The organism is Stenotrophomonas sp. 24(2023), assembly GCF_030913365.1.
Lineage (GTDB): Bacteria > Pseudomonadota > Gammaproteobacteria > Xanthomonadales > Xanthomonadaceae > Stenotrophomonas.
The window spans coordinates 3,109,621-3,166,540 of record NZ_CP133160.1 but is presented as its reverse complement, the minus strand read 5'-3'; the positions used below and the strand labels follow the sequence as shown (position 1 = coordinate 3,166,540).

Genomic DNA, 56,920 nt, shown 5'->3' with positions numbered 1-56,920 from the left:
GCCGCCGGTGTCGTGGTGCTCGTGGTCGTCATGGCCATGGGCCGCCGCATGCGCGGCGTGCCCGTGGCTCAGGGTCGAGGTATTGGTGCTCATGCCTTCAGCTCCGACTTCACCAGGCCCTGGGCTTCCAGGTGCTTGCGGTGTTCGTTCTCGATGCGTTCCACCTCGGCGGCCGGGACCCAGTAGTCCACGTCCTGGTCGAAGGTGCGGTAGATGAACGTGGCGATCATGCCGACGAAGCCGATGATGGCCAGCCACCAGATGTGCCAGATCATCGCAAAGCCGAACACCAGGCTGAAGGCACCGATGACCACGCCCGTGCCGGTGTTGCGCGGCATGTGGATGTCGGTGTACTTGGCCGGCTTCGGCCAGGCTTCACCACGCTGCTTGCGGTGCCAGAAATCGTCCAGATCGGTGACTTCCGGCAGCGCGCCGAAGTTGTAGAAGGCCGGCGGCGAAGAGGTTTCCCATTCCAGCGTACGGGCATCCCACGGGTCGCCGGTCAGGTCGGCGGTCTTCTTGCGGTCGCGGATGGACACGTAGACCTGGATGATCTGGCACAGGATGCCGGCGCCGACGATGAACGCACCGGCCGCGGCGATCAGCAGCAGCGGTTCGTAGGCCGGGTTGACCGTGCTCTGCATGCGGCGGGTCATGCCCATGAAGCCCAGCGCGTACATCGGCATGAAGGTCACGTAGAAGCCGATGAACCAGCACCAGAACGCACGCTTGCCCCAGGTTTCGTTCAGGCGGAAGCCGAACATCTTGGGCCACCAGTAGGTGATGCCGGCGAACATGCCGAACACCACGCCGCCGATGATGACGTTGTGGAAGTGGGCGATCAGGAACAGGCTGTTGTGCAGCACGAAGTCGATGGCCGGAATCGCCAGCATCACGCCGGTCATGCCGCCGATGACGAAGGTGATCATGAAGCCGATGGTCCACAGCACCGGAGTGGTGAAGTGCACGCGGCCGCGGAACATGGTGAACAGCCAGTTGAAGATCTTCACGCCGGTGGGGATCGAGATGATCATCGTCGTGATGCCGAAGAAGGCATTGACGTTGGCACCCGAGCCCATGGTGAAGAAGTGGTGCAGCCACACGATGAACGACAGCACGCCGATGCAGGCGGTGGCGTAGACCATGCCCTTGTAGCCGAACAGCGCCTTGCGCGAGAAGGTCGCGATGACTTCGGAGAACACACCGAACGCCGGCAGGACCAGGATGTACACCTCCGGGTGGCCCCAGATCCAGATCAGGTTGATGTACAGCATGGCGTTGCCGCCACCGTCATTGGTGAAGAAGTGCGTGCCCAGGTAACGGTCCAGGGTCAGCAGCACCAGGGTGATGGTCAGCACCGGGAAGGCGGCGACGATCAGCACGTTGGTCACCAGGGCGGTCCAGGTGAACACCGGCATCTGCATCAGCTTCATGCTGGGGGTACGCATCTTCAGGATGGTGATGAAGAAGTTGATACCGCTCAGCGTGGTGCCCAGGCCTGCAACCTGTAGTCCCCAGATGTAGTAGTCCATGCCGACGCTTGGACTGTATTCGATGCCCGACAATGGCGGGAACGCCAGCCAGCCGGTCGCGGCGAATTCACCGATCCACAGCGACAGCATGATCAGCACCGCACCGGACACGAACAGCCAGAAGCTGAGCGAGTTCACGAACGGGAACGCGACGTCGCGCGCACCGATCTGCAGCGGCACGGCCAGGTTCATCAGGCCGGTGATCAGCGGCATCGCCACGAAGAAGATCATGATCACGCCGTGGGCGGTGAAGATCTGGTCGTAGTGGTGCGGCGGCAGGTAACCCTCGGACCCGCCGACGGCGATGGCCTGCTGGGTACGCATCATGATCGCGTCGGAGAAGCCGCGCAGCAGCATGACGAAGGCGACGATGAGGTACATCACGCCGATCTTCTTGTGGTCCACCGAGGTGAACCACTCCTTCCACAGGTAACCCCACAGCTTGAACTTGGTGATCAGGGCGACAACGCCCAGGCCACCAAGAATCGCACCGATCAACGTCGTCAGGACGATCGGATCGTGGGGGATCGACTCAATAGAGAGTTTTCCCAGCATGTTCATTCTCCCGAGCCCGCGTGACCGGCATGGCCGGCTGCCGCGTGCTCGTCTGCGTTGTGTTCGGCCGGCTGCGCATCGCCGACGGCTTCGGCGGCAGCGTGGCCTTCATGGTGGTCCATGCCTTCCATGCCCTGCATGCCATCCATCGCGGCATGGCCTTCATGGCCGGCGGCGGCGGCATCGTGACCTTCGTGGCCGGCGGCGTCGTGGGACATCGCGGCGTGGTCATGCTTCATGCCGTAGTGGCGGTTGTTGCCCATGTGCTTGGCAAGAACCCAGCCGAACAGGCCTTCTTCAACCTTGCCGTAGTAGGTCACCGGGTACCACTCGGAATTCTTCGCTTCACCCAGCGCCTTGAAGGTGCCCTGGTCCAGGGTGTCCTTGCCGGCACGCACCTGGGCCAGCCACTGCTGGTATTCGGCATCGGTGACCGAGTAGGCGGTGAAGTGCATCTTGGCGAAGCCCGCGCCGCTGTAGTGCGAGGACATGCCCGGGAATTCACCGGTCTCGTTGGCGATCAGGTGGAGCTTGGTCTCCATCGCCGCCATCGAATAGATCATGCTGCCCAGGTGCGGGATGAAGAACGCATTCATCACCGTGTCGGAGGTGATCTTGAAGTTCAGCGGGGTGTTGACCGGGAACTTGATCTCGTTGACGACCGCCACCTTCTCTTCCGGATAGATGAACAGCCACTTCCAGTCCAGCGAGATCGCCTCGATGGTGACCGGCTTGACGTCCGAATCCAGCGGGCGGTACGGGTCCAGCGCATGCGAGGAGCGCCAGGTCAGCACGGCCAGCACCAGCACGATCATGCAGGGGATCGACCAGACCACCACTTCGATCGCGGTGGAATGCGACCAGTTGGGCTCGTAACGGGCCTTGGTGTTGGAAGCGCGGTATTTCCACGCGAAGACCAGGGTCATGATGATGACCGGGATGACGACCAGCAGCATCAGCACGGTGGCCGTGATCAGCAGGGTCTTCTCATCCTGGCCGATCTGGCCCTTCGGATTGAGGATGGCCACGGCGTCGCAACCGGTGAGCATCACCAGCAACGCGAACAACAGGCCCGGGCGCAACCAGCGCCCAAGGGTTTTCAACGGAATCATCGGTCGATCCAATTGCGAGGGAATGCCGTTCCCCGCCCTGCCTGATCCGGCCAAAGCCGGTCCCACCGGTCCAAGGGCCCGGCAGGAAGGTGGGGTGAGTCAGCCTTTCAATTTTAGGCCGTCACCGAGCATTTAAGAAAGGCATTGACAATGATCGGGCGCATGAATGACCCGATTCGGCCTGCGACACGTTGTCGCAGCGGGGTGCGCGCGGGCCGGGCGGAGCGCCCTGTCATGGGCCTGTCACCGCCCCGGCCCCTCAGCGCCCGCCGGTCGGGCCGGGCGCCGGCGCGTTGCCGGCCCCGATGCGGATCACCCGCCGCCCATCGGTGGAGCTGCGGGCGTTGGGCGGCAGCACGGTGGAGGTCACCCGGCCCCGGAAGTCATCGCGGCCCAGCCAGGTGTATTCCACGCAGGTGATGCCGTTGCAGACCTCGATGGTGTCGCCCACGCGCAGCCCGCGCCGGCCGGAGATCCGCGGAATGGGCGCATTGAGCTTGCGCTCGATGTTTTTCAGGAACACCGTCGTGGCCGGCTCCGGGAACGGAACCGACGCACTGCAGGCATTGCAGGTGTACAGGCCTGCCGAACCGGCCTGCGCCCCTGCCGAGAAGGCGACCAGCAGCGAGGCCGCCGCCACCGTGATTCCCTTACCCATTCCCATCTCCCAGCGTTCCCCCTGCCATAGGGACACAACATTGTTCGTAAATCCTGCTCGAAAGTTCCCGGGCCATCGCCTGTTCGCTGAGGCTCAGCGCGGCCCGCCGCTCACTCAGCTCATCTTCGCTGGTGAAGGCCGGGTCGATCCGCTGCAGGGTCAGCTCATAGGCATAGGCCAGCAGGGCATCGACATCCACCGCCCCGCCATACCGGTAGGCACTGGCCAGGCCGGCCACCCCATTGATGTTGCCGTTGCTGACCAGCGTCTGCAGGTAGTCGGCGGCCGTGCTTTTCCACTCCTCGGTGGCTGCAGTCTCGCCGATCACGTCAGATAGTGGCCCAATGATCTCTTCCGGTGCCCGGGCGTAGGCATACATGGCGTCTTCCGACCCCTGAGCGGCGGCGATCGCCAGCCAGGGCGCCTGGTAGACCGCACGGTCAAGCATCAGGGTCTGGCATTCGTGCAGCAAGCGCTCGGACGTGGCCAGGAACTGGGCCTCCGCCCCGACACGGCGCGCAGCCTCCACCTGCCCGTCGGCCGCCTCGGACAGCGCATTGCGGCAATCCCACAGGGTCAGGTAGATCGCGTAGGTGGCATTGGCGTCACCGGCATCGGAGCGCAACCTGAGCTGGTTCACATAGGTCAGGGCATCCCCCGGGGGCCGCGACGGGTAGAGGCCGACCCGCTGGTAGGCCTTGGCCCCCAAGGGTTGCACCCCGGCGCGCGGCATCGGCAGCGCCGCACCGGCCAGGGCACCGGCGTCGGCCGGGCTGATGCGCGTGCCCGGGCGTATCTGCGCGCCACGGACATCTTCGTCCGGAACCGGGTCATGCGCGGCCATGGCAGCGCCGCCCGCGAACAGCGCATGCGCGCCGGCGGCAGACGCGGCCAACAGCACCGCCATGACAAGCAGACCCCGCCCGTTCATTCCAGAAAACGCCCCATCCACGGCACCCGGGCCCGATCGGCCCCGGCCACTATAGGCAAAGTCGGCCGCCAGACTCCACAAACGGGGCCACGGAAGGCCCCTGGCCCTGTCCTTGGGGCGTTTCCGTCAGGCCCCCGTTCAGCCAGGGGCCGCGCCAGCGCTCACATCGCCTCGAAACGGATCGGGACCTGCACCGTGACCGGACCACTGCGGGCAATCGCGGTGGGCGACACCTCCCAGTCCCGTGCGGCCCTGCGTGCCGCTTCGTCAAGCCGGGGCTGGCCACTGCTGCGCGCGACCGACACGGACCGGACCCGCCCGTCAGCCCCCACCGCCACCGTCAGCACGACGGTTCCCCCGGGAATGCCCTCGGGCATGGACAGCGAACGGCGGGCCTGGCCGAGCAGTTCGAAATACACCCGCTCGTCCGGCAGCATGGGCACCATCGGCGGCGGCGGCGCGGCGGGCGTGCTGTCCGGTGCCGGGGGCTGGAAGATCACCGCCACACGGCGACGCTCGCCGGCCCCGGCGACCTCCCCTGCGGCACGCCAGTACGCCGCACCGCGGCGCGCGGCCTCGTCCAGCGCGGGGTCGCCACTGCTGCGTTCCACCAGCACCGAGGTCACCTGGCCCTGCTCCCATACGTCAACCGCCAGCAGCAGCTGCGCCCAGCGCCGCACCGGTGCCTGCAGCGGGATGTGCGTGTCGCCCGGCACGAAACCTGCCGCGCCCAGGTCGACCTGCACCTCCCCCAGCGCCCGCTCCATGTCGGGCGCGGACGGCGCGGCAGACGGCAGGCCAAGCCCCTCGCCCCGCACCACCAGGCCTGCTGGCGGCAGTGCACGTGCGCTGATGCGCATCTGGCCATCGGGCCCGCCCTGCGGCGCTTCCTCGAAGGGCAGCGGCTCATGCTGCGCGCGCACCATCGCGGCGCGCGCGCGCAGGATCGCCCGTCGGCCGTTGTCGGCCACGGGCAGGCGGCCCGCCAGCAGCCGCAGGTCCACCTCGGCCATCGGGCGCTGCGTCGCCGCCATGTCGCTGCCGAAGCTGTCCGTGCGCGTCGGTCGGCCCCGGCCCAGCCGTGCCGCCACCACCCAGGCCCCCACCGCCAGTTCCTCATCGGTATCGGCCTGCAGCGATGCATAGCTGTCCCACAACGGGGCGGAGCCCGGCATGTACGCGAACAGGGCCTCCAGGCCGGTCCGGATGCCCAGCAGGCCACGCATGGCCTGCGCTCCGGCCTGGAGCCCCGGCGTCCGGCGCGCCGTGTCCATGTCCATCCGCAGGTGCTCCACATCCCCCAGCAGCAGCTGCGTGGCCGCCCCGGTCGCCATCGGATCGATCGACCACAGCGCCTGCAGCACCGCGCGTTCGCGCGCCGCGCGCCCGCCAGCCCCATTGCCGCCGTCGGCGGCAGGTACAGCGGGCTGGCCTGGCGCGGTGAAGAAATCGATGTAGGCCTTCCACGCCTGCCGTGCCTGCCCGGATTGTTCCTCCGCACGTGGTCGCTGCATCGGCCAGGATTCGAGCGTATCGAGCAGTTCGTCGGCCTGCGCCATCTCCCCCCGCGCCGCCGCCCGGGCGATCGCCTCCACCTGCTGTGCCACATCGTGTTCATAGGCGCGGCGGCTCTGCCATTCCCGCTGCACCAGCGGGCGCCGGCGTTCCGGCGATTCCACCCGCACCTGCGTGGGCCCCATGCGCTGTGGCACCCGCTGCGTGGGAGCCACGCCGGTCACCACCAGCAACACGGCAAACCCCAGCCCCACGAATGCGCCGGCCAACAGGTAGCTGATCGAACGGTCTTTCCACGCCACCCACAGGAAGCTCAGGACCGCAGCGCTGCCCCCGAGCATCACCCCGGCACGGAAACCCAGGCGGCCATCACCGAGCAGGCCGGTGCTCCAGCGCTGGCCAAGCCACTCGATGCCGCCATAGGCGAGCACGCCCATCCAGCCCCACAGGGGCACCAGCAGCAGGAACACCAGCAGCGCGGCCAGCACGCCCAGCAGGATCTTCATGGCCGCTTGCCCAGGATGATCAGCGGCACGAACAGGATGAACAGCAACAGGCCCAGGACCAGCAATCCGCCCTGCAGCCCCAGCGCAAAGGCATCGCCCCAGCGGGGCTGTTCATGGGCCAGGTAATCGCGATAGGCCGGCATGCCCCACCCCATCACCCATCCCAGCAGCAGCGTACCGATGACCGACATGGCCACGCGCGTTCCCAGCCCGACAGGCCCGGCCAGCTGCTGGGCAGGCGTGGCCACAGCAGGCCTCCTGCCCCTTGCCTGCGTGGCCTGCGGGGCCACCGCCGCCTGCCGCTGCCGCCGTGCCACCTGCCCCTGCTGTCGCCGGCGGTCGGCGCGGTTGCCGCGCCCGCGCCCGGGCCGGGCGGCAGGTGCGGCGCTGGCAAGCAGTGCGGTGCGCGCGCAGGCCGCGCACGGCAGCCCGTCGAAATGCTGGTGCGTTGCATCCTTGCCGCAGGCCACCAGCTTGCCCGCCGTGCGCCGCGCATAGCGCGACAGCAGCCGGCCCCATTCCTCGGCCGAGGGGCGGCGCCGTGGCTGGCGTGAAAAGGCCCGGTCGAACAGGTCCCGGATCTCATCGGGAAACGCCTGGTGGCCACTGGCCAGGGCCGGCAGGATGCGCGCATCGGCCTTGCGGCCGTATGCATAGAGATGGGCGGCGATGCGCCCGGGCAGGTCGCTGGGCAGGTCGCTGCCCTGTGGCCTGCCGGCATAGGGGTGCAGGCCGGTGTTGAGCAGCTGGAACAGCATCACCGCCAATGCGAAGCGATCCTGTGCCTCCTCCTCGCCCGGTTTCACGCCCCGGCCCTGGAACTCGGCGGCCAGGTAATCGGCGGTGACCTGCCCGGCCGGAAAGCGCTCGCCCTTGCCCTGGATGCTGAAACCATCGCAATCCAGCATCGCCACGAACAGCGATTGCCGGTAGAAGCGCACGTTCAGCGGCTTCAGGTCCACCACGTAATGGCCGCGCCGGTGCAGCGCCGCCAGCATGACCGCCAGGTTGGCGGCCAGGGTCATCTTCGGCCCCAGCGCGGTGGGCAACCCTTCCGCCCGTGCCTGCCGTTCCTGCAGCACATGCTCCAGATCGCTGGTGGCGGCCACATCCAGGATCGGCATGGTGAAGCCCACGAAGCGGCCCTGCCCATCGCGCAGCATGCCGTTGGGCCAGGCGATCTGTACCTGCGCGCTGCCGTTGTCCAGCACCGGCGGCAGGTCCGGCTGCAGTTCCAGCATGGCGCGCACTTTGCGCTCGTACGCGTGCCCGTCCTTGCTGGAATGGTAAAGCTTGGCCACATCGCGTGGGCGCTCGTGCAACGTGAACACGCTGCCGGCACCACCGCTCTTGAGCAGGCGGCCAAGCGTCAGCGGCGAACGCCGCAGGTCGTAGAGGATTTCGCCGCTGCGCGACGGCATGCGCTCAGCCCGGCAATGCCACCAGCAACGTCTTGTCGTCGCCGGTGATTGCATCGGTGCGCGGGTCCGCCAGCGTCGCCTGCAGCGCCTGGCTGCCGTGGGCGACCTCCACGCCGTCCAGGTAACGCAGCACCGGGGTGATGAAGGGCGGATACAGCGCGGTTCCGCTGCGCGCCATCGCAAACGGCTGGACGCCATCGGACATCAGCACGACCGCCTGCACGGCCCCGTCGAAACGCGTCAGGCGCAGCTGCTCGCGCCAGCCCTCACCGGTAACGAACCAGGTTTCGTTGGCATATTCCCCATTGGCCGGCAACGACACGGCCTCGGGCTGCCCATCCGCGAACATGCAGGCGGCCACGCCATCACCGATATGGAAGAACCAGCCGCCCCGTGCATCGGCCACCACGCCGACCAGCGTGCAGGCGTGGTCGGCCAGTGATGTTCCCTGCCCGGATGCGTCCTCGGCCAAGGCATCGCGCGCCGTGCTGATGGCGGCCACGACATGGCCCCGCAGCACCTCGACCGGCCCGTGCAACGCCGCCGACGGCGATGCGAGCACCTGGGCCATGGCCGCCACCACCTGTGCCGACACCGCGCGTGCGCCGACCTCGCTGTGCGAGGCCGAGCCCGCGCCATCGCAGACCACCGCGACCAGCACCGACCCCGTGCAGGCCGAGGCAAACGCATCCTGGCACGGCTGTCCCCGGTCCAGGTGCGAGCGCCCGGTGGCCGATGCGGCCATCACCCGCCAGGCCATCGTCAGACCGGTACCTGTGACCAGCTGTCGGTGGCCGGCAACTGCACCTGGCCGCCCGGCGTGGAGTTGGACACCACCCGCATGCTGGCACTGAGCCACAGGAACAGTTCCTTGAACTGCAGGCCGTGCAGGCGCTTGACCCCACGTTCGCCATTACGGCTGAACTGGCCCAGCATGCCCATGTCGGCCTCGCCCACGGCAATCGGGAACACGGCCACCTTGTTCTGCTGTTCGCTGTCGCGGCACTGCCCGGCCACCGTCTCCCAGGCATCGGTGGGATGCCCGTCGGACATCAGGAACAGCCACGGGCGCGTATACGCCACGCCGGCCTGGCGGAAGCGCGCCTTTTCATCCTCGATTTCCTGCAGCGCCAGATCGACCGCCGCACCGGTGGGCGTGGTGCCATTGGCCGACAGCACCGGCGCGGTGAAATCCATGGCATCGCACCAGTCACCGCGCACCGCGGCCCGGTCCATGCCGCCATATTCCACCACCAGCACGCGTACGCGCTTGGCCGCGATGACATCGGCCTTCAGTTCCTGCTCCAGCAGCTTCAGGCCGGCGTTGAGCTGTTCAATCGGGCCACCGCCCATGCTGCCGGAACAATCCAGCACCAGGATCAGCGGCGTGCGCTGTTCACTGTTATCGACCAGCGATACATCGGGAATACCTGCGACGGACATACGAATGCGCCTCCCTGCTCATGGTTCGTCATCCCGATTATAGGCAGACGGGCGCTGCCCGGGGCCAGCGACCGCCGCCGGAGGTTCAGCTTGCGCCCTGCCCCGGCCCCGGTGCCCCCGCTGGCCGGGACGCTGCCCGCAGGCGCCCCACATCCCGTGCGGGCGACATGCCGAACAGCCGGCAATAGTCACGACTGAACTGCGAAGGGCTGCTGTAACCCACCTCGAACCCGGCACTGGCGGCATCCATGCCGTCGGCCACCATCCGGCTGCGTGCCTCCTGCAGGCGCAGCTGCGTGCGGAATTCGATGGGGGTGAGCGAGGTCACCGCGCGGAAATGCAGGTGGAAGCTCGAACGGCTCATGCCGGCCACCTCCGCTGCCTGCTCGATGCGGCAGGCCTGGCGGAAATGCGTGCGTATCCACAGCACCGCCCGCCCGATCTGGTTCAGGCGGCTGTCGGCCTGTGCCATATGGCGCAGCGTGCCACCGGCCGGCCCGGTCAACAGCCGATAGTGGATTTCGCGCAGCACCAGCGGCGCCAGGGCCGGCAGATCCTCGGCACGGGCCAGAAGCGCCACCAACCGGGCAGCGGCATCCAGCAGTTCCGGCGAGGTTTCATTGACCGAAAGCGCGGACGCGGGAACGGCTGCATCCAGGCGGGCCGGGTGGCGCATGGCCAGATCCGCGATCTCGCGCATGTCCAGGTCGATCTGCACGCACAGATAGGGCTCGGCATCGCTGGCCTCGATCACCGCGCCCATCACCGGCTGTGCCACCGACGCGATCAGGTAACGCGCCCGGTCATAGTCGTAAAGCGCAGTTCCGGCACTCACCCGTTTGCGGCCCTGCACCACCAGGCAGACCGTGGGATCGAACACCACCGGCATCGGCTCGCTCGGCGCCGACCAGCGGATCAGCGTCACCCCGGCCACCGCCGTCGGGAAAGTGCCATCGGTGGGTATCTGGCGTGAAAGGAGATTCACGAACTCCGTCAGTGGCGTCATCGGCGTCATCGCTTCCCGGGCTACGGCATTTTTCGCATGAACCCCCATGGCAGGGAAGCCGTTCGTCCGTATCGCCGGACGATCGTGCAAGCATCCGGGACGAGCGTTCTACCGGCCACCGCCCGCCCGGGGAGAGCATGGCCACCGCGCGGTCCAGCACGATCCAGCAGTGGATGACCCTCGGGCCGCCGCCCCTTCCGGGGAGAGGGCAACGCGTGGACGACACCCCACGCCCCGCTCCCCTGCCCACACCATCCCGGGAGCACCCGATGAAATACACGCAACTTGGCAATACCGGCCTGATCGTATCGCAGCTGTGCCTGGGCACCATGACCTTCAGCAGCGGCACCGGCGTCTATGCCCACATCGGCGCGGTCGACCAGCAGGGGGCTGATGCCCAGGTCAAGGCCAGCATCGAGGCCGGCATCAACTTCTTCGACACCGCCGACATCTATTCAGGCGGGGAAAGCGAACAGACGCTGGGACGATCGTTCCGCAACCTGGGCATTGCACGCCGCGAGTATGTCCTGGCCACCAAGGTGGCCGGGCGCATGGGGCCGGGCAAGAACCAGGTCGGCGCCTCCCGCGGGCACATCATGGATGCGGTGGAGGCCAGCCTGAAACGGCTGGGCACCGACCATATCGACCTCTACCAGGTCCACGCCACCGACGCGCTTACCCCGCTGGAAGAAACCCTGCGCGCGCTGGACGACCTGGTGCGCCACGGCAAGGTTCGCTATATCGGCGTCTCCAACTGGCATGCCTGGCGGCTGGCCACCGCGCAGGGGATCGCGGCCCGGCAGGGGCTGGCCCGCATAGAGAGCGTGCAGGCGTACTACTCCGTGGCCGGTCGCGACCTGGAGCGCGAACTCGTACCACTGCTGGAAGCCGAAAAAATGGGCCTGCTCATCTGGAGCCCGCTGGCCGGTGGCCTGCTGTCAGGCAAGTACAGCCGGGAAAATCCGTCACCGGCCGGCGCACGCCGCTCCGGGTTCGACTTCCCGATCGTCGACAAGGAGCGCGCATGGAACGTCATCGACGTGCTGCGCCCGATCGCCGATGCCCACGGCTGCAGCCCCGCCCGGGTGGCCCTGGCGTGGCTGCTCGCCAAGCCGGTGGTGAGCTCGGTCCTGATCGGCGCCAAACGGCTGGACCAGTTGGCCGACAACATCGCGGCCGTGGACCTGACCCTGAGCGCAGCGGAAATCCGCCGCCTCGACGAGGTCAGCGCGCTGCCGCCGGAGTATCCCGGCTGGATGGTGCAGACGCAGAGTGCGGACCGCCTTGGCGAAACGGATCTGTGGGAAGCCGCGACCGTCCCTGTCGCCTGACGCCGGCAGGCGCCCACCATCGCAATCACACCCGCCATGAAGGAAACCACAGGATGAAACCACACCCCTACCTTGGCATGTGGGTCACCGCCGATGGCCGCATCCGCCAGGAGCTGCGCGCCGATGGCCGCTATGACGAAGCACGCGGTACGCGCCGCAGCGCCTACCAGGGACGCTACGTCATCGACGGTACTCATATCGACTACTGGGACGACACCGGATTCACCGCCGATGGTGAGTTCGTCAGTCACGACGAACTGCATCATGGCGGGATGGTGTTCTTCCGCGCGTAACTCCCCCCGCGCCCAGGAGCGTACAAGCCTGGGCGCCGCCTAGATTCCCATCAGCGCATCCCACCGGGGATTGCGCCATTCACTCCAGGGGTGCCTGTCCAGCGCACAGGTAAAAGCGGTCGAGTGGCTTCGACCGTCCCGGTCTGCAACGATCGTCCCTTGCAACAGGTAATCGTCGTACGCCAGCCGCAACGGCTCGGCCAGATACACGGCTGCGGGCGCGGCATGCCCCGCGGCCTCCCCTTCGAACCGCCGGATGCCCCCCAGCTCCAGTGTTGCTCCGGATGCCTGTGAGACCAACCTGAGATCCTGGAGAACAACAGGCTCGCCCGCTTCATCCAAACCCCCGATCCACAGGCGATAAGGCGACGAACGTACCTGCGGCCGCGCGGGCGTGAAGCTTCCACTCAGCCGGACATCCAACGCGACCGTATCCGCGCCACATGACCGCTCGTGATAGTCATCGTAGGAATACCGATCAAAAAGGAGTACGAACAGCACCGCTGCCGCCGCCAGTGATGCCAACAGCAACCACACTGTCTTTCGACGATCTACCTTCATCCTTGAATCCTCGGCTTGATAATGGACAGAGTGCCTGTCCGTCGGCTTCCAGGCCATGGAATACCCGCACCACCGGCCGTTTCACTTTTCCGCTATCGCATCGCGGGCTGCCCCGCATCACCGCTGCAGTGGGCTGCAGGGTTAGGGGACGTACACCTGGATGACATCGTACCGATAGCCGTTCGGGGCTTCGTGGATGTGCACCTGGAGGACGAGATCACTCCTTCCCTCTTCTTCCGTATAAAGATCAACCAGAACATTCCAGAATTCCCCGTACCAGATGCAAAGGGAGGAATTCCAGGACTCTTCCGGCAATGCCTTAAGGTGTGCGCCGTATGCACGAATATACTCCTGCGCGCTCGTCCAGACATCCGCAGCTCGAAGGGGGACCTGCGGCAGCAATGGTGCCTGTTCCTTGGCCAGAGCATCCACGATAGCGGCCAGCGTAGGCCGCCAGACCTGCGGGACTGGCCCCTCATCTTCCCCGTTCTTTGGAACAGCCATCCCATTCACAGAGTAAACCTCGATTGACGAGCGGTCGCCGTGCCTGATTGCTGCATATGCCGATCTGCATGTCCTTTTTCTGCAAGCACACGTTCAATCCATCGATCATCGACCGAGTGCATCGCCTTCCTCAAGCCATGACCTTGGCCGCAGTGGGATGAGTGCAATGGGCAACGGAAGCGGCACGTGGCGCTCACGCATCACCTACAAGGAAGGCGTATACGCCAAGAGCATCGGCTCAACCAGATCCAGGCCTTCCTCCAACCGCCCCTCTTCCAACATCTCCGTTGCAATCAGGGCGATCTCCACTCCTGCTGCATCCTGCTGCCCAGGCGAAAGGAGTGCCAGCAGGCTCAACAGCTCATGCCGTTCGATGCAGTGGTGTTCGAACAGCCATCGAACCAGGCTCAGGTGATGCTTCTGCTCATATCCGGAAAGCACATGATTGCGTGCCATCCAGACAGCTGCACGAATGCATGCATCCAGGTCGGAACGCGACAAGCAGGAAGCAACATCAGCATCGATGGCAGCAGGAACCTCAACGTCACCAGACCAGTAGCCTGCCACCACCCCGGGATCCAACATGCGGGACGACCCGAGAAGCCCGGCTCCGGTCATGCCAGCAAGCAGCGAATAACTACGACTGTCCACCGAGCCCCCTTTTGCCGACGTTGCCATGGCAATGGTGCCTGCACCATTCACAAACCGACACTACCGGACGGCCAGGCAAGTGGAAATCCCTTCCACGGCCATTCGAACACAGGTCTGATCAATCACGAAGCTGCAACCGGAGTTCATCACCAACCCTGAGGTGTAGGTCAATGCAAAGACCGCCTTGTGCGTGGACCTGACAAAACGCGGATCATCGCCCAGGGACATGCAGATGATCTGCCCACCACCATACCCTTCGAACCGACATGAGAATGGCTGTCCGGTGTCCAGCCAACGCTCAAAATCCCTGATGAGATCAACCAGCCACTCACGCCTGAAAATGACCTGCTGAAGCACGACACCGAAGTCCGGAGCGGTCCCCTCGTAGGATTGCGTCTCAGCCCGTGCCCAGTAATCTCCGGAGATCCTGATGCGGAACACCATCTCAGGTCCGGAATCGAGCATCAGCTCACACTCAAGGAGTTCCATTCCTCGATTCGAGGGAAGCAACCACCTGCGATCATCCGTCTGTATCCTGCTGTCCATAGGGCTCCGGGCTCCAGCTCATCACGCATGTCCACACTCAAAGCAGCACCCACGTCTGCAAGGCACCTTGATGCCATGCAATCGCCCCCGTACTGCGATCCCGCCAGCGTGATGTTCGCCTGGCCACGCCCCCGTTCGACACCATCGAGCAGGTGCAGGAAAAGGCCACTCGTTGGCTATGGACGTACAACTACGAGCGTCCCAACATGGCACTCGGCGGCATCACACCAATGCAGAAGTTGGCATCGGCTGCATAGCTCCACTTTTGGCGAACGCTAAAAGCGGGGGGGGATTACCGGGCTTTTCATGCAACTGACGCCGGAAACAGGAGTCGAGCCTGCGGCCTTCGCATTACGAACCAAGCCATCTGAACCCCAGCAACTGATCTAGGCAACCCGCGTCCGGGGAGAGAGTTCAGCATGGACCTCCCCCATGCCAAGCCATTAGAGAATCACAACTACCGCTCAACGCCGAGCATGAACATAACAGAATTTCCCATTGAAACACAGGAAATAGAGCCACCTAAAGATGGTCCAGAGCCGGCCGGACGCTCAATCACGACTTTCCAGACAGAATTCTCAATCCCCACACCCTCGTCCCTAGCAACCAATTCAATAACTGAGTCCCCCATAGAAAGAACAAGCCCCCCCTCGGAATCGAGCTCAACCCCAGAGATTTCAAGGCCAATCTTTCCATAGACCTCGGGGAGAAATGCCGCCCTACCCACAAAGAAATCAACATTGCCGACATTACCGGAAGATACGAGGCCATTACGGACAGTGGCCGCACATGAGAAGCTCAGATCCACGTACAGCGATTTATCAGGGCACGCCGATGCATTGATGAACCTCAACGCCACCTGAAGGCTACTTACATTGAATGAATCAAGATATGAACCAAGCAGCATGCCCTCCAAGCTTGAGCGCGCAGCTACCACATCAACTTCCATCTTCTCGATTCGCGTCATCACGGTTTCTCTCGATAGGAAACATGACTTCCCGTGCGCTGCTGATCCCTGGGAATATTGCCAAACTCTTACCATCCTCAGGATTTACGGTCTGACGCGGGTTACCTTCTCGCGTCACCGACACTGTGGGTGGATGCTTTTCCCTCCGTCCATGACTCTAACCTCCATCCTCATAGACGGAACATTGTGAAGCATTCCCGATTCCGTGCCAGCGTCGTTCGATATCCACGTTCCCATGTACCCAGCATCCTCCAGCGCCGCCCTGGTGTCAGCAGGGCTATCTCCAACCTTCACCCCGGCAACGGTGCGACCTTGCACCTCCGATACCGCAGCCCTGGCAAAGGGGATAGCAATCGATCGTAGAATTCTTGAGAAAGCTGAAAGTTACGCTTCGCTGCGATTTCAACCAACGGCAGAAGCAAATGGAATGAGACCGACATCTTCATTTCACTTCAACTGTGGATCTCTCGATCCAGCACGATTTCCGGATCTGACCATACTGTCAAGATTCTCTTCGAACACCTCACCATCTTCAATGTAAAGCTGAACTTCATGGTCGGATGACAACCGAATGTCCAGCACCCAAACTTGCGGCGCGTCAGCAAGCGCTTCGCACAGATCATCCGTAGACACCTCTAACGGGCTGTTCACCATGCGCTCTCGAAGGTGATTCAAGATCGCTTGTGAATTCGCTCCCGACGGGACATCCAAATCCAACAGCAGCCAAATATCATTCGTACTGAAGTTCTCTCTTAATGCCTCAACCACCCTGTCCCCCGTGATTGGGAAGCCCCACGCCTTCATCATCATGACTATCCGTCTCCGTACCGACGCTGCAACTATCAGCAAGCCCAATATTGGTAGGCCTATCTGGTTCCCACATACATCCAGCTATCGATTCTTCCGAAAAAATGGCAGTAGCATGAAGGGCTGCAGGATTAGGAAGACTACAACAGTCAGCAACGCTCCCTTATACAATCCGCCTCCGTATCCGAAGATCAACCCAATACCCAGTGCGACGACCAACGCCGGAAGCTCTGCGAACAGAAGCAACTTTAGCTTTTTCATCCGACCACCTTATTTGATCCGACCTTCGACTTTCTTTTGTACAGCAGAGACCCCGCTCCCTTTTGCAATGTCAGCGGCACGACCAGCAGCGGATGCCGCACCCTGAACTGCAGCAGCGCCGCCAGCCCCACCAACGGCTTGAGTTGTGTTGATTATGTGGTTTCCGATTCCTTGTGGCGACGTCGGACTTGCCGCCGACATATTTTCAGCAATCAGCGGTGAGAACAATGCGCCTGGTGAGAGCGGATGACATTGGACGGGGTCCGTAAGTGGCGATAGAGCCAACTTAAGACAGGATGCAGGGCGGTGTTTGGATGCGGATCGTCCGCTAACGATGCCTAATGTCTGCGACGACAGAGCACAAACTTGCTCCGAACGCTGAACGGAAAAACCTACTGCCCTACGCCGTCGGTTCGCGCATCCTGACTGTCGACGCGGGGACCCTCGGCGAAGTTCAAAAACTGAAGCACGATCTCCTCCAGATTGAGCGCTCCACCGCAAGCGATATAGCGCCCATCCGAAATCTCGGACTGAATCCAATCTACTTCCGAACGATCAATGCGCGTCCTGGGCAGCGAATATTCACTCAACTCCGTGTTCACCAGGTCGACAGTAAGAATCCACCCTGGGTTATCCAAAGTGTCTATCTTGATACCATAGGAATGCTCCCAATCTTCGTCACAGTGATTCGAGTACCATCTTTGCAAAAGCGCAATCGCAGTGTCCATAAATAATCTCAGCTCCGCTTTGGCAGCTCTTCTGGGAGCGCCGGACGCGGACGGTATTCATCAAACATGCCACATGGTTGAGATGCTCCTGACTCGCCACGGGCAGGTCCGCGCCCTTGGGCAAGAACTGGCATGGCAGGCCATTGGCGCGCTCATTGCTCCGGCGTTGTCAGGGTGAGCATACGAATGCATTAACCAGCCAACAAGCTCGCAACAGCCGCTGCAAATGATGCGGTGCACAGTATGAGTATCCCGTAAATCAGTACGACCGGAGTCTTCTGGGAAACAGCGTATGCCACATACGCCTCTTTTGGACTGCGGCCGGCTACCAAGGCGAGCACTGCGAGCTCTCCAAGGGCGGCAATACTACCGCCGCCTGCCCCCAGCGCAATCCCTCGCCAGTCGTCATCAGGAAGAAAGCCAAATTGATAAATAGCGATACCAGCCAATAGACCGCCTAGGAAAAACCCATTGGCCAGCCAGATTGCTGCGCGATTCTCCCTGACAAGTGTCGCGACGCGCTTTCCATTGCAAACCCGGGGAACCCAGCGCGAAAGGGCATGGCAAAAAAGGATGGCCAAGAAACCACCAGCAAGACCACTGAATACCGGCCTGATTGATTCAAATTCCATTCCATCGCCTGCTACTTGTTGACTCTCTTTTCCGTGTAAGACGAAGCGGCATCAGCCGCAGTCTGACCCACCTTCTGCCCAGCCGAGGTGCTTGGTTCAACTATCTTGCCACCTTGCTGCATGGCAGCCTGGGTCGTCTTGCCGACATGACCGGCCAAGCCATTACTCGCCGCCATGCTTTCAACCTTTGCGACCGTACTGAGCCCAACCTTTCCACCAACTCCACCGCCAACTGCTCCAGCGACCGCAGCAACAACGACTTCTTTGGCACTCACTCCTTCCCCAGTCAATGCGCCTTCGGCTACTTTTCCAGTGGCGCCAGCGGCGCCACCAACTGCCGCTACTGCAACAACTGCACGTCCTGCCGTGACTGTGCCGCTCACTGCAGCTTTGCCAATCACTCCACCCAATCCACCAGTGACAGTACCGACAGCACCCGCAACTGCCACGGAAGTCCAACTGGTGACCTTCCCTTCCGTAGCAATTTGTAAACCTGCTTCAATACCGGCACCAATTAGAGCGCCGACAACACCGAATCGACCATCCGGATCGTTGAACTTATAGGGGTTGTTGTAGGCGTATCCGTAGCGGTTGAGATGTCGCCAATCGCCGCTGTCATAAGCGGCCACCGGATCGACCGACAAGAAACATCCGCAACTCCGCAAGCAGGTCACTCTGGAGATCATCCCCCGCTCGTTAAGCAAGGCAAGCCATTCGACTCCGCTGCGACTAGCAAATTCCGCCACTGCCGCTTCTTCGCCGTGTGGTGACAACCTGTCGCCGGACGGCTTCATGTGGCATTGATCGCCGACAGAACGACTTCAATCCCAACATCTGCACATATCCTCAGCGCCCGCTCCCGCGCCTCCGCCGGAGAGAGTCGCTCAGCCATCCTCATCGCTTCAGCTGACAGTCCCGCATCGAACGAGATCTTGTTCACCACGTCCTCCTGAACACGGCGATGCAGCTCGACAGCGGGCCCGAGCTTCATTTTTCTCTCGGGGTGCAGCGCACTTGAAGCTTCATGTCCGTCCAGCGCTTCGTAGTAGTAGAAATTCGAGTACTTCTCAATGAAAGCTTGGGCATCAACGGAACCCAACGCAAACTCTCTCACAAGCTTCGTCATCTCAATGATCGCAGCTTCAGTTTCCATGACTTACGTTACTCCAACTCATTGTTTGATCGGAAGCCAGGGAGTTCCGTCGGCATTGGTTACACCGGGAACATGACCATGCGGTTGCTGGGTGCGGGGATCAGGATGAGTCGATGGCTTGTGCCCGCCATCTATTCGAACCCCAGTGGGCTGACCGTCGGGCCCTTTTGCCTGAACAAATCGGCCATCGGGTGACCCTTCAATGCGGACAACTGCCCTTTGGATAATCCAGGTCATGGATACCTATCAAAGACCAATGGGATCAGTGCCCGCCCATTAATCACGAGCTCAGCTGCCGCGTGACCCTGAGTGAACGTCGGACGAAAGTGCCTCGTATATCCCCTCCGGCGATTCACCATCACGAACGCGCCCAATATCAAGCATCGCCTCCACATAGCGATGCCGCTCTATGTCAACCGGATAAGGGCGAACCAATTCCAAAAATCTCTCATTCCCGGTGACTGCAACGAATCGTTCGTGAACATCCCAATAGCAAGCGGATCCTGAGGCTTCGTGTAGAAGGACGACTTCAGCGCCACCAGCTCCGGTATCAACATCGTACATATCGTATGGGTCACCGATCTCCACCCTCTCAATTTGTTTTCCTTCATCGGATATTCTCAACAAATTCGCAGAGCCTGAGCCACTTAACGTCATGAATGCATTGCTAATGAAGAAGCAATCTACGATCGAGAGAGACCATGGGAATATGGCTTTCTGCCGACCTTCTACGTAGCGCCGAAAGAGCGTTGACCTATCACCGTGCATTGACCTCACTCCTGTTTGTCTCTGAAACGAACTTTGATCACTTCTCGGATCCGAGTGCCCGTCCTCTCGGTACTCAAACGAACAGACGTCTCCCGGCCCCCATCCCTTGTAGTCCGCGCGCTCATCTGTACGATAGAGCCATCACCCAACTTGCCAAGTCGTCCGCCATCCCGAGCCTCAGAAGCCCCCCCGGGTCAAGCGATCAAACATTTGTGTGGCTCCTGCGCCTCCCCCCTGACCTTCAAACTCGCTTGTCCTGCGGCCAGAGCGATCACCCGTCGGGCCAAGTTCTCGGGCAATGGATTCAATGTACGTTCTGGCATGACCGAAATCCCTTCCTGCCAGATACGTGGCGCGCATCGCTCCGATCAACGGTGACAAGATAGCGCCGCCCTCAGCGATTGCGCCCCCCGTGGCGCCTGCGCCGGCTGCACCACCAAGAATTTTCAGAAGCAGGCGGCCATCCATACCAACTTGTTGCTGAGCTTGCTCGACTGTGATGCAAGTTCCGGAGTCATGGCATGATCGCGGATCTGAGACTTGACGCCCATCCGGGTCAATGAACCCATACGGATTTCCGTTCGCATACCGGTACCGATTGAACTGCCCCACCGGCTGTTCATACGACGTCACCGGATCCACCGACAGGAACACACCCAACTGCGGATCCATGTACCGCTGCTGCATGTAACTCAGTCCGGTCGCCGAGTCACTCACATGCCCGGTATACCCTGGTCCGTCAGTGACTTCCCCGCCCACCACGGCGCCGTAAGGCTCGTAGTCATAGCCCTTGATCACGTTTCCGTTGGCATCGCTCTCAGCCACAACTGAGCCCAAGGCGTCCGTATGGATGTATGTAACCGTCGTCTGGGCGACTGCGGCTGGCGACACGCCGAGGCCAATCAGCAGCACGCAGCAAAGCCAGGTGCCAAATGCCCCCAACTTGCGAACTCGATCTTCAAATCCTCTGAAGCGGGTCGACACACGCCTGCAGTTCCCCCGAACCTGCGCATCCTTCCAATCCCTGAAAGTGCCTCAAAGCAAGGCTGAGTATTCATAGCACGGGAGTGGCCAGCAGTGCTTTGCAGGTCAGGAACAGTGCGAAGAGCTAAGCGCCTGGGAAGCCGGGCTGGCCGCGAGGTTTGTAATTCCTGAGCTGCCAGCCATGGGCTGGCACTACCGGACCAGCAGCTGCCCATTCCGCCGGTCATGGTCCGGCAACATCCCACCACAAACAAAAAGCCCCGACCAAGGCCGGGGCTTTTCATCAAACATGGTGCCGGAAACAGGAGTCGAACCTGCGACCTACGCATTACGAACCCAGCCTAGTGCCCCTACTATCGGCCCAGGAGACTAGCAACTGACCGGATAGGCCCTACTCTGGCCAAGCGGGCCGGCATGGAGCGTTGCCTCCTGCACGCCTTACCGAGCTCGCTTGGCGACGCCGTTCCGAAGATCGGCCGGAACTGCCCCAACTGATGGTAAGCGCCACCTAAGCCTTGGGTTGCGCATAACCCCAGACCATCCGCGACGCGGGCGAAAATGAGGACCTTCCTCATCTACAAGAGCAATCTAGAGCTAGGCACGTACAGAGGAGCGTCGTAAGCAAGAGCAACGCCAAATAACCTCCGGAACATTGGCGACTCGCCCCTACGGCAAAGCGACAAACCTGGCCTGAGCAATGGCTTATAGTTGCGAGGCCTCTAAGTGACTCTAGACAATTTACTTCTTATGCTTCCGGAATCGGTATTGCCATTAGTCTCGAGACATAGCCGTCGATGCCCTCTGAAAACCAAGAGTCTTTCGCAAAACGCTCGGACTCAAGCCTTGGCACAACAGTCTTATGATCACCACTCCCCCAATACACCTGACTTCCAAAATCCGCAACACCAATAACAATACAGTCGCTATCATTGCTTTTCGCAACCAGCTTTACGCGCTCAAAATTCACCGGGTCAATCGCACAAACCATGTTCCAATCGCCCCATCCGAGCATAAGTCTCACGGGATCCGAGTCACCTAGTGCTGCAGCCCCCCCACCACGCATCTGCACCAAATCAAGCGTTATAGATACCGAGCTTGCGACTGCGAGTTGCTGCAGACTCGGCAATAAACCATCGGAGTTATCGATAGACGCCTTAACCAAGCCTTGCCGACTGAGGGCAGCCATGACCTCGTTCTGTGCAATGGGTCGAAACAAAGGGCCGGTGCGATCCGCCTGCCGTCCTGAGCGAACCGCCAGAGCATCCCTCCAGAACGCTGGAGGCTTCCCCACTAGCACGATTAAGTCACCACTAGTTGCTCCACTACGACTTAGCGGCTGTCTATCGACACACAAGCCAATACCCGTGCCTGTCGCAGAGAAAATCCCCGCCTCCTTGAGGTTACCACCCAAGTATCGGATCTTATGAGCCAAACACGCATCCCTAATGCCTTCTACCAATCGCTCAAATACACGAACACTCCAGTCAGAGGGGCACTCTATAGCAGCGAGGAGACCAATTGGATCACAACCAGATGCCGCAAGATCAGACGCATTTATAACAACCAGTAGCCACCCGACCCAATACTTATCGTCGTCACCACCAATCACGTAAGCAGCAGGAATTGGAACTGGATCTGTCGTTAAGACAGCCACGCCAGCATCGACCTGCACCTGAGCACAGTCGTCGCCCAACCCATCCACGAGCGGAGAAAGAAACCTTCGAATAATCTCTCGTTCGCCAATGTCCAGAAGCGTACTCATCTAACCCTCCGATACACAGCAATCTGCTCAGAAAGAATACTGGGATTCTGCCTTCTCTGCTCGGAAACCGCGCGCTCAACCAAATGCACAGTTTGAAACCCTATGCCTTCCATAGCATCATGCAACTGCGCGATGTACCCACGCCTAGAAGCTGACTCACCGACCACCAGACAGCAGAAGCCACCCTCCACCAATTTCTCGCGACAAGCATCCATTACGCGAACAAGCTCACTCATGTAACTTTCGTAGGCGTCCTTACGATGCCTCTTACTTCGAGCCCCAATCTCTTTGAGACGTACAGGCTCCACATCGGCACCCATCCATTCGGCTGTTAGCCTCTGAGACTTTGCGTAGTCGCTGACTCCGAAGTAAGGCGGCGACGTCACAACAAGATTGACCGAGCCCTTCAAGCGCGCCAGTTCCACCAGCGCATCACCATTTATTACTTGAGCCCGCCGCAAACGTTCGCCCGGCCCGAGATAAAGCTCTCGCGCAGCGTAGGCTCGCTCGATCATCAACAGGGAGCGAAGAAACTCAATCAGGACATCAGCCCGCCGGCTCGACAACGGCATAGTATTGTCGCAGATATAACCCCAATGTCTGGTCTCTCGACAGACTCTAATAAGAATCGAAGAGAAGGCCAAATGTCCAAGCTTGCTTGAATCGCCCCGCAAGCTATTCAACAGCCCCCAAAGCACACTCAGCTGCCGCCCAACGTCAGGCATGTACCACTTATCCATCTGCACTGTTGGAGGGTGAAGAATCGGCTGCCGCTTGCGCGCCCTCAACAAGTCCCCTTCCAGCTGGTCGCGCGCCAACTCAGCCAATTCGTGAAGTGCTCTTTTGATTACAGCCTGGCGCTTCGGAATAGTTTTCCCCGAAGCGATCATCGCAGCAACCGGATTAATCTCGACACCGATTCCCCGCCGCTTCAGACGCTGCGCCTCAACCAATGTAGTGCCCGAGCCAAGAAAAGGATCGAGCACGACATCGCCTTCGTCAGATAACAAACTAATCAACCCCGCCGGGATCTGCGAAACAAACCTACAAGGGTGCCAGTGCAGCGCCGAAAATTCGGACTCGCTGCGAGCCCCCTCAAAGTCCCAATTCATGTCCCGCAGCCTAGAAACTGAAGCTACTCTGGATTTCATTAAGAATCTCGCGCTCAATGGAAACTCGCAACACCTGGCCCTCGTCGATCTCCAGTTCGCACAGGAATCGTCTTACCGCCTCAATTCTCGCAGCCTTATGAAGACTTCCAGAAAAAAGGAATGCATAAACCACGACGCCACCTGAATCCTCACCAACAGACCAACCACTTAGTGAGTCGGGCGCGTTAAAAACCATTCTTCTGCCAAACGTTCTTTTATCTCTTTGAACAAAAGGCAATACATCAGACTTAAGATCAGCAGACAAGGAACTGCAAATATGATTATAAATTTCACGCCTACTCAAAGTATCAAGAGCCGTACCCGACCGCAAATGGATGCAGTAAGCAAGCAAGGGGAGCTGACCAAAAAAAGAATCTAGCAAGCGTTTGTCAACGAATCGACTTGCCGCCATTTTTGCCAACAGCTGCTCATCAGTCAGCGACCAATCGTCGACCGAGACTTCAGACGAGCTCATAACTTGCCCTACAGCCCTAGACAGCACAGCCTGAGATGCAACCGTCATTGCGTCAAAAAATAGCACCTCGTAGACACGCTTTCGCAGTGCAAGCCATTCTAGAACGTCAACTGACCATTCGCTTGATAGCACTAAGCATCCGGCCCTCGTAACATCTAGCTGGGATGCGAGCCGCGAAGGAAATTTCTTATCAAACTCTAGTCCGAGAGCCCACCCCATTCTGGCGACGTTATCAAGATTGTCGAAATCCAAAGTCCCGAATAGAAGAACAGACAGCGGATGGCGCTTAGAGAGGATGTCGAGCACCAGACGTTGATCAATGCCATTTCGTCCAAGGATCTTTAAGAATCCGACACCTCTATTCGCGAACACTGCGTGCGCGACATTAGAGGAAACACTCTGCCCGAGGAGAACGTCACTCGCGACTCTCTCGTGATTCCAGCCGATCTCCTCAGCGAGCAACGTCTCGAAGAGGTGACCAAAGGGAGGAGTTCCCACATCATGGACTAGAACGCACGCTATCAGAGCCTTTCGCTCCTCCTCGTCAAAAGCTGCCAACCGTGCGGTCGTGCAGATGTGCAATACGCCCATCGTATGGGAAAAGCGGCGAAGATCACCTAGCGTCGCGGTAGTTGGCGCAGTTGTATTGAGAAGTCGGACGCTCCCAAGGCGCCTTACCTCCGGGGCGAGCGCGAGGGCCTCGACATACTTCGGCACGTCGAATGCACCATAAAGAGGATCGAAGATCCTCATGACCTTCGCAAGACCGAACTGATTGAGCTAGCCGTTATCCACCCCAGAATAACGAGAAGCACAGCAGCTGAACCCTTCGCGGCGGGAACATCTGGCGCACACGCAGACAGGAAGGTCCCAAGACATACAGAGATCGCTGGAAACCACTTATCAAAAAACTTGTTCTTCCGCTTCTTGAAGAGAAAAAGTACCATCCGCAGAAAATTTTGCGACCCGAAATCGACCGCACTGCTTGCAACGAGAATCGAAGCCCAGGCCTGATTTAGCGAAGAAGCCCTAGCACCCTCGCCAACGATATACAGTCCATTCTTCGACATCATCGACAGCGCCACGGAGCTTGCCAAATCGAGGCCCACCAATGAGGCCATTGTCTTCTGCTTACACTGAAGCGTCGCAATTCCAACTAACAGATTAACGGGGGCAATAACATATTCACGACCATGAAGAAGGCGCTTCTTTACGCGCCATTTGTAGTCATAGAAGTGAACAGCAAGGTAGTCTCCCTCCTGCATTAGATCTCGCCAGGCGGAGGATCTCAGAATGCGGTAGAACTCACTCATATTTTCTTGGCGATTCACCACAACAGCCAACGTGTGCATCACCGAATCCAGCTTTGACTTACCCGCGCCAGACATTGGCAACGGCGACTGATTACGAGCCCACTTCACCGAAACATCACACACCCCCATCTTTCCAGGCGCCATCAGCGAGAGACCCAGCACTACCATGGACGAAGCAAGCGTCCTACTACGCTCATCGTGCTCACTATTGCTAACCCACCACTCCCCCCAGGAGCCATTGGAAAGCTGCCGGGCGATCAGCTCGCTTCGGATGTCATCCGCAAACTTCGAAAAATGCGCACCTGCCATTCGAACAGCCAGCAGAACGAGCGCCAAGCGAACGTTCTGAGAGAAAAGCTTGAGCTGCTCGCTCCCGCCCTTCCTGTACAAATTCCATTCATTTTCTAGCTCTTTAACGGCCTCATTGTTCGCAGGCAGGTCAACTTGACCGTTTGCGAGGGCACTAACGATCAGGCCGGCAGATGTTCCATAGGGTCCGATCTGCGTATGCCCTCTATCTCCATCAATAAATTGCCCCCATCCTCGCCCCGCTTTTCCCTCGACGCTCGACTCAGAGAATCGGTTGGATAGCAAATCCAGTGCGTGCCCGGCGATGTTATCAACCATGGCGTTTTTCCCACTCTTCGCGAAGCTCCTTAGCGTAACGGAGAGCGTCGTCGCGATTTGGATAATCCCTCCAAGAGGCAAGCTCTGTTCTGTCAATCGAACTAGCTATCATTCTTCTTAGCAGCTGACGGGGAGCCCCGCTTGGCTCCGAGCAAATATCCCACGAGCGCTCGCCCTGAGATAATAGAAAATACTCGCCAGGACCTGCAGCCCCTAGAGAATCACTCCATTCGGAGTAATTTGCAGTGACGCCAAAGTTAGATAACAACTCAGGACTCTGCTGGGGAACATCAGGAAACACAAGAAGATGCGCGTGATAGCAGTGCCTGTCGGCAACCAAGGTCTCGACGCATAGGGGAACTCTCCCATGCTCTCCAACGGCAACCTCCATCCCCATCCGTCGAAACATTGCACGTATTTCCGATAGAAGCGGGAAGAGCGAATTTCCACCATCTGAATGATCGTCAGCCCAAGAGGGGACATGCTCTTGCGTGGCTACAATCGTATAGTAAGGGACGATCGGGCCAAGGCCACACAGGGCATAAGCCCCCCCTTTTCTCGCAAACACAAGGTCCTCAGGCGGCGCACACAAGAAGCATCCGTCTGCCGCGGTCATTTTCGTTGGGTCCATTTCCACAACCACTACGCCCCCCCTGGGAGATAGAAATGCTAGCTGCAACTGATACCGCAGGACGGCAACGATCCAGCTTGGATTGCAGGCGCCTTGCGATCTTTGCTAAAAACTGCTAGCCCGGGCAGCAAGGAGCCAATTAAGTTAAGGTCTCTGCTGCTTGGGCAGTCTCCTGTCAGACAACCAATGCCACTTCAACTATCGCTCTTACGTGGTGCATCTACACCTCCGTTCACTTCGGCACGGACGAGCGAACATTCCTCGTCTGCACTGAGACTTGGATCCCTTGATGCAAATCACCCCTTTCCCAGTCTATTAGTGGACTGGAGCGCAAACAAGCACTTGCGAGAACACAAGCCTCAAGACAGCAAGTGTCTTGAACCCGCCTCCGAATAAGCACGATACAGCCGACAAGGCCAGTCCAACAAGCGCCCCCTAAAATGGCATCTTTTAGCCTTACATTTTCAGCGAAATCCACCCAAGGGTGACCTTTGGGCACGGCCTGGGCACACAAGACGGGGGGGGGGAACGATCCAGTTCGAAGAGCGCTGCAGTACTGATGCAGTTACTCATGGCACCAGAGATAGCCGGATGTCCTTTGGGAACAACGACTTAGCCAGCCTCAACTGGCCGCCAAGGTGCCGATAAGTGCCTTGTAAGCCGGGGAGCCGTCACTTTGAGCTAATTCGGGCCCGTGAAACCCCAAGGGAAAGCCAGATGGGGCTCATGCCTGCTTTTCAAGGCGGACAGCGGCTTGTGGTGTACGGACCCGGAACCGAACCTACGTGTAGTACCTATCATTGACGTTGCGGTTGCAGGCGAGACACTTTCGATATGCACCAAAACGCCCACGACGCTCCCGTCCTAGCAAGCCACCGCATTCGCAAACCAAAGCGCTGCGCCCTTGATCCCAGCGCCAAAGCCTTAGAGTAGCGACAAGTCCAAGGGTGACCGATACAGCGATAGCCAACGCCGGGACCCATCGCACCATCGCATACACCCCTGCAAGCACCGGACTCTCCCGGAGCGTTCCCAACGGTAGCATCAGTAGCAACCCTAGCGCCAAGACCCCAAGTGCGGGCACATACATCCTTACCATCATCCACGTCCAACGATCCATGTAGCCGTCCCGGTGATTGTTTTATGCATCCTTGAGCATATCGGTCGCAGGGGATGAGACTTGAAGGGCACACATTTTTAACCGCCCTTACAAGGCCAAACACCACCGTACGCTTCATACATGGCCCCCATGTCTCGCGAGTGCAGGCACCGACTCATACACCGCTGCCCGCGTCCTGCGTGCTGAACTCAGGCAGCATGCGCTTTAGTAGCGCTTAGCATGGGGCAAACGGCAGCATTCCTCGCGCTCGCGAAAGTGACGGTCAGCCCTGCCCGCACCGGCACCCGGCCGGTAGAGACAGACTTGCGCTATCAGTGCTTGAACGACAACTGCATCACCCAGATCTCCGGCTAATGATCACGTCACACAGGCTCGGTATGACGCGGATCGGAAGCAGGGCTTCATACATGGCAGAGGCCGCAAGGGCATGCAGAGCTCCCGAGACAGGGTCCTGACGGACGCGAAGACCAGAGGATCGGCTACGAGGGATCCAGCCGAGGGAGAACTCGTCAGGAGATACACCCTCTCGGGGGGGCGTCGGGACGGCAGCGCCTGCCGGAAGCCGCCCTCTTGAGCGCTAGGATCTCCGGGCTGGGAGGTCTCGATGTCACGCTTCCCTATATATGTTAAAGCTTATAAGTAAGAGCTAATAGATATAGGGAAGCGTGACATCTCGCCCAGTGCCGGGCCCCTTGCCTACTCCTGGCTCTTGGGTTTCTTCCTATCCCGGCGCTGCTTGTCCTTCTCGCGCCTCTGGATCACCTTGGGATCCCCTGCCTCCTTCAGCACCCGGTGAAGCTCCTGATCCGTCATGGCAGCCCCACTGCGCTCTCGCTCGCGCTGTCGACGCTTGCGGTCTCGGACCGCAACGCGCTCACGCTCCTTCGGAACGTTCAGCACCCCGAATCGCTCCTGGACCCTTTCCTCGACTTCGGCACGAAATTCAGTGCAACGCTGGGCTACCGGACATTGGCTGCAGATTGCATGCCCTTCGGTGCGCATACCAAAGCAGGCTGGATCGGAGGGCCCGGGGGCATCAAGCACCACCGGAGTGCGCGACGTGTACCCCCCTCGGTGGGCCTTAGCCTCATCGACGAGCTCCTGCCCAAACCGGCGCATAGCCTCTGCTTCCGAAATCAGCTGCTCGATGCACATGAAGCGATTGAGCACCACCGGTTTGCGAACGCTCCCAGCCTTTGCCATCTGCTCCTCGATCCACGCCAGGGCGTCCAGCTGCTGTTGGTCGCCCACGAAGTTAGCCGCATAGAATCGCGGGTCGAAGTCCTTTGCAAAGGGATCGAAAATTCCTTCTGCCCGCTTCTGCTCCAAGCGCTCGAGCAGCATGGGCAGTTTGGAGTCACTGCAAAGCTGATTCGGCCGTGGCAGCTGTCGCGTCCCGCTAGCGTCAGCATCCAGCATCAGCTCAATGACATACCGCTCGTAGGGCACCCCCATCGCATCCGCGCGCTGGCGTGCCCGCCAGATACTAGCGAAGTCGCCTACCTCAAGGCCACTAATAAGGCTCGGGAACCCCTGCGGCTCGCGTCCCTTACGTCGCAAGAAGCGATGGACGTAGTGTTTGCGATACGCTTCATAGAAGCTCTGCGTGCGCTCGTACGCACTCATGTATCGGTACGTCAGATGTGCAGATCGCGCAAAGTCCGGTTCTTCATTGAAGTCGCTCGGCGCAATCCACTCCCGTGCTTGGACCATCTGTTCTGTCGCCAGCGCTTCAGACCCAGCCCTCTTTGCCGCTGCCAATTTCTGGGCACGACGATATGCTGCCATTGTCATTGTTGGACCTCATTTCTGATAACCCGGCCAGGACCGACTAGATGGTTGGCGTGACGCGCGCTGTATCGCGTCCCGGTAAGCGCTGGGTGCGAAGGACCCTTCCACACCTAGCGCAGGAACTACGTGCCTTATGGAGTGCGGGATTCCTTAACGGCTGACGAGATCGAGCTCCATGACGTGCAACTGCACATCAGCAGAAACAAGCATCGCAGGCGTGATGCGCTTCTTGCCGCAGTGGCGCAGGTAGGTCACGGCACGCTGAACGTAGTCGCGGTAGTTGATACCGGTCATGTCGACCATCTGGCGAGCCTTCCAAATCGCACGGAACATCGAGGCATCGCATACGCGCAGGTCGAAGCGACGGTCAGTAGTCCCGATGTAGCGCTGCAGCATGTTCGCAAACTCAGTAGTGACCTCGAATGCAGTCATCTCGCTGTAGATGGAGGCGCGATGGATTTCGCACGCCTTATCCGCGACCAGCTGCTCACCACCCATGATCGTTTCAGAAATTGAGCTCTGCGCGGCGTGCAGCGTGTCCCTGCCCTCGCGCTGCGCAGCGAAGAGGCGGGTGGAGCGATCAATATTGTTGTGCTTGTGCATGGTAGTTCTCCTAGTTGCTAGCGACTGCGGAATTGCCGTCGCTGGAAACAAGGTTGCCAAGCAAGCAAGTGGCGAACCCATTGAATTCAACCAGTCCACCATCTTAGGATGTGGCATGAGCCAACTGCCGCACGCCGAGTTCAAGGCGCTAATGATCTTGATCAATGGGCTCTCGAGCGATCTCGAGGCCCGCTTGAAGACATACAAGTTGTCTACCTCCGCTTTCCTGGCACTAGATGCGATTGCCCGGACAGAAGTCGGAAGTGCGTATCCGATGACCCGTGCCAGTCTTGCTAGGATGATCAACACAACACCCGGATCAATGTCGGTGCTCGTCTCCCGCATGAAGCGCGACGGCCTAGTGACAGAAAGGTCGCTGAATGAACGTTCTAAAGCGCTTGCCACTACGAAGCTAGGTCGCTCGATGTTGGCCGGAGGATCGGTCGCTTGGGAGGACACCTTCGACGGCCTTAGCGAGGCGCTCTCGCCCACGGCGAAGAAGCAGCTCCTACAGACCGTGGCTAAGCTGAACCTGATTCGTAAGCATGAACAGGATGAGGAGCGCAGGGTTGCTTACATGCGCACACTGTCGAAGAAGAAAACGAAGATCGCAGTAGGGAAGCATCAGGAGGAATCGAGGGCTGCTGCTTCGCGGGCGCGCGCCCGGTTCGACTGAGCATGCCTGTATGGAGTTGTCCGTACCTCGCCTCCACTTCGTCGGGCAGGCACTGCGTTTTCCGCGTACCACCTAGGACTTCGCGACTTGGATGCGGATGATCCTGACCCTCTGCTCGATAGGAGCCTCAGCAATGCCAACCAATCGCGTCATAGCGCGCGTCGGGCTGAGCAGCTACATCCCTGCGTGCATAGTCGACGGATCGCCCCACATCGCGCGGCAGGGCGTGCCAGTGCACTTCTGACTACGGATAGCACCCCCAATAGAAGATGGCCCGAGATCGCAGACATCGGCACATACGAAAGGCCCGCTGACATCTCTGCCAACGGGCCCGATCAAGCTAGCGAGCAAGTTATCGAGGGCGAATGCCGAACCCAAGCAAGACAGCCCCAGCGACGGTCAGAGCTTGCCCCACAGCGAGCGCGTGCATGGTCGCGATGTTGCTGTAGCCGCTTGCTGATGGGTTGATCAGGAAATAGAGCCCGATCCCAAGCCCGGCCAGGCCCACCACCACGCACAACGTCGCGGACCCAAGCTCCTGCCCTGCGCTCGCGGCAGCGCGATTCGATTCAACAATTGCCTTGGGCAGGTCCGCATAGCACTTAGGACACTTCGCAGATGATCTGCCCGAGGGTATCGCAGCATGACAAGCCGGGCATTGATAGAGATTAATTGCTGAATCGCTGGTTTGCATGTTCTCTCCTCCATGATTGGATGTGCGAGGGTTTCCGACATCAGCCACCGTTTGAACTACCCATCTGAGCGTCCTTGACCAGATCACGCAGCGCAGCGCGCTGCTCGTCATCTAGGCTGTATTCGGTATCGCAGACCCGGACCTCGATCCTATTGGCACGGGCGAAGGCCCCTGCTTCTGCCAAGGTCATCCTCTTGCCGAAGGAAAGGATGGCGTACTCGTATCGATTGAACGCCGGCATGTCGCTGGGAAGCGAAACAGCCCTTCCGTCCACGAGCATGTCAAAGCCTGTACCCGCACAGCGAACGTCATAGGACATGTTGAAGGTGACGATGGCCGAAACGGTGAAAGAGTCCGACTTCGTTACAGCGCGGTCTCCGTCTACCACGCTCTGTAGGCTCACAGAAATGCCCCTGCTGGTCTTGGACAGTTCCGATAGCTCCACTTTGGCCTCGTAGGAGGTTCGATCCTTGAAACGGTCGTATAACCGCTGTTGTTGAGCCACTACCTCCCCGGGAACAACAGCCGTCAGCACCAACGACATGACGGCAACATGCGTAATCCGGTTCTTCATCCCAACGTCCCCGACTGAGCGCTGACGGGCCCGGCCACCCTTTGCAGCCAGTCACACCTCGCACAGCGTCATATACTGCTATGGTAATGACTTCTACTGATCAGGTATATGGCCCATGCTGCTGCAGGTTCACAGACCGTTACCTCCGCGTGCCCTCGCCCACTGTCATTACTGCAACGTTTTCCAAGCGGCTCTCCGAAGCTCGAGCACTGCGCGGGCTCTCCCAGCGCGCGCTGGGGGCGCTGGTGGATAAGGACCAGGACAAGAACCGGGGTGCCGCACTGATCAACAGGTACGAGCGCGAACGAAACCAAGCCGACATGACCAAGGCTGCGGAGTTGGCCAAGGCATTGGATGTCCCGGTCGCCTACCTGTTCGCTGAGGACGATGACCTAGCTGCGGCGATCTTGGCTTTCGCCAAGCTTCCCTCTGGGGAGCGCCAAAGGATGCGGGAAGAGCTCGAGCGTTTGGCTGGGGAGCAGAAGGACTAGCCCTTTCACGCCGCCAACTTGGCGACAGCCGCCGCCAGGGTGTCCGGGGCCAGGTGGGCGTAGCGAAGAGTCATGGTGATGTCTGCATGACCCAAGAGCTCCCGGACGGTGTTCAGGTCCACGCCTGCCCGCACCAAGCGTGATGCGAAATGATGCCGAAGGTCATGGAACCGGAATTCTTCGATGCGGGCATCGGCTATGAGTTTTCCCCACCCCTTCTTGATGTCGGTCACATCGAAGACCTTGCCTGCGCGGCGCTCGCCCGCTTGCCTAGCCCAACGCTGCAGAACTTCCATGGCTTCGGCATTCAACGGGATGTGGCGCTGCCTACCGGACTTGGCGTTCTCGGCTCGAATGGTCAGCATCTTTGCTTCCCAGTTGATGTCAGCCCAGCTCATCGACAACAGCTCACCACGTCTCATACCAGTATTAATGGCTGTAAGAACCACCGGGGTCAGGTGATCGACGTACCCGTCCATCGGCAAATCAGGCAGAACCGCTTGCCGGTACTTACGTCGGGCCGTATTCGCGTTCGCCCTCCCCTCAACCCCAGCTAGATCGCGCGCTGCCAGCGCGGCCCGGAGCATCGCTTCTTCGTCCGAGGACAGGAACCGAACCACCTTGCGGCTAGCTGCTGATCGCTGACGCATGCCCATGAGGGGATTAGTCTCGATCAGCTTCCACTCAACGGCCCGCGACAAGGCAGACCGCAGGCAAGCAAAGTCGCGCGCTGCGGTAGCCTTGGTGACGGCATCAGGGCCAGTGATACGCCCACGCCACCAACGTTCCATCGTGGTCACATCAATGTCGATGATCTGACGGCGCAGCAGCCACGGGAACACTGATCGGATGCGGTCCGGGTACTGACGACCGCCCTTGAGCTCAGCTATCGCCCACGGCTCGAAATGCTCGTTGAGCAGTGTTTCCAGCGTGCAACTAGTGGGCTTGGGCTTTGCGAGCGCAGGCAATCCCGACTGAACGTATTCAGCGACCGCTTGCCGGGCTTGGTCGCGGGCTTGATCAAGCGTCAGGTGCTCGACCGACCCCAAGGTACGCCGCTTACCGTGCGCCCAGGTCACGATCCAAGCTTTGTGACCTGATGGCTGCACTCGTAAGATCAGGCCACGAACCTGAGCGTCCCTGATCTCGTAGGGGCGATCTCGGGGTTCTGCTGTAAGGACGATGCGCTTAGTGAGGGCGGATGACATCGGGCGGACTGTCCGTAAGTGGCGATAAGACCAACTTAGGACAGGATGCGAGGCGGTGTTTGGATGCGGATTGTCCGCACTGAGGTTGCAGCGCCCAACCAAAGCCCACCCTCTCGGGAATCAGTGCCAGGTCGCCCCCCTCCCCCCTCCCCACGGCACCTGGCACCTGGCACCTGGCACCTGGCACCTGGCACCTGGCAACCATCACACCCCATACTTCGCTGTCAGGTCATCGAGGCCAAGCCACCTGCCTCTCAGGCCATTCGCAGATAGTATCTACGGCTGGATGTAGGCGCTTCGTTCGCGCTCGATGACTTACCCACAGGGGTGGACGTTGCCGCATCCCGACCATTGAATTGGCACTTTGGTCAAGGATGAGACCTAGCCTTTCACGTAGCCGCAGCTTATTGACCGGAAGCGCCTGGTACTTTTTCCCCGAAATTCCGAGTCAAAAAACAATGGCAGACTTTGGCCATCGAACCAGCAATAATGTGATCTAGAGGAAAGCAAAGGAGCAGCATGGTGTCAGTCGATTTCGATGCGTTTACGCAGGGACTTGGTCTTACCAAGTATCCATTTTCGGTTTTCACCGCCGAGGAAGAGAAGGAGTTCTTAAGCGACGCCTTTGTTCGACCTCTCGCCTACTCTCCAGCTGTGCAAGCAGCAACGAGCCGGAAGAATATATTCCTATATGGCGACAGGGGGACAGGGAAGACCGCCCTCCTTTTTGAGTTGGTGAAGGCAAGCGGGCCAGGATCGATCGTCGCTCAGATCACGGACTTCTCTGCAATTCCGATCACACCAAGTCAATCCGACATTTACAGCCTCTACATATCGACCCTCGCAAACGCGCTCCTGAAGCGCCTGCTACCGACGATGGCCAATTTTCGCCGGCCCTACAAGCTGACGAAGCATGACAAGGTGCTTATCTCATATCTGCTGCAGCACCATACGTCAACCCTCTCGCGCAACGCGTTGATGGACGATCTCCGGAGCGTACAGCACCACCGAATGAAAAGATGGGCCGCTAGTACATTCAATTTCTTCAGAAGCCTTCTCAACTCTGCTGCGGGAGCAGCCGTCGACATGCTGTCTGAGACAGTAAGCAAGTCGCTAGGGCTTCCACAGCCGACGCTTGGAGGTGCAAAAGAGTACCTGCAAGCTATTGATCTGAGCGTGGACAGCACATTGGACGAAGCAAGAGCCAATCTCGTAGTACTTCAACAGACCGTAGCGCTTTGCAAGAAGGTGGGAATGGAAAGCCTCACCTTGGTGGTCGACCGTATTGATGAGGACTCAAGGCTTCGCAACGACTCCGAGCTAATTGCGGACTTCTTGAGGCCATTCCTTACCGAGAACGACATTTTCTATCAACAGGACTTGCACTTCATCTTCTCGATCTGGAGTGTTCCATTCCAAAAGGTCAAGCCCGACTTTCGATCCAATAAATTCTGTGTAGAGCAAGTCCGATGGGAGCCTGACGAACTTCTCAACATCCTGGACAAACGCCTGGAGCTTCACTCTGACGGCAAGATAGTCGCATATGCACAGGTTGTCGATGACGCCGCTATCTTCCGCGAAAAGGTTCTTCCGCTGGCAAACGCCAATCCGAGGGACCTGTGGCAGCTAATGAATCGAATCATCCGGGAGCAATATGCCCAAGACAGCACCTCGCATGTGATCACAACTGCAGCGATGGAAAGCGGCATTCGTCGTTTCGTCAAAGAATTCACCTTCTTCGAGTACTACCCTCGAAAAAAAGATGCGCGCGCGAATAGTTTGGACGTCTACTCCTACATCGCACATCTGAACAAGCTAGTTGATATCAGATTTACTACCAACAGCTTGAATGCCGCAGCAGGCACCGGAAGTTCAACCCAGAACTACATCGTAAGCATGGAGTCGATTGGTCTGGTCCGCCGGTGTGAGGAGAAGGGCCCCAATGGCTCTACCCTTTACGAGATCCGGGACCCGAAGGTCCGTTTTGCGGTTGAGAACAACTTAGAGATCCGACGGGACGCTTAATCTTGATCCGTCTCGAGACTAGAAAGCTTGGCATTGGGAGTTAAGGGATGACAGACGCTATAAGTGTGTCCAAGGACGAGGTCCAACGAAGGGTACTAGACAAGATGACCGAGTACAAAGAGCGTTCGGTCTTCGAACAGTATGCAATTTTCATGGGTAAATCTCAGCTCCTTGAGCTAGCACTCAAGGGCTTACTGGCTCGCATTTCCGATATCCAATTCGACAGCATGGAGCGCTGGACGCTAGGGCAAACCAAGAGCGAGCTTGAAAGGAAGGGGCTTCGCCCGGACCTCATACATTTCCTCAAAAGCGTCGTCAGCCATCGCAATAGCATGGCCCACGAGTTCTTGGCCAACATGGCCATATCAAGATCCATAGCTAGTTTCAGCGATCGCAAGATCCAAGGAGAGCTGAGCAAAGCCCTCTACGAACTTGAACACTTGATTCTATTTTTTGACTGGTGCGAAGAACATGACGCCTGGCTACCTGCAGCTTGATCGACCCTTCAAGGTCGGCCTGCTCTCCTTTGCGATAACAGCACTGATGAGCACACAGGCCCTGTCGCAAGAAGCACCCAAGCGCCGCGCCCACATTGATCCGACTCGCCTCACTTCCGGCGTATCCGACCGAGATATGATTGCTCGCGCATGCACGAAGACTGCGATTGCAGCAATTAGCGCACATGCCGCAGGGGAACTATCCACGGTCTTGAACGAAGCGGCCAAAGTGGGAAAAGGCGGCTCCAGCAACAATCAGTTCTTTAACAATCTGGTGAAGGCGTATCGCCTCGATACGTCCGACGATTTCCTCTTTGCAAGTCTGTACGATGCCCGGCTCAACCTGATGTGGCTGGAACAACTGAGTGGAGCCTACAGCAGCGATAAAGAACTCATGTTTACCACCTACTTGGCTGCGCGATGCGGCGCAACAGCGGACCCCATTTCTAGTCCCTGAATCGGCACTTGCCGAGCCTCAGAGTAACGAGTCTCGGCATACCAGCGTCAAGCGAATGCTCCCAGGAGACTCGCGCCAAAGCGTCGCGTGCTGGTCGGGATCTCGAGCTTTCCCCGCGTGATGGCGATTGACTGAGCGGAAGGTCCTCTGAAGCCAAGTGATCAGAATCGACCCGCCCCATTCGCGTGGACGCGAACCATCCGCAACGGACAGGATGAGTGTCCACCAATGATCGGTTCGCCGCGAATCCCTCACCAATCAGTGACTTCCAACACCCGCCCAAACAAAAAGCCCCGACCAAGGCCGGGGCTTTTCATCAAACATGGTGCCGGAAACAGGAGTCGAACCTGCGACCTACGCATTACGAATGCGCCGCTCTACCAACTGAGCTATTCCGGCCGAGCCCGGAATTCTACGGGGAGGCTGCCCCGTCGGTCAATCCACCCTGAACGGGCCGGATCAACCGCCGGCAGCACTGGACTGGGCAGCGCGCGCGTCGGCCCGCCAGCGTGCCGGCGTTACCCCGAGATGCTTCTTGAAAGCCCGCTGGAACGCGGCATCGGAACGGTAGCCCACCTGTTCACCGATAGCGGCGATCGACAACCGGGTATCCACCAGCTGCCGGCAGGCCATGGCCATGCGGATACCGAGCAGGAACACACTCGGCGATGCGCCGCAGGCCACGGTGAAATGCCGGATGAAAGTCGCGCGCGACATGTTGCAGCGTGCGGCCAGCGCCCGCAGTGACCAGTCGTCGCCGGGCTGCGCCAGCATCGCTTCCACGGCAGGCCGCAGCGGGGATGCCCGCGCCAGCGCCAACAGGCCCGGGGGCGGTGCATCCGTCAGGCTGGCCAGGCGCAGTGCCAGGCCGAACAACGCGGCCGACAGGTGATTGAGCAGTGCTTCACTGCCCGGCCCCTGCTCATGCGCTTCTTCGCGCATCAGGCCGATCAACCGCGACAGCCGGGAGCCGGCGGCCAGTACCTGCGCGCCATCCCGGCCATCGATATCCTGCACCGCGCTGCGTACCACCAGCCGTGCCGGCAGGTGCTGCAACAGCAGCGGCTGCGCTGCGGCCGGCACCCGGAAGCGACCGCACAGCAAGTCGGTTCCGGTACCGTCCGGGCCACTGCTGACCACGGCAACGTGGCCCGCCGTATCGACCGTGGCCGGCACCGGTGGCAGGCCGCTGCCGTCGTGCAGTGTGTGCGGCGCACCGCCGGGGAACAGCACGATGTCCCCTGGCCGCAGCAGCTGTGCCGGGCCAAGCCCATCCTCCACACGTGCCGCGCCGGTCAACAGCACGTGGTAGCGGATATCGCAGTAGGCCGTGACCGGCTCCTCGATCCGCCAGGGCACGCCGAACTGGCAGCGCACATCCAGCCGCCCGGACACCGGGATCAGGGCAAGCATCTGGCTCAAGGCATCCATGTGAGACGATCCGGCATCAATTTGAGTATCAACGGCATTCATCATCTCACACTCCAGGCCTAGCATTTCCTTCGACCGCTCCCGGTCTCCCACAACGAAGGAAGCTACGATGTCCCGTCTCTCCGCACTCTCCCCCGCCGACGCCACCGGCCTGGCCGCCACCTTGTTCACCGGCATCAAGAAGGCGGTCGGCAAGGTGCCCAATGCCTACGCCACCATCGGCACGCACAGCCCGGAAAGCCTGGCCGCGCTGCTGGCGCTGGATGAGGTGGTCGGCCGGACCTCGCTGGGCAAGACCGATATCGAAGCGATCCGCCTGGCCGTCAGTGCCTACGCCGGTTGCGACTACTGCGTGGCGGCGCACTCGCTGATGGGCAGGATGGCCGGCCTGTCGCCGGAAGCGCTGCAGCAGATCCGCTCCGGCGGCGCTCCCGGCACCCCGCCGCTGGATGCGCTCACCCGCTACGTGCGCACCCTGGTCAGCACCCAGGGCACGGTGCCGCAGGACGCCGTGGAGGCCGTGCAGGCGGCGGGCTACACCGACCGCCAGCTGATCGAGATCGCGCTGGTCATCGCCTCGATCACGTTCACCAACCTGGTGAACCGTACCAACGACACCACGGTCGATTTCCCGGCCGTGGCATAAGCCCCCACCTGCAAGCACACCGGGGGCAGGCCCGCCTCAGGCCGCCGCCACCCGGTTCGGGGAGTCCCGGCCAGCGGTGAAGTCCGCAAGGTTCTGCAGGGTGATCGCCGAGATCTCCTGCAGGGCCTCCGCGGTGAAGAATCCCTGGTGACCGGTCACCAGCACGTTGGGGAAGGTCATCAGCCGTTGGAACACGTCATCGTCGATGATCTCCCCGGACAGGTCCTGGAAGAACAACGCGCTTTCCTGCTCGTAGACATCGATGGCCAGCTGGCCGAGCTGCCGTGCCTTCAGCGCCTCGATCACCGCATGCGTGTCCACCAGCGCGCCGCGCGAGGTGTTGACCAGCATCGCGCCGGGTTTCATCCGCGCCAGCGAATCCCGGTTGATCAGGTGGCGGGTCTGCGGGGTCAGCGGGCAATGCAGGGAGATGATGTCCGCGCGGGCCAGCAGTTCGTCCAGCGCAACCATTGTCCCCAGCGGCGCGAATGCCGGCGCCGGGTACGGGTCATGGCCCAGCACGGTGCAGCCCATGCCATGGAAGATGCGCGCGGTGGCCAAGCCGATCTTGCCGGTGCCGACAATGCCCACCGTGCGCCCGTGCAGGGTGCGGCCCAGCAGGCCATCGAGCATGAAGTTGCCTTCGCGCACGCGGTTGTAGGCGCGATGGGTCTGCCGGTTGAGCGTCATCACCAGGGCCAGCGCATGCTCGGCCACCGCCTCGGGCGAATAGGCCGGTACCCGTGCCACGAACAGGCCCAGCTGCCCGGCCACGGCCATGTCGATGTTGTTGAAGCCGGCGCAGCGCAGCAGTACCGCGCGCACGCCCAGCGCATGCAGGGTGTGCAGCACGGTCGCATCCAGGCGATCGTTGACGAACACGCAGACCGCCGTGCATCCCTGCGCCAGCGGGGCGGTATGCACATCCAGCGTGGCATCGAAATAGACGCGTTCGATGGCGTCCAGGCCCGCGCGGGCCGCAGCCTCGTCCAGGAAGCGGCGATCGTAGGGACGGGCACTGAAGACGGCGATCTGCATGAGGTACCTGCACGGGAAAACCCGCTCGACCATAACGCATCAGGCCGCCAGCGGCGCGCTGGCGGTGGAGCACGGGTGCCGGCAGGCCGATAGTAGCCAACGATGCAGGGGCCCCATCACCCCCAGCGGCTCCCGCCCCTAAAGCTGAACGCATTCAAAATAAAACCACGACGCAGTTCACCTCTTCCCCATCTGTTCATCGTCGCGTAAAAGAAGCAGGTGTACGTCGCCGGAAGTTGTCCGAGGTTCCCCTGTCCGTCCCGTCTCCCCTGTTCCGCTGTGCGCCGGAAATGCCCCGGGCGCCGGACACCTTTGCCTCCTTCCTGCGCGAAGAACGCGGGCCGTTGTGCGCCTTCCTGCGCGCGCGCGGCGTCGGCCCGGACGATGCGGAAGACATCGCGCAGGACTGCATGGAACGGCTGATCCGCTACCGCAGCCACGGCAGCGACGAACTGCGCCTGCTGCTGTACCGCATCGCCCGCAACCGCCTGGCTGACCGTGGCCGCTCACCCCAGGCACGCCCGCACCTGTCCCTGGCCGAACACGAAGGCAGCAGCGAGCCGCCCAGCCCCGTGCCGGATCCGCTGCGCCAGGCCGAGTCCGGGCAGATGCTCGGCCTGCTGCGCGCGGCGCTGTTCAAGCTGCCCGAGCGGGCACGCCAGGTCTACCTGCTCAACCGCATCACCGGCATGAGCTACACGCAGATCGCCAGCCACTGCGGCATCACCGCCAAGACCGTGGAAAAACATATCGCGCGGGCCCTGCAGGGCCTGCGCCAGGAACTGGGGCCGGACCCGTTCCACCCGGATGGGGAAGGCCGATGAGCCGCCACACACCTGCCCAGGCCGATGCGCTGTTCCAGCGTGCCAGCGAATGGGTCGCGCGGCTGGAAGCGCCGGACTGCAGCGCCGACGAACGCGAGGCCTTCGAGGACTGGCTGGCGGCCCACCCCACGCACGTGCAGGCCTGGGCACAGGCAGAGCGGCTGTACCAGCACAGCGCGGCGCTGGCTGGCGACAGCGGGCTCCGCAGCCGCGCTGCCCGGACCACACGGGCACCGTCACCCACATACCGGCGCTGGCCGCAGCTGGCCGTCGCAGCCGGCATCTGCCTGGCCGTCGGCCTGGGCTGGATGCTGGTCAACGACGGGTTCCCCACGCCACAGGTCCAGGCCAACCACAGCCTGCATGCGCAGCGGCAGGTGCTGCCTGATGGCACGGTGGCCGTGCTTGACGCCGGCACCTCGCTGACCATGCGCATCGGCTGGCGCACCCGCCGGATCACGCTGGACAGCGGCCGCGTACAGCTGCAGGTCGCCCCATCATCGCGGCCGCTGCGGGTCCAGGCCGGCAGCAGCACCATCCGCGATATCGGCACCACCTTCCAGGTCGAGCGCCTGTCGGCCGGCCACGTCGATGTCGCCCTGCTGGAAGGGGCGGTGGAAGTGAGCAGCGGCCGTGCGCAGCAGATGCTGCTGCCCGGGCAGCAGCTGCAGGTGCTGCCGTCGGGCAGCATGCTGCGCGGCCCACCGGTGTCCAGCGCGGCCAGTACAGGCTGGCTGCAGGGGGCACTGGTGTTCGATGCCACGCCGCTGTCGGTGGTGGTCGAACGCATGAACCGCTATACGCGCACGCCGCTGGTGGTCACCGACCCATCGGTTGCCGCGCTGGCGGTGAGTGGAACGTTCCGCGCGGGCGATGCAGAGGACCTGCTGTCCGTGCTGGAACTGGGATGGTCGATCTCCGCCCAGCGACGTGCGGATGGCGCGCTGGAACTGCACCGCACCCGCTGAGGCCATCGGCATGGCAGCATGCTGGCCGCTGCTGCACGCACTGCGCTGGCCGCTGCTGTGCGTGGCCCTGGTGGCGGCCTGCCCCGCCACCGCCCGGGCCGACAACCGCCCGCGCAGCAGCACCGACTACCACATCGCACAGGGCCCGCTGGTACAGGCGCTGCAGCAGTGGGCGCGGCAGAGTGGCCATGCGCTGGTCTTCGATGCACGCGAACTGGCCGGGCTGGGGTCAGCCGGGATCAGTGGCACGCTGCCATCGATGGTCGCCCTGCAGCGCCTGACCGATGGCCTGCCGGTAACCGTGCTGCAGACCCCTTCGGGCACCATCGCGGTGCGCCGCCGCACGCCCTCCCCGGCGCCCGCAGCGCCCGCCGCAGTGGCCCGGGTGGCAGCCCCACCCGCCCCCGCAGTGCCGGCACCGGCCGATGTGGAACTGGCGCCGGTGCATGTGACCGGCAGCCGGCTACCGCGCACCTCGGTGCAGACCACGCTGCCGGTGGCGGTGATCGACCGCGATGAAATCGTGCGCAGCGGCTATGGCACCCTGTTCGACCTGCTGCGCCACCTGCCCGGCATGAACGGCCACCCGCCGTTGAGCACCTCGCGCAGTGGCGATTCGGTGTACCTGCCAGTCGGTGCGGCGGCCACCACCAGCCTGGATGGCATGGGGCCGCGCGCCACGCTGTTCCTGGTCAATGGCCGACGGCTGCCACGCTACCCCATGCTGTCGCTGGAGCTGGGCGGGCTGACCGATCTGGGCGGCATTCCGCTGAGTTTCGTGGACCGCATCGAACTGGTGCGTGGCGGTGCGTCGGCCATCTACGGTGCCGATGCGATGTCCGGGGTGGTGAACATCATCCTGCGTGACCAGGCCGACGGCCCTGAAGCCATGCTGCAATCGGGCGTGAGCAGCCAGGGGGATGGGCAGCAGTACCGCCTGCAGGTGGCCACCGGCGGGCTGCGCGACGGTGGCGACCGCTGGTTCGCCGGCCTGGACATGCACCGCGCCGCACACGTGGCCGGCGACCGCCGCGCATGGCACGGCGACAGCGAGCGCTACCCGATGGGGCTGGTGACCCGCGATGGCTACTACCTGCTGCCAGCGCGCCTGTGCCCTGCCCCGCTGGAGCTCGACAGCGAGGGGTGCTGGCTGGATGCCTCACGCTCGCGTTCGCTGCAGCCGGAAGCCACCACCCTGGCCGCCTATGCGCGCTACCGCCACGACCGTGGCCAGGGCCGCTATGTGTACCTGGAAGCACGCGGCAGCCAGAACCGGCAACGCTTCGAACTGGGGCCGACGGCGGCGGCGATCGCCGTGCCCGGCTACAGCAGCCTGGTCTTCAACCAGGCGTTCCCCGAAGGTGGCCAGATCCGCCCGCGCGTGCGCGCCAGCGAAGCGGACATTACCATCGGCCTGGGCCGCGACCAGCACGGGCGCAGCTGGGAGGCCGGCCTGAGCCGCCAGCGCAGCGAGGTGTCCCTGGCGACCGATGGCACGCTGCGCACGCAGACGCTGCAGGACGCGACGCAGCGTGGCTTCATGCCCGGCTTCAGCACCGTGGCGGCCGACACGGCCAGCGATCTGTTCGCCCGCATCGAGAACCGCGGCCGCACCGACCAGTGGCAGGCCTGGTGGGGCGTGCAGCGCGACCTGTTCACCCTGCCTGGCGGTGCCGCGCAGCTGGCCAGCGGGGTGGACCTGCGGCGTGAGACCTGGACCTCGCAGCCGGACCCGCTGCTGGGCGAAGGCGAGCTGGCGCTGGGCCTGCCACAGGGCTACCGGCACATGACGCGCACCGCCAGCGCCGCTTACGGCGAACTGGGCATGCCGCTGGCCTCGACGCTGCGCCTGGACCTGGCCGGGCGCCTGGACCACGACAACGGCACCCGTGCGTTCTCGCCACGCGTGGGCCTGCGCTGGACACCCAGCGAACAGTGGTCGTTCCTGCTGGCCAGTGGCCGCGGCTACCGTGCGCCCAGCCTGTTCGAACAGCGCCGGCCACCGGGGTACTTCCAGCAGGTGTGGGTGAACCCGCAGGGCCTGCCCCCCTGCGCGCAGCCCACCCGCCGTGGCTGCCTGGTCGGCGTGGACGTGGTGGAAAACCCCGAACTGCAACCGGAACGCTCGCGCAGCCACTCGCTGGCGGCCAGCTGGTCGCCGACACCGGCGCTGTCGCTGTCGCTGACCCACAACATCGTTGAACTGCGCAATGAAATCCTCGCGCTGCAGCCGGCCGATGCCAGCTGGGCACCGGATACCTGGGTACGCAACGATACCGGCAGGCTGCAACGGCTGCGGCTGTACTTCGACAACATCGGCCAGACCGTTTCGCGCAACTGGGTGCTGCGTGGCGAGTACACCCTCGACACCCGCAGCACAGGCCAATGGCGGTTCTCGCTGGATGCCCTCAAGCAGCAGACACTGGAACGGCGCCGCGACCATGGCGATACCGTGGACCTGCGCGGCCATGGCGCCCCCACCCGCGCTGCGGTGCTGGCCGCGCAATGGCAGAACGATCACTGGGACATCGCCCTGCGTGGCAACTACACCGGGCGTACCCGCGCCTGGGAGGCCGGCACCACCTGTCGCCCGGACCAGCACGAACAACAGCGCTGCATGAACCCCGACCAGGTGCGCTGGAACCTGCACCTGGCGCGGCAGCTGGGCCGCCGCGTGACGGCCGCGCTGGACGTGCACAACCTGCTTGATGCGCAGCCGGTGAACTACCAGGCCGACAGTGGCGGGCAGCTGGCCGGGCTGGACGATCCGCTGGGCCGCTACTTCCTGCTGACCCTGCAGTTCCGCTGATCGGCACCGGCCACCGAGCGCGCAATGCCGTACTGCGCGACGTAATAGGTGGCCAGCACCAGCAGGCTGGCCTGCGGCAGCCCACCGGCGAAGCGGTCCCAGGCCAGCAGAGCGTCGCTGGCCACGAACAGCAGCGCGCCACCGGCCGCCCAGCGCGCACCGGGAGGTGATGCGTGGCCTTGCATCGCGCGGGCCAGCGCCAGTGCCGCCATCAGTGCCAGCGCGCCCACGTAGACCAGCACCGGCAGGCGCATCGGCACGGGCAGGTGCGGCCACAGGCCGATCACATTCACCGCCGCCACAGCGCCCAGCAACAGCACGCTGGCCAGCAGCGCCCGCCCGCCGCGCGCGCCCCCGGCAAAGGCGGCGATGTAGCACAGGTGCGCCAGCAGGAAGGCCACCAGCCCCGGCAGGAAGGCGTCCAGCGGCAGCATCAGCGCGATATCGCCCAGGCACGACAGCGCCATGCCCAGCAGCACGCCACGCCGGTAACGCGGCGACAGCGCCGGCTGCACCTGCCAGACGATGCTGGCGATCAGCAGCGTGGCGGCTGGCTTGGCCAGCCAGTGCAGCCACCGCGCATCCGCCGCCGCAGAGGCGCCGACGATCGCGGCGACCGCCAGCAGCACGATGCCCGCATCGCGCAGGCGCGGGTTCATCGCGCCTTCCACAACTCGGCTAGGCGGTCGGGGCGACCGGCGATGCGTTCCAGCACCGGGTACTGCAGGCCACCGTGGTACGCGATGTCCATCGGCTCGATGCGGTCGAACTGCTTCACCAGCAGGCGGATCGGCGCCTTGTCCGTGGCGGCGCGGGCCACGGCATCCTTCAGCCGTTCATGGCTGTACTCGCGCCCTTCCACCGCGACCACCCGCATGCCCGGTGCCAGGCCGGCGTTGAAGGCCGGGCTGTCCCACAGCACATCACCGACCACGCCACCTTCGGCCACCGACGCGCCAAGCGAATAGGTGAGGTTGGCGACCTTGCTGCGCTTCTCCTGCGCCTTGAAACCCTCATTGGGTACATCGCGGTAGACCAGCTTCCAGCCGGCCGCCTCCAGGCCACCGATCAACGGGCCATGGCCGTCCAGGCGCTCGCGCAGGTAGCTGGCCCAGTCGTACGGCGCGATGCCGTTCAAGGTCGCCACCACATCCTCGAAGGTGTACGGATTGACGTTCCAGTCACCGTTGCCCATGCCGAAGAACGCCTTGGCGAAGTCATCCAGGCTGCGGCGGTTGCCACTGAGTTCGCGCAGCTTGCCTTCCACGTCCAGCCACAGCATCTGCCCGCCGGAGTAGTAGTCCTCGCTCATCTGGTAGTTGCGGTAGGCCAGGCTGCGGCGCTGGGCGATGGTCGGGTCGTTGGTGGTGTCCTGCAGCGGACGCCAGGCGCGGCCCGGGCGGCCGCGGTCATACACGGCAGCGACGTTGGCCAGCGTGTCGCGGGCCTGCGCCACGCTCCACAACCCCGAGCGCGCGGCCAGCACCTGGCCCCAGAACTGGGTCTGCCCTTCGTACACCCACAGCAGGCTGTCGCCCATCGGCACGTTGAAATCCGGCGTGGCCAGATCCTTGCCGCGGCGGTACTTGCCGTTCCAGGAGTGGTTGTATTCGTGCGGCAGCAGGTCACGGCCCAGCCAATTGGCATCCCAGTCGGTGAAGTAGCCGGGCGCGGCGCTGTTCTCGCTGGAGCGGTGATGCTCCAGGCCGATGCCGCCGAGGCGGTCGGTCAGGGCCAGCAGGAAGTCGTAGTGGTCGTAGTGGCGCGCGCCATAGAGCTTGTCGGCCTGCTGCACCAGCGCGCGGTGCAGCTTGAGCTGCTCATCGCTGACCTTCAGTGATTTGGCCTCGTCGGCGAACACGTTCAGGTGCACCGGCACCTTGGCGCCCGGGTCCAGGTCGAGCCGCGTGTAGTGCAGGCCGGCGAACAGCGGTGAATCGACCAGGTGGTCATAGCGGATCGGCTTGAACACCACGGTGTCCCCCTCGCGGCGTTCGGTTTCCAGTGCGGTCGCGTAGGACCAGCCCTTGGGCAGGGTGACACGGGCCTGTGCCTGCAGTTGCCCCGCCGGCACACCCGCCGGATACAGCGAGTTGGCGTTCCATTGCAGGTTGAGCATTTCCGGGGTCATCACCACCCGGCCCTGGCCACCGCCCTGCGAGGACAGGAAATTGAAGCGCGCCACCACTTCACCGGCACCGGCCGGTACGTTCACCTTGAAGGCATAGACGTTGTACTGGTCCCGCTCCCACTTCAACGGCTTGCCGTTGGCGGTGACCTGCAGGCCGGCCAGCTTGTCGATCGGCCCGGTGGGCGAATGGTTGCCGGGAATCCACTGCGGGTACAGCAGGGTCAGCGGGCCCGGCTTGGCCGGGATGGTGGTGGTGACCTTGAAGATGCGGCGGTCCAGGTCACGCGCATCCACGTCGATGCGCAGCGTGCCCGGCCAGGCGCTGTCTGCGGGCGGCGCGCTCTGTGCGAAGGCCGGAGCACTGCCAAGGGCAAGCAGCAGGGAAATTGCCAAGGCCGGCGTTTTCATCACGGAAGCATCCTGTGGAGGGGGCTTCCGATGCTAGGCCTGCGGGACGCCATGCCCCATGGCCAAAGGTCATGGGACGGTGGATCCACCCCTGCGTGGATGCCCACCGGTACGCCCGCGCCCTGCGTGGACGCGGTACGGTCCGATCAATCCACCAATCGCAGCCGCAGTTCCTTCGGCAACGCGAACACCATCGATTCCGGTTCGCCGTCCAGTTCGGACACGCCATTGGCCCCCAGTTCGGCCAGGCGCGCCAGCACGCCATCGACCAGCACCTGCGGCGCGGAAGCACCGGCGGTCACGCCGATGTGCTGCTTGCCGGCAACCCAGTTCGGGTCGATTTCATGCGCACCGTCGATCAGGTAGCTTTCCACGCCTTCACGGCGGGCCAGTTCGCTCAGGCGGTTGGAGTTGGAGCTGTTCGGCGAGCCGACCACCAGCACCAGATCGCAGCGCTTGGCCAGGTCGCGCACGGCATCCTGGCGGTTCTGCGTGGCGTAGCAGATGTCATCGTTCTTCGGGCCCTGCATGGCCGGGAAGCGATCGCGCAGGGCGTCGATGATGCCGCGCGTGTCATCCACCGACAGCGTGGTCTGGGTGGTGTAGGCGAAGTTTTCCGGCTGGTTGATCTGCAGCGTGGCGACCTGCTCCACGTCCTCGACCAGGTAGATCTGCCCGGTACCGGCTTCGCGGTTCCACTGGCCCATGGTGCCTTCCACTTCCGGGTGGCCGGCATGGCCGATCAGCACCACGTCACGGCCGGCACGGCAGTGGCGGGCGACTTCGAAGTGGACCTTGGTCACCAGCGGGCAGGTGGCATCGAACACCTTCAGGCCACGGCGCTCGGCTTCCTGGCGCACGGCCTGGGACACGCCGTGGGCGCTGAAGATGACCGTGTTGTTGTCCGGCACTTCGTCCAGTTCCTCGACGAAGATCGCGCCGCGCTGCTTGAGGTCATCGACCACGAAGCGGTTGTGCACCACTTCATGGCGGACATAGATGGGCGCGCCGAGCGTTTCGATCGCGCGCTTGACGATCTCGATCGCACGATCGACGCCGGCACAGAATCCACGCGGGTTGGCGAGCAGCACATCCATCAGTTCAATCTCCCGGCAGCGGCCGGCTTGGAGTTACGGGTTGGCATTATCCGCCTTTTTGGCGGGCTTGCCCTCGAACAGGCCGAACAGGGCGATACCCACGGCCCCGACCACGATGGCCGCATCGGCCAGGTTGAACGACGGCCAGTAGTGGTCGCCGATGTACCACTGGATGAAATCGACCACGTGGCCGTGGACCAGGCGGTCGACCACATTGCCGATGGCGCCGCCGATGACCAGGGCATACGGCACGGCGCTGCGCCAGTTGCCACGGGCGGTACCGCGCAGCCACCAGGCCATCAGGCCGCTGATGCCCAGCGCCAGCGCGGTGAAGAAGTACTTCTGCCAGCCGCCGGCATCGCTCAGGAAGCTGAAGGCCGCACCGGTGTTGTAGGTGCGGAACCAGTTCCAGAAGCCGTCGATGACCACCACCGGCTGGTACTCGGGCAGGCTGGACAGCACCCAGGCCTTGGACCACTGGTCCAGGACGATGACCAGCACCGACAGCAGCAGCCAGACCAGTGCATTCGGGTTCGGACGCGGCGCGGCCATCAGAACCACCTCCTCGCTTCACCGGCACCGTCGACGTTGCTCACGCAGCGGCCGCACAGCTCCGGGTGATCGGCATGGGCGCCCACATCGGCGCGGTGGTGCCAGCAGCGCACGCACTTGGCCTTGGTGGTCGGCTGTGCACTGACGAACACATCATCGGTGGTGGCCGGGCGCACCTGCACGTCGCCACTGATGAACAGGAAGCGCAGCTCATCGGCCAGCGGCTGCCAGCGCGCGGCCTGCTCTTCGCTGGCGGCGATGGTGATTTCCGCTTCCAGCGCCGCACCGATGGCACCGTTGGCGCGCATCGGTTCGAGCACCTTGGCCACCTGCTCGCGCACGGCCAGCAGCTGCTCGAAATCGGCCGCGCCCAGCTGGGCATCGGCCGGCAGCGGCGCCAGGCCGTCGTACCAGGTGGAGAACAGCACGTGGCCGGCGCGCTCGCCCGGCAGGTAGCCCCACAGCTCGTCGGCGGTGAAGGTCAGGATCGGCGCGACCCAACGGGTGAACGCCTCGGCGATGTGGTGCATCGCGGTCTGCGCCGAGCGGCGGCCGTGCGAATCGGTCGGCATCGTGTACAGCCGGTCCTTGGTCACGTCCAGGTACAGCGAGCCCAGATCGACGCTGCAGAAGTTCAGCAGCAGCTGGACGATCTCGGCCATGTTGTACACGTCGTACGCGGCCTTGATCTTTTCCTGCAGTTCCCAGGCGCGGTGCACGATCCAGCGGTCCAGCGCGACCATCTCCGCCGGTGCCACCTGGTGGCGGGCCGGATCGAAGCCGTCCAGGTTGCCCAGCAGGAAGCGTGCGGTGTTGCGCAGGCGGCGGTAGGCATCGGCGTTGCGCTTGAGGATCTCCTGCGACAGCGACATCTCGTTGCTGTAATCGGCCGAGGCGATCCACAGGCGCAGGATGTCCGCACCCAGCGTCTTCATGATGTCCTGCGGCTCGATGCCGTTGCCCAGCGACTTGGACATCTTGCGGCCGTGCTCGTCCACGGTGAAGCCGTGGGTGAGGCACTGCCTGTACGGGGCGTGCTGGTCGATGGCCACGCCGGTCAGCAGCGAGGACTGGAACCAGCCGCGGTGCTGGTCCGAGCCTTCCAGGTACAGGTCGGCCGGCTTGCCGAAGCCGCGTGCCAGCAGCACGCCTTCATGGGTGACGCCCGAATCGAACCAGACGTCGAGGATGTCGGTGACCTTCTCGTAATCGGCCGCTTCGCTGCCCAGCAGCTCGGCCGCATCCAGCGAATACCAGACGTCGATGCCCTCGGCTTCAACGCGGTCGGCCACCTGGTTCATCAGTTCCACCGAACGCGGGTGGATCTCGCCGGTCTGGCGATGGGTGAACAGCGCGATCGGCACGCCCCAGGTGCGCTGGCGCGAGATGGTCCAGTCCGGACGGCCATCGACCATGCTCTGGATGCGCGCCTTGCCCCAGCTCGGGAACCAGCCGACGGTGTCGATGGCGGCCAGCGCATCGCGGCGCAGGTGGGCCTTGTCCATCGAGATGAACCACTGCGGGGTGGCGCGGAACACCACCGGCGTCTTGTGGCGCCAGCAGTGCGGGTAGCTGTGGCGGATCTCGACGAAGGCCAGCAGCGCGCCGCTGTCGCGCAGTACCTGCACGATCAGTTCCTGCGCCTTCCACAGGTGCTGGCCAGCCAGCACCACCCCACCGGCCGGCGGGGTCGATTCCAGGTACAAGCCACGGCCGTCGATCGGGGTCACCTGGCCGGCGTTGTACTGCTCCAGCAGGCCGTACTTCTGGCTGACGACATAGTCTTCCTGGCCGTGGCCGGGCGCGGTATGCACGGCACCGGTGCCGTCCTCGTCGGAGACGTGCTCGCCGTTGAGCACCAGGATGTCGCGCTCGGCGTAGAACGGGTGGGCCAGCACCTGGCGGTCCAGCGCGGCACCGGCGGCGCGGCCGTGCACCACCACCTCATCCACGCCGTAGCGGGCCAGCGAACGCTCGGCCAGCGCCGCGGCCAGCACCAGCCAGCGCGGCTGGTCGTTGTGCGCCGGCCCTTCCACCAGCACGTACTCGATGTCCGCACCCAGCGACACCGCCAGCGAGGCCGGCAGCGTCCACGGGGTGGTGGTCCAGATCGGCACGGCCACGTCCACGCCGGCCGGCAGGGTCACGCCGAACCGCTGCGCCAGCGCCTGCGGATCACGCGCGGCGTAGGCCACGTCGATCGCCGGGGAGGTCTTGTCCTGGTATTCGATCTCGGCCTCGGCCAGTGCCGAACCGCAGTCGAAGCACCAGTAGACCGGCTTGGCGCCGCGCACCAGGTGGCCGTTGGCCACGACCTTGGCCAGCGCACGGATCTCGTTGGCCTCGAAGTCGAAGCTCAGGGTCTTGTACGGGTTGTCCCAGTCACCGGTCACGCCCAGGCGCTTGAAATCGGCGCGCTGGATGTCGATCTGCTCTTCGGCGAACTCGCGGCACTTCTGCCGGAATTCAACGGCGTCGAGCTTGGTGCCGACCTTGCCCCACTTCTTTTCCACCGCGATCTCGATCGGCAGGCCATGGCAGTCCCAGCCCGGCACGTAGGGCGCATCGAAGCCGGCCAGGTAGCGCGACTTGACGATGATGTCCTTGAGGATCTTGTTGACCGCGTGGCCCAGGTGGATGCGGCCGTTGGCATACGGCGGGCCGTCATGCAGCACGAACAGCGGGCGGCCGGCAGCGTTGTCGCGCAGCTGCTGGTAGAGCCCCTGCGCTTCCCAGCGCGCCAGAATGCCCGGCTCGCGCTTGGGCAGGTCGCCGCGCATCGGGAATTCGGTGGCTGGCAGGTTCAGGGTGGTCTTGTAGTCCTGGCTCACGCAGTGGCTCGCAATCTATGTTCGGAAAGGATGGCGCGCGCCTGTTCGGCATCGCGGTGCATCTGGTCGGTCAACGCCGCCAGGTCGTGGAACTTCTCTTCATCACGCAGCTTGGCGACGAATTCGACTTCGATGTGGCGACCGTACAGGTCGCCCTGGAAATCGAACAGGTGCGCCTCCAGCAGCGGCTCGACCCCGTCCACGGTGGGCCGGGTGCCGAAGCTGGACACCGACGGCCACGGCTGGTCGAACACGCCGTGGATCCAGGTGGCGTAGATGCCGGCCAGCGGCGGGGTCTTGGGGAAGCGCAGGTTGGCGGTGGGGAAGCCCAGCGTACGGCCCAGCTGGCGGCCGCGCACCACCCGGCCGCTGATCGCGTAGGGGCGCCCCAGCAGGTCGCCGGCGCGGGCGAAATCGCCGTCCTGCAGCAGCTGGCGGATGCGGGTGCTGGAAATGCGGTCGCCGTGCAGGTCCACCGCATCGATCTCGCCGGCGGTGAAACCGCGCGTGGCGCCCATCTTCTGCAGCAGGGCCAGATCGCCGCGGCGGCGGTTGCCGAACTGGAACTGCGGGCCGATCCAGACCTCGCGGGCACCCAGCCGGCTGACCAGCAGGCGCTCGACGAACTGCTCGGCCGGCATCGCGGCCATGGCCGCGTCAAAGCGCAGCAGGCCCACCGCGTCCACACCCAGTTCGCGCAGCATCGCGACCTTGTTGCGGGCCAGGGTCAGCCGCGGCGGCGGCGTGCCCTGGGCGAAGAATTCACGCGGCAGCGGCTCGAAGGCCACGGCCACGGCCGGCACGCCCAGGGCGCGCGCGCGCGCGACGGCATGCCGCACCAGCGCACGATGGCCCAGGTGCAGGCCGTCGAATGCACCGATGCAGACCACGCTTCCGCTGGGGAACAGCTCCCCGCCCTCGACGCTTCTGAACAGCCTGCTCATCAACTCTTGATCCGGCCCGCCAGGGGCCGCCGTTTCCATGGTGTAACCATGAAGTATAGCCGCCGCAGGCGACGATCAATGCCCGCGCAGGTCGCGCGGGCGGAAGCCGAGCGCCAGCAGGGCCAGCAGGTAGGTCAGGCCGCCGCTGCCGACCAGCAGGGCCAACCCGCCGATCCGGTGCCACTTGTCCATCCCGGTGAAGGCCGGCAGGGCGTACAGCAGTGCCAGCAGCACGCCGACCATGGCGATGCAGGCCAGTGCCAGCCGGCCGACATAGCCGCCCCAGCCCGGCCGGCGCTGGTAGACATCGGTCTTGCCCAGCCAGTACCAGAGCAGGCCCAGGTTCAGGTAACTGGACAGCGCGCTGGCAATGCCCAGCGCCAGGTGCAGGCCCGGCTGCTTGCCCAGCGCCACCATCACGCCCTGCGCCTTCAGTTCGTCGGGCACCATCACCTGGTACAGCACGGCCAGCAGGGCGAAGTTGAACACCATGTTGGCCACCAGGGCCGCCACGCCGGCACGCACCGGGGTCTTGGTGTCCTGCCGGGCATAGAAGGCCGGCAGCACCACCTTGAGCAGGGCGAAGGCCGGCAGGCCGAAGCTCAACCCGTACACCGACAGCGCGGTCATGCGGGTATCGAAGGCGGTGAACTGGCGGTACTGGAACAGCGTGGCGATCAGCGGCTCGGCCAGCAGCAGCAGGCCCAGCATCGCCGGCACGGCGATCAGCAGCGTGGTGCGCAGGCCCCAGTCCAGCGCATGGGAGAAGCCCTCGCGGTCGGTGCTGACATGGTGGCGGGCCAGCGCCGGCAGGATGACCGTGCCCAGGGCCACGCCGAACACGCCCAGCGGCAGTTCCAGGAAGCGGTCAGCCAGCGACAGCCAGGACTGCGAACCATCGGTCAGCTTGGCGGCGATCAGCGTATCCAGCAGCAGGTTGATCTGCGCCACCGACGAGCCGAACAGGGTCGGCACCATCAGGGTCAGCACCTTGCGCACGCCCGGGTGGCGCCAGCCCCAGCGCGGCAGGGTCAGCAGGTTGATGCCCTTCAGCGAGGGCAGCTGGAACAGCAGCTGAAGCAGGCCGGCGGCCAGTACCGCCCAGCCCAGCGCCAGGATCTGCTTTTCCGGGGTGCCGCCCAGCCGGGGGGCCAGCCAGACCGCGCCGCCGATCATGCACAGGTTGAGGATGACCGGGGTCAGCGCCGGCATGGCGAAGCGCTGGAAGCTGTTCAGTGCCCCGCCGGCCAGCGCGGTAAGCGAGACGAACAGCAGGAACGGGAAGGTCAGCCGGAACAGGTCGACCAGCAGGCCCTGCTTGGCCGGGTCGGTGTCGGCACCGCTGGCGAAGGCCACCGCCAGCTGGGGGGCGAAGATCAGCGCCAGCGCGGTCACCAGCAGCAGCACCCCGCCCAGGGTGCCGGCCACGCGGGACATCAGTTCGCGCAGTTCGGCGTGGCTGCGGGTTTCCTTCACCTCGGTGAACACCGGCACGAAGGCGGTCGCGAAAGAGCCTTCGGCGAACAACCGGCGCAGGAAATTGGGTACCCTGAAGGCGACCCAGAAGGCGTCGGTCACCGCATTGGTGCCGAACGTGGTGGTGATCACCTGGTCCCGGACCAGCCCGAGGACCCGCGAGACCATGGTCATGCTGCTGAACGACAGCAGGCCCCGCAACAGCTTGGGTGAACTCACTCCACGTCCCTCTTGACAATCGACTTGACGTACATTTCTGGCGCCATCATACTAGCTAGCTTGCTGTTCCCATAACACCGATTTTTTCAGGAAACCACCACCGTGGCCAATATCAAGTCCGCCAAGAAGCGCGCCAAGCAGACCGTCGTGCGCAACGCGCGCAACGTGGCTCAGCGCTCGATGCTGCGCACCGCTGTCAAGAAAGTGATCAAGGCGCTGGACGCCAACGATGCCGCCGGCGCCGAAGCCGCCTTCGCCGTTGCCCAGCCGATCCTGGATCGCTTCAGCGCGCGTGGCCTGATCCACAAGAACAAGGCTGCCCGTCACAAGAGCCGCCTGAACGACCGCATCAAGGCCCTCAAGGCCGCCTGATCCGGCGTTGCCGCCCTGCCCTCCGGGGCCGGGTCGCAGACAAAAGCCCGGCCCCTGGCCGGGTTTTTTGTTGCCTGCGATCCGAGGCCGCCACGGCGCCCGCACCCGTCGCGCGCCGCCAACAAAAAACCCGGCCGAAGCCGGGTTCCTGCGGAAACCACAACGGCATCACTGCGCGTTGCGGGCTTCCAGCTCATCTTCCTTCTGGCGATCGAAGAAGGCCATGATCCGGCTCATGATCGGGAAGGTGCCTTCGCGGCCCAGCGCGGAGACCAGGAACCACGGCTCCTTCCAGCCCAGCTCGGCGACGATCTGCTCTGCCGCGGCCTGGGCCTCGTCCTCGAACATCAGGTCGGCCTTGTTCAGCACCAGCCAGCGCGGCTTGGCCAGCAGTTCCGGGTCGTGCTTTTCCAGCTCGCGCTCGATGGCACGCACCTGCTCGACCGGGGAAATGCCTTCCACACCGCCTTCCATCGGCGAGATGTCCACCAGGTGCAGCAGCAGGCGGGTGCGCTGCAGGTGGCGCAGGAACTGCGCGCCCAGGCCGGCACCATCGGCGGCGCCTTCGATCAGGCCGGGAATGTCGGCGATGACGAAGCTGCGGTAGTTCTCGACCTTCACCACACCCAGGTTCGGGTACAGCGTGGTGAACGGGTAATCGGCCACCTTCGGCGTGGCGGCCGACACCGCACGGATCAGCGTGCTCTTGCCGGCATTGGGGAAGCCCAGCAGACCGACGTCGGCCAGCAGCTTCAGCTCCAGCTTCAGGGTACGCTCTTCGCCCGGCTCACCCGGCAGCGCCTGGCGCGGCGAGCGGTTGGTCGAGCTCTTGAAGTGCATGTTGCCCAGGCCACCACGGCCGCCCTGCGCCACCAGCAGGCGGTCGCCATGCCGGGTCAGGTCGCCGATGATTTCGTCGGTCGCCACGTTGATCACCACGGTGCCGACCGGCACGGTGATGGTCAGGTCTTCGCCACCCTTGCCATAGGCCTGGCGGCCCATGCCGTTCTCGCCGCGCTGCGCCCTGAAGATGCGGTCATGGCGGAAGTCGACCAGGGTGTTCAGGTTTTCGTCGGCGCGGATGTACACGCTGCCGCCCGCACCGCCGTCGCCGCCGTCCGGGCCGCCGAGCGGAATGAACTTCTCGCGACGGAAGCCAATGCAGCCGTTGCCGCCGTTGCCGGCGAACACTTCGATTTCTGCTTCGTCTACCAGTTTCATTGTTTCAGTGCCTGCGATGGGCGCGGCATCTGTGCCGCTGCCTTGGATGTAATGCCAGCTGCAAGCCGGCAACCCGGCGCGGCCGGTCTTCCTGTCACTCTAACGAAAAGCCCCGCCGAAGCGGGGCTCTTCATGCAGCGGTGCCATGCCGGGGCATGGCCGCCGGCCGTTGCCGTATCAGGCTTCGACCGAGACGACGCTGACGGTGCGACGCTTCTTCGGGCCCTTCACCGAGAACTCCACCTTGCCGTCCGTCAGGGCGAACAGGGTGTGGTCACGGCCCAGGCCGACGCCGGTACCCGGGTGGAACTGGGTGCCGCGCTGGCGCACGATGATGTTGCCGGCTTCGATGGCCTGGCCGCCAAAGATCTTGACGCCGAGGTACTTCGGGTTGGAGTCGCGACCGTTGCGCGAGGAGCCTACGCCCTTTTTATGTGCCATGACTGCTTCTCCTGATGCTTAGCCGGCGATGCCGGTGATCTCGATTTCGGTGTAGTACTGACGGTGACCCTGACGCTTCATGTGGTGCTTGCGGCGACGGAACTTGATGATCCGCACCTTGTCAGCACGACCCTGGGACACGACCTTGGCAGTGACCGAGGCGCCGCTCAGCGCGTCGCCGATCTTGATGCCATCGCTGTCGCCCAGCAGCAGGATGTTGTCGAACTTGATCTCGCTGCCGACTTCGACTTCGAGCTTTTCAACGCGGAGCGTTTCGCCCTGCGCTACGCGGTATTGCTTACCGCCGGTGACCAGTACTGCGTACATGACCAGGCCTTCCTCTGTAGTTATTGTGGTCTGAGCTGCCGCCATCGAGGGCGGACAGGAGCGGGATTGTACGCAGATCAGCCGGGACGGGTCAAGTCAAGCCCTGAACGGCCCGGGCCGGGGCTGCGGCGCCGGGGCCTGCCCGGCTGAACGGTTCGGGGTCCACGCTGCCGGGCAGGGCCCAGCCTGCACAAAGCTGTCGGCCTGTCTCACAAGGTGAGACAC

53 protein-coding genes, 1 tRNA gene and 4 pseudogenes (1 of these 58 cut by a window edge) are annotated in these 56,920 nt (G+C 62.7%); 13 read left to right on the top strand and 45 right to left on the bottom strand.

The window, feature by feature from the left end; translation table 11 throughout:
- From cyoC to Q9R17_RS14295, 11 genes and pseudogenes are all read right to left on the bottom strand, one after another.
- Positions 1-93, bottom strand: partial view of a cytochrome o ubiquinol oxidase subunit III gene (cyoC, locus tag Q9R17_RS14345; RefSeq protein WP_308155272.1) — the 5' end (the start) only. It extends 546 nt beyond the left edge of the window; 93 of the gene's 639 nt are visible here — the first part of the coding sequence; it begins with the start codon at positions 91-93; its stop codon lies beyond the left edge, outside the window.
- Complete coding sequence (gene cyoB, locus Q9R17_RS14340; protein WP_308155271.1) at positions 90-2,087, bottom strand: cytochrome o ubiquinol oxidase subunit I; 1,998 nt, start codon at positions 2,085-2,087, stop codon at positions 90-92. The genes cyoC and cyoB overlap by 4 nt, the downstream gene beginning before the upstream one ends.
- A 2-nt stretch (positions 2,088-2,089) precedes the next feature.
- Positions 2,090-3,199, bottom strand: a complete 1,110-nt coding sequence (gene cyoA / locus Q9R17_RS14335) for a ubiquinol oxidase subunit II (RefSeq protein ID WP_308155270.1) — start codon at positions 3,197-3,199, stop codon at positions 2,090-2,092.
- A gap of 259 nt (positions 3,200-3,458) precedes the next feature.
- Complete coding sequence (locus Q9R17_RS14330; RefSeq protein ID WP_308155269.1) at positions 3,459-3,857, bottom strand: hypothetical protein; 399 nt, start codon at positions 3,855-3,857, stop codon at positions 3,459-3,461.
- On the bottom strand, positions 3,850-4,764 hold the full coding sequence (locus Q9R17_RS14325) for a hypothetical protein (protein WP_308155268.1): 915 nt from the start codon (positions 4,762-4,764) through the stop codon (positions 3,850-3,852). Before Q9R17_RS14325 ends, Q9R17_RS14330 begins: the two co-directional genes overlap by 8 nt.
- Before the next feature lie 185 nt (positions 4,765-4,949).
- On the bottom strand, positions 4,950-5,288 hold the full coding sequence (locus tag Q9R17_RS20520) for an energy transducer TonB (RefSeq protein ID WP_343238801.1): 339 nt from the start codon (positions 5,286-5,288) through the stop codon (positions 4,950-4,952).
- A pseudogene (locus tag Q9R17_RS14315) lies at positions 5,289-5,447 on the bottom strand (TonB family protein); the annotation flags it as partial. It lies immediately after the preceding gene.
- Positions 5,448-6,805: 1,358 nt separating this feature from the next.
- Complete coding sequence (locus Q9R17_RS14310) at positions 6,806-8,230, bottom strand: hypothetical protein (protein WP_308155267.1); 1,425 nt, start codon at positions 8,228-8,230, stop codon at positions 6,806-6,808.
- Between the two features lie 4 nt (positions 8,231-8,234).
- Complete coding sequence (locus Q9R17_RS14305) at positions 8,235-8,975, bottom strand: PP2C family serine/threonine-protein phosphatase (RefSeq protein WP_308155266.1); 741 nt, start codon at positions 8,973-8,975, stop codon at positions 8,235-8,237.
- A 17-nt stretch (positions 8,976-8,992) separates the two neighbouring features.
- A complete protein-coding gene (locus tag Q9R17_RS14300; RefSeq protein ID WP_308155265.1) occupies positions 8,993-9,673 on the bottom strand; it encodes a VWA domain-containing protein in 681 nt (226 codons plus the stop codon).
- An 85-nt stretch (positions 9,674-9,758) separates the two neighbouring features.
- A complete protein-coding gene (locus Q9R17_RS14295) occupies positions 9,759-10,679 on the bottom strand; it encodes an AraC family transcriptional regulator (RefSeq protein ID WP_308155264.1) in 921 nt (306 codons plus the stop codon).
- Positions 10,680-10,948: 269 nt separating this feature from the next.
- Here Q9R17_RS14295 and Q9R17_RS14290 point away from each other — a divergent pair, with 269 nt between their 5' ends.
- Together Q9R17_RS14290 and Q9R17_RS14285 are read left to right on the top strand one after the other, a co-directional pair.
- Positions 10,949-12,010 carry an aldo/keto reductase gene (locus Q9R17_RS14290; protein ID WP_308155263.1) on the top strand — a complete coding sequence of 354 codons (1,062 nt, stop codon included), beginning with the start codon at positions 10,949-10,951 and terminating at the stop codon, positions 12,008-12,010.
- Positions 12,011-12,037: 27 nt separating this feature from the next.
- Positions 12,038-12,303 (top strand): annotated as a pseudogene (locus Q9R17_RS14285) (Atu4866 domain-containing protein); the annotation flags it as partial.
- 39 nt (positions 12,304-12,342) lie between these two features.
- On the opposite strand, the gene Q9R17_RS14280 reads toward Q9R17_RS14285, so the two are convergent.
- From Q9R17_RS14280 to Q9R17_RS14265, 4 genes are all read right to left on the bottom strand, one after another.
- The gene (locus Q9R17_RS14280) at positions 12,343-12,864 is read right to left on the bottom strand and encodes a hypothetical protein (RefSeq protein WP_308155262.1); all 522 of its coding nucleotides are present in this window, start codon (positions 12,862-12,864) and stop codon (positions 12,343-12,345) included.
- A gap of 141 nt (positions 12,865-13,005) precedes the next feature.
- The gene (locus tag Q9R17_RS14275; protein WP_308155261.1) at positions 13,006-13,296 is read right to left on the bottom strand and encodes a hypothetical protein; all 291 of its coding nucleotides are present in this window, start codon (positions 13,294-13,296) and stop codon (positions 13,006-13,008) included.
- Positions 13,297-13,572: 276 nt separating this feature from the next.
- A complete protein-coding gene (locus tag Q9R17_RS14270) occupies positions 13,573-14,046 on the bottom strand; it encodes a hypothetical protein (protein ID WP_308155260.1) in 474 nt (157 codons plus the stop codon).
- A 33-nt stretch (positions 14,047-14,079) separates the two neighbouring features.
- A complete protein-coding gene (locus Q9R17_RS14265; protein ID WP_308155259.1) occupies positions 14,080-14,508 on the bottom strand; it encodes a hypothetical protein in 429 nt (142 codons plus the stop codon).
- 176 nt (positions 14,509-14,684) lie between these two features.
- Here Q9R17_RS14265 and Q9R17_RS14260 point away from each other — a divergent pair.
- Positions 14,685-14,822, top strand: a pseudogene (locus Q9R17_RS14260) (integrase core domain-containing protein); the annotation flags it as partial.
- A 200-nt stretch (positions 14,823-15,022) separates the two neighbouring features.
- On the opposite strand, the gene Q9R17_RS14255 reads toward Q9R17_RS14260, so the two are convergent.
- From Q9R17_RS14255 to Q9R17_RS14190, 14 genes and pseudogenes are all read right to left on the bottom strand, one after another.
- On the bottom strand, positions 15,023-15,532 hold the full coding sequence (locus Q9R17_RS14255) for a hypothetical protein (protein WP_308155258.1): 510 nt from the start codon (positions 15,530-15,532) through the stop codon (positions 15,023-15,025).
- Positions 15,533-15,979: 447 nt separating this feature from the next.
- Positions 15,980-16,342, bottom strand: a complete 363-nt coding sequence (locus Q9R17_RS14250; protein WP_308155257.1) for a hypothetical protein — start codon at positions 16,340-16,342, stop codon at positions 15,980-15,982.
- 650 nt (positions 16,343-16,992) lie between these two features.
- Positions 16,993-17,328, bottom strand: coding sequence for an immunity 53 family protein (locus Q9R17_RS14245; RefSeq protein WP_308155256.1), 336 nt, complete (start codon positions 17,326-17,328; stop codon positions 16,993-16,995).
- 55 nt (positions 17,329-17,383) lie between these two features.
- Positions 17,384-17,506, bottom strand: a pseudogene (locus tag Q9R17_RS14240) (IS30 family transposase); the annotation flags it as partial.
- A 13-nt stretch (positions 17,507-17,519) separates the two neighbouring features.
- Positions 17,520-17,960 (bottom strand): hypothetical protein, encoded by a 441-nt coding sequence (locus Q9R17_RS14235; RefSeq protein ID WP_308155255.1) that lies wholly within the window; start codon positions 17,958-17,960, stop codon positions 17,520-17,522.
- Between the two features lie 11 nt (positions 17,961-17,971).
- The gene (locus Q9R17_RS14230) at positions 17,972-18,754 is read right to left on the bottom strand and encodes a hypothetical protein (protein ID WP_308155254.1); all 783 of its coding nucleotides are present in this window, start codon (positions 18,752-18,754) and stop codon (positions 17,972-17,974) included.
- Positions 18,751-19,113: a hypothetical protein gene (locus Q9R17_RS14225; protein ID WP_308155253.1), complete on the bottom strand. Its 363-nt coding sequence runs from the start codon at positions 19,111-19,113 to the stop codon at positions 18,751-18,753. Before Q9R17_RS14225 ends, Q9R17_RS14230 begins: the two co-directional genes overlap by 4 nt.
- Before the next feature lie 945 nt (positions 19,114-20,058).
- The gene (locus Q9R17_RS14220; RefSeq protein ID WP_308155252.1) at positions 20,059-20,865 is read right to left on the bottom strand and encodes an RHS repeat-associated core domain-containing protein; all 807 of its coding nucleotides are present in this window, start codon (positions 20,863-20,865) and stop codon (positions 20,059-20,061) included.
- A gap of 745 nt (positions 20,866-21,610) precedes the next feature.
- Positions 21,611-22,627, bottom strand: coding sequence for an AIR synthase related protein (locus Q9R17_RS14215; protein ID WP_308155251.1), 1,017 nt, complete (start codon positions 22,625-22,627; stop codon positions 21,611-21,613).
- The gene (locus tag Q9R17_RS14210) at positions 22,624-23,739 is read right to left on the bottom strand and encodes a site-specific DNA-methyltransferase (protein ID WP_308155250.1); all 1,116 of its coding nucleotides are present in this window, start codon (positions 23,737-23,739) and stop codon (positions 22,624-22,626) included. Before Q9R17_RS14210 ends, Q9R17_RS14215 begins: the two co-directional genes overlap by 4 nt.
- Before the next feature lie 10 nt (positions 23,740-23,749).
- A complete protein-coding gene (locus Q9R17_RS14205) occupies positions 23,750-25,006 on the bottom strand; it encodes an HD domain-containing protein (protein ID WP_308155249.1) in 1,257 nt (418 codons plus the stop codon).
- A complete protein-coding gene (locus Q9R17_RS14200) occupies positions 25,003-26,193 on the bottom strand; it encodes a hypothetical protein (protein WP_308155248.1) in 1,191 nt (396 codons plus the stop codon). The genes Q9R17_RS14205 and Q9R17_RS14200 overlap by 4 nt, the downstream gene beginning before the upstream one ends.
- 2,447 nt (positions 26,194-28,640) lie before the next feature.
- Positions 28,641-29,570, bottom strand: a complete 930-nt coding sequence (locus tag Q9R17_RS14195; RefSeq protein ID WP_308155247.1) for a hypothetical protein — start codon at positions 29,568-29,570, stop codon at positions 28,641-28,643.
- A 315-nt stretch (positions 29,571-29,885) separates the two neighbouring features.
- The gene (locus Q9R17_RS14190; RefSeq protein WP_308155246.1) at positions 29,886-30,338 is read right to left on the bottom strand and encodes a hypothetical protein; all 453 of its coding nucleotides are present in this window, start codon (positions 30,336-30,338) and stop codon (positions 29,886-29,888) included.
- Positions 30,339-30,453: 115 nt separating this feature from the next.
- Between Q9R17_RS14190 and Q9R17_RS14185 the strand changes: the two genes are divergently transcribed.
- The gene (locus tag Q9R17_RS14185) at positions 30,454-31,014 is read left to right on the top strand and encodes a hypothetical protein (RefSeq protein ID WP_308155245.1); all 561 of its coding nucleotides are present in this window, start codon (positions 30,454-30,456) and stop codon (positions 31,012-31,014) included.
- Between the two features lie 352 nt (positions 31,015-31,366).
- On the opposite strand, the gene Q9R17_RS14180 is transcribed toward Q9R17_RS14185, so the two are convergent.
- On the bottom strand, positions 31,367-31,708 hold the full coding sequence (locus Q9R17_RS14180; RefSeq protein WP_308155244.1) for a hypothetical protein: 342 nt from the start codon (positions 31,706-31,708) through the stop codon (positions 31,367-31,369).
- Positions 31,709-31,748: 40 nt separating this feature from the next.
- Positions 31,749-32,282, bottom strand: coding sequence for a hypothetical protein (locus Q9R17_RS14175; RefSeq protein ID WP_308155243.1), 534 nt, complete (start codon positions 32,280-32,282; stop codon positions 31,749-31,751).
- Positions 32,283-32,431: 149 nt separating this feature from the next.
- Here Q9R17_RS14175 and Q9R17_RS14170 point away from each other — a divergent pair, with 149 nt between their 5' ends.
- Positions 32,432-32,773 (top strand): helix-turn-helix transcriptional regulator, encoded by a 342-nt coding sequence (locus Q9R17_RS14170; RefSeq protein WP_308155242.1) that lies wholly within the window; start codon positions 32,432-32,434, stop codon positions 32,771-32,773.
- Between the two features lie 5 nt (positions 32,774-32,778).
- On the opposite strand, the gene Q9R17_RS14165 is transcribed toward Q9R17_RS14170, so the two are convergent.
- On the bottom strand, positions 32,779-33,981 hold the full coding sequence (locus Q9R17_RS14165) for a site-specific integrase (RefSeq protein WP_308155241.1): 1,203 nt from the start codon (positions 33,979-33,981) through the stop codon (positions 32,779-32,781).
- Positions 33,982-34,503: 522 nt separating this feature from the next.
- On the opposite strand from Q9R17_RS14165, the gene Q9R17_RS14160 reads away from it, so the two are divergent.
- The 3 genes from Q9R17_RS14160 to Q9R17_RS14150 all read left to right on the top strand — a co-directional run bounded on the left by Q9R17_RS14160 (position 34,504) and on the right by Q9R17_RS14150 (position 36,960).
- The gene (locus Q9R17_RS14160) at positions 34,504-36,006 is read left to right on the top strand and encodes a hypothetical protein (protein ID WP_155760420.1); all 1,503 of its coding nucleotides are present in this window, start codon (positions 34,504-34,506) and stop codon (positions 36,004-36,006) included.
- Positions 36,007-36,110: 104 nt separating this feature from the next.
- Positions 36,111-36,503 (top strand): hypothetical protein, encoded by a 393-nt coding sequence (locus Q9R17_RS14155; RefSeq protein ID WP_308155240.1) that lies wholly within the window; start codon positions 36,111-36,113, stop codon positions 36,501-36,503.
- On the top strand, positions 36,478-36,960 hold the full coding sequence (locus Q9R17_RS14150; protein WP_308155239.1) for a hypothetical protein: 483 nt from the start codon (positions 36,478-36,480) through the stop codon (positions 36,958-36,960). The genes Q9R17_RS14155 and Q9R17_RS14150 overlap by 26 nt, the downstream gene beginning before the upstream one ends.
- Before the next feature lie 323 nt (positions 36,961-37,283).
- Here the strand turns inward: Q9R17_RS14150 and Q9R17_RS14145 are convergent.
- Together Q9R17_RS14145 and Q9R17_RS14140 are read right to left on the bottom strand one after the other, a co-directional pair.
- Positions 37,284-37,359, bottom strand: a tRNA-Thr gene (locus tag Q9R17_RS14145).
- Positions 37,360-37,419: 60 nt separating this feature from the next.
- The gene (locus tag Q9R17_RS14140) at positions 37,420-38,391 is read right to left on the bottom strand and encodes an AraC family transcriptional regulator (protein ID WP_308155238.1); all 972 of its coding nucleotides are present in this window, start codon (positions 38,389-38,391) and stop codon (positions 37,420-37,422) included.
- 109 nt (positions 38,392-38,500) lie between these two features.
- Here Q9R17_RS14140 and Q9R17_RS14135 point away from each other — a divergent pair, with 109 nt between their 5' ends.
- Positions 38,501-39,037, top strand: a complete 537-nt coding sequence (locus tag Q9R17_RS14135) for a carboxymuconolactone decarboxylase family protein (RefSeq protein WP_308155237.1) — start codon at positions 38,501-38,503, stop codon at positions 39,035-39,037.
- A 36-nt stretch (positions 39,038-39,073) separates the two neighbouring features.
- On the opposite strand, the gene Q9R17_RS14130 is transcribed toward Q9R17_RS14135, so the two are convergent.
- Positions 39,074-40,075, bottom strand: a complete 1,002-nt coding sequence (locus Q9R17_RS14130; protein ID WP_308155236.1) for a 2-hydroxyacid dehydrogenase — start codon at positions 40,073-40,075, stop codon at positions 39,074-39,076.
- A gap of 290 nt (positions 40,076-40,365) precedes the next feature.
- On the opposite strand from Q9R17_RS14130, the gene Q9R17_RS14125 reads away from it, so the two are divergent.
- The 3 genes from Q9R17_RS14125 to Q9R17_RS14115 are packed head-to-tail and all read left to right on the top strand — an operon-like array spanning position 40,366 to position 44,676.
- Positions 40,366-40,899 (top strand): RNA polymerase sigma factor, encoded by a 534-nt coding sequence (locus Q9R17_RS14125; RefSeq protein WP_308158350.1) that lies wholly within the window; start codon positions 40,366-40,368, stop codon positions 40,897-40,899.
- Positions 40,896-41,867, top strand: coding sequence for a FecR domain-containing protein (locus tag Q9R17_RS14120; RefSeq protein ID WP_308155235.1), 972 nt, complete (start codon positions 40,896-40,898; stop codon positions 41,865-41,867). Before Q9R17_RS14125 ends, Q9R17_RS14120 begins: the two co-directional genes overlap by 4 nt.
- Before the next feature lie 10 nt (positions 41,868-41,877).
- Entirely contained in the window at positions 41,878-44,676 is a 2,799-nt protein-coding gene (locus Q9R17_RS14115; protein ID WP_308155234.1) for a TonB-dependent receptor, read from the top strand.
- Here the strand turns inward: Q9R17_RS14115 and Q9R17_RS14110 are convergent.
- The 7 genes from Q9R17_RS14110 to murJ form a co-directional block, all read right to left on the bottom strand.
- Positions 44,646-45,335, bottom strand: a complete 690-nt coding sequence (locus Q9R17_RS14110; RefSeq protein WP_308155233.1) for a lysoplasmalogenase — start codon at positions 45,333-45,335, stop codon at positions 44,646-44,648. The two genes, Q9R17_RS14115 and Q9R17_RS14110, sit on opposite strands and share 31 nt — an antisense overlap.
- On the bottom strand, positions 45,332-47,215 hold the full coding sequence (locus Q9R17_RS14105; RefSeq protein WP_308155232.1) for a peptidase M61: 1,884 nt from the start codon (positions 47,213-47,215) through the stop codon (positions 45,332-45,334). The genes Q9R17_RS14110 and Q9R17_RS14105 overlap by 4 nt, the downstream gene beginning before the upstream one ends.
- A 146-nt stretch (positions 47,216-47,361) precedes the next feature.
- Positions 47,362-48,312: a 4-hydroxy-3-methylbut-2-enyl diphosphate reductase gene (ispH, locus tag Q9R17_RS14100; RefSeq protein WP_308155231.1), complete on the bottom strand. Its 951-nt coding sequence runs from the start codon at positions 48,310-48,312 to the stop codon at positions 47,362-47,364.
- 33 nt (positions 48,313-48,345) lie between these two features.
- Positions 48,346-48,864, bottom strand: a complete 519-nt coding sequence (gene lspA / locus Q9R17_RS14095) for a signal peptidase II (RefSeq protein WP_308155230.1) — start codon at positions 48,862-48,864, stop codon at positions 48,346-48,348.
- On the bottom strand, positions 48,864-51,695 hold the full coding sequence (ileS, locus tag Q9R17_RS14090; RefSeq protein WP_308155229.1) for an isoleucine--tRNA ligase: 2,832 nt from the start codon (positions 51,693-51,695) through the stop codon (positions 48,864-48,866). The genes lspA and ileS overlap by 1 nt, the downstream gene beginning before the upstream one ends.
- Positions 51,692-52,639 (bottom strand): bifunctional riboflavin kinase/FAD synthetase, encoded by a 948-nt coding sequence (locus Q9R17_RS14085; RefSeq protein WP_308155228.1) that lies wholly within the window; start codon positions 52,637-52,639, stop codon positions 51,692-51,694. The genes ileS and Q9R17_RS14085 overlap by 4 nt, the downstream gene beginning before the upstream one ends.
- Before the next feature lie 75 nt (positions 52,640-52,714).
- Positions 52,715-54,319: a murein biosynthesis integral membrane protein MurJ gene (murJ, locus tag Q9R17_RS14080; RefSeq protein WP_308158349.1), complete on the bottom strand. Its 1,605-nt coding sequence runs from the start codon at positions 54,317-54,319 to the stop codon at positions 52,715-52,717.
- Positions 54,320-54,436: 117 nt separating this feature from the next.
- On the opposite strand from murJ, the gene rpsT reads away from it, so the two are divergent.
- Positions 54,437-54,706: a 30S ribosomal protein S20 gene (gene rpsT, locus Q9R17_RS14075; RefSeq protein ID WP_005408560.1), complete on the top strand. Its 270-nt coding sequence runs from the start codon at positions 54,437-54,439 to the stop codon at positions 54,704-54,706.
- A 168-nt stretch (positions 54,707-54,874) separates the two neighbouring features.
- Here the strand turns inward: rpsT and cgtA are convergent, their stop codons facing one another.
- From cgtA to rplU, 3 genes are all read right to left on the bottom strand, one after another.
- On the bottom strand, positions 54,875-55,927 hold the full coding sequence (gene cgtA, locus Q9R17_RS14070) for an Obg family GTPase CgtA (RefSeq protein ID WP_308155227.1): 1,053 nt from the start codon (positions 55,925-55,927) through the stop codon (positions 54,875-54,877).
- A gap of 177 nt (positions 55,928-56,104) precedes the next feature.
- On the bottom strand, positions 56,105-56,368 hold the full coding sequence (gene rpmA / locus Q9R17_RS14065; protein WP_049467623.1) for a 50S ribosomal protein L27: 264 nt from the start codon (positions 56,366-56,368) through the stop codon (positions 56,105-56,107).
- Positions 56,369-56,386: 18 nt separating this feature from the next.
- Positions 56,387-56,695 carry a 50S ribosomal protein L21 gene (gene rplU, locus Q9R17_RS14060; RefSeq protein ID WP_308155226.1) on the bottom strand — a complete coding sequence of 103 codons (309 nt, stop codon included), beginning with the start codon at positions 56,693-56,695 and terminating at the stop codon, positions 56,387-56,389.
- Positions 56,696-56,920: the final 225 nt, after the last annotated feature.

Bases quoted from the DNA above. Each gene is read 5' to 3' on its own strand.
- Q9R17_RS14280 (WP_308155262.1), bottom strand. From the start codon at position 12,864: ATGAAGGTAGATCGTCGAAAGACAGTGTGGTTGCTGTTGGCATCACTG.
- Q9R17_RS14200 (WP_308155248.1), bottom strand. From the start codon at position 26,193: ATGGTTGATAACATCGCCGGGCACGCACTGGATTTGCTATCCAACCGA.
- cyoA (WP_308155270.1), bottom strand. From the start codon at position 3,199: ATGATTCCGTTGAAAACCCTTGGGCGCTGGTTGCGCCCGGGCCTGTTG.
- Q9R17_RS14165 (WP_308155241.1), bottom strand. From the start codon at position 33,981: ATGTCATCCGCCCTCACTAAGCGCATCGTCCTTACAGCAGAACCCCGA.
- Q9R17_RS14180 (WP_308155244.1), bottom strand. From the start codon at position 31,708: ATGCAAACCAGCGATTCAGCAATTAATCTCTATCAATGCCCGGCTTGT.
- Q9R17_RS14195 (WP_308155247.1), bottom strand. From the start codon at position 29,570: ATGAGTGCGTACGAGCGCACGCAGAGCTTCTATGAAGCGTATCGCAAA.
- cgtA (WP_308155227.1), bottom strand. From the start codon at position 55,927: ATGAAACTGGTAGACGAAGCAGAAATCGAAGTGTTCGCCGGCAACGGC.
- Q9R17_RS14115 (WP_308155234.1), top strand. From the start codon at position 41,878: ATGGCAGCATGCTGGCCGCTGCTGCACGCACTGCGCTGGCCGCTGCTG.
- Q9R17_RS14190 (WP_308155246.1), bottom strand. From the start codon at position 30,338: ATGCACAAGCACAACAATATTGATCGCTCCACCCGCCTCTTCGCTGCG.
- Q9R17_RS14250 (WP_308155257.1), bottom strand. From the start codon at position 16,342: ATGATGATGAAGGCGTGGGGCTTCCCAATCACGGGGGACAGGGTGGTT.
- Q9R17_RS14215 (WP_308155251.1), bottom strand. From the start codon at position 22,627: ATGAGTACGCTTCTGGACATTGGCGAACGAGAGATTATTCGAAGGTTT.
- Q9R17_RS14235 (WP_308155255.1), bottom strand. From the start codon at position 17,960: ATGGAATTTGAATCAATCAGGCCGGTATTCAGTGGTCTTGCTGGTGGT.
- Q9R17_RS14140 (WP_308155238.1), bottom strand. From the start codon at position 38,391: ATGGATGCCTTGAGCCAGATGCTTGCCCTGATCCCGGTGTCCGGGCGG.
- Q9R17_RS14125 (WP_308158350.1), top strand. From the start codon at position 40,366: ATGCCCCGGGCGCCGGACACCTTTGCCTCCTTCCTGCGCGAAGAACGC.
- Q9R17_RS14155 (WP_308155240.1), top strand. From the start codon at position 36,111: ATGACCGAGTACAAAGAGCGTTCGGTCTTCGAACAGTATGCAATTTTC.
- rpmA (WP_049467623.1), bottom strand. From the start codon at position 56,368: ATGGCACATAAAAAGGGCGTAGGCTCCTCGCGCAACGGTCGCGACTCC.
- Q9R17_RS14085 (WP_308155228.1), bottom strand. From the start codon at position 52,639: ATGAGCAGGCTGTTCAGAAGCGTCGAGGGCGGGGAGCTGTTCCCCAGC.
- Q9R17_RS14290 (WP_308155263.1), top strand. From the start codon at position 10,949: ATGAAATACACGCAACTTGGCAATACCGGCCTGATCGTATCGCAGCTG.
- rplU (WP_308155226.1), bottom strand. From the start codon at position 56,695: ATGTACGCAGTACTGGTCACCGGCGGTAAGCAATACCGCGTAGCGCAG.
- Q9R17_RS14330 (WP_308155269.1), bottom strand. From the start codon at position 3,857: ATGGGTAAGGGAATCACGGTGGCGGCGGCCTCGCTGCTGGTCGCCTTC.
- Q9R17_RS14310 (WP_308155267.1), bottom strand. From the start codon at position 8,230: ATGCCGTCGCGCAGCGGCGAAATCCTCTACGACCTGCGGCGTTCGCCG.
- Q9R17_RS14150 (WP_308155239.1), top strand. From the start codon at position 36,478: ATGACGCCTGGCTACCTGCAGCTTGATCGACCCTTCAAGGTCGGCCTG.
- Q9R17_RS14105 (WP_308155232.1), bottom strand. From the start codon at position 47,215: ATGAAAACGCCGGCCTTGGCAATTTCCCTGCTGCTTGCCCTTGGCAGT.
- Q9R17_RS14270 (WP_308155260.1), bottom strand. From the start codon at position 14,046: ATGGCAACGTCGGCAAAAGGGGGCTCGGTGGACAGTCGTAGTTATTCG.
- Q9R17_RS14300 (WP_308155265.1), bottom strand. From the start codon at position 9,673: ATGTCCGTCGCAGGTATTCCCGATGTATCGCTGGTCGATAACAGTGAA.
- Q9R17_RS14175 (WP_308155243.1), bottom strand. From the start codon at position 32,282: ATGAAGAACCGGATTACGCATGTTGCCGTCATGTCGTTGGTGCTGACG.
- lspA (WP_308155230.1), bottom strand. From the start codon at position 48,864: ATGGCCGCGCCGCGTCCGAACCCGAATGCACTGGTCTGGCTGCTGCTG.
- Q9R17_RS14110 (WP_308155233.1), bottom strand. From the start codon at position 45,335: ATGAACCCGCGCCTGCGCGATGCGGGCATCGTGCTGCTGGCGGTCGCC.
- Q9R17_RS14265 (WP_308155259.1), bottom strand. From the start codon at position 14,508: ATGGAACTCCTTGAGTGTGAGCTGATGCTCGATTCCGGACCTGAGATG.
- cyoB (WP_308155271.1), bottom strand. From the start codon at position 2,087: ATGCTGGGAAAACTCTCTATTGAGTCGATCCCCCACGATCCGATCGTC.
- Q9R17_RS14130 (WP_308155236.1), bottom strand. From the start codon at position 40,075: ATGCAGATCGCCGTCTTCAGTGCCCGTCCCTACGATCGCCGCTTCCTG.
- Q9R17_RS14245 (WP_308155256.1), bottom strand. From the start codon at position 17,328: ATGGACACTGCGATTGCGCTTTTGCAAAGATGGTACTCGAATCACTGT.
- Q9R17_RS14210 (WP_308155250.1), bottom strand. From the start codon at position 23,739: ATGAATTGGGACTTTGAGGGGGCTCGCAGCGAGTCCGAATTTTCGGCG.
- ispH (WP_308155231.1), bottom strand. From the start codon at position 48,312: ATGGATGTGCTGCTCGCCAACCCGCGTGGATTCTGTGCCGGCGTCGAT.
- Q9R17_RS14185 (WP_308155245.1), top strand. From the start codon at position 30,454: ATGAGCCAACTGCCGCACGCCGAGTTCAAGGCGCTAATGATCTTGATC.
- Q9R17_RS14120 (WP_308155235.1), top strand. From the start codon at position 40,896: ATGAGCCGCCACACACCTGCCCAGGCCGATGCGCTGTTCCAGCGTGCC.
- Q9R17_RS14325 (WP_308155268.1), bottom strand. From the start codon at position 4,764: ATGGCGGTGCTGTTGGCCGCGTCTGCCGCCGGCGCGCATGCGCTGTTC.
- Q9R17_RS14295 (WP_308155264.1), bottom strand. From the start codon at position 10,679: ATGACGCCACTGACGGAGTTCGTGAATCTCCTTTCACGCCAGATACCC.
- Q9R17_RS14230 (WP_308155254.1), bottom strand. From the start codon at position 18,754: ATGAAGCCGTCCGGCGACAGGTTGTCACCACACGGCGAAGAAGCGGCA.
- Q9R17_RS14225 (WP_308155253.1), bottom strand. From the start codon at position 19,113: ATGGAAACTGAAGCTGCGATCATTGAGATGACGAAGCTTGTGAGAGAG.
- Q9R17_RS14135 (WP_308155237.1), top strand. From the start codon at position 38,501: ATGTCCCGTCTCTCCGCACTCTCCCCCGCCGACGCCACCGGCCTGGCC.
- Q9R17_RS14205 (WP_308155249.1), bottom strand. From the start codon at position 25,006: ATGAGGATCTTCGATCCTCTTTATGGTGCATTCGACGTGCCGAAGTAT.
- Q9R17_RS14255 (WP_308155258.1), bottom strand. From the start codon at position 15,532: ATGACGCGAATCGAGAAGATGGAAGTTGATGTGGTAGCTGCGCGCTCA.
- Q9R17_RS14305 (WP_308155266.1), bottom strand. From the start codon at position 8,975: ATGGCCGCATCGGCCACCGGGCGCTCGCACCTGGACCGGGGACAGCCG.